The sequence below is a fragment of the Amycolatopsis camponoti genome, assembly GCF_902497555.1.
Classification (GTDB): domain Bacteria; phylum Actinomycetota; class Actinomycetes; order Mycobacteriales; family Pseudonocardiaceae; genus Amycolatopsis; species Amycolatopsis camponoti.
Genome location: NZ_CABVGP010000002.1, coordinates 1,203,940 through 1,261,610 on the forward strand (window position 1 = coordinate 1,203,940; position 57,671 = coordinate 1,261,610).

Here is a 57,671-nt window from a genome sequence, read left to right on the forward strand (position 1 = left end):
TGGCCGAGCTCATGCCGGGTCCGGTGGTGACGATGAACCTCGCCGTCGCCGTCGCCCAGGTGGCGGGTCCCGCCGCCGGCCTGGGCGTACTGGACGGGATCGACGGCAAGCTCGACGTCGGCCGCCGGGTCGACGCCGTCCGGGCCCACCTGCTCGAAGACGCCGGCCGGCCCGAAGACGCGCGCGAGCACTACCTGCGGGCCGCCGAACGGGCCGCGAGCGAACCGGAACGCCGGTACCTGGCGGCGCGGGCGGCCCGGATCGGCCGGACCGGGCCGTGACCGGACCGGCCGGGGGAGACCCGGCCGGCCCGGACCGGGCTCAGCGGACGACGATGCCGGTGGCCGGCTCCGGCGCCGCCGGCACGTGGAACAGGTTCGCGAACAGCTCCAGGTCCGCGACGTCGCCCTCGATGCCGATCTTGCCGGCCCGGATCGCCGCCGTCGCGGTGAGCTGGCCGCTCATCAGGTCCAGCAACGCGGCGCCGTGCACCGCCTTGATCACCAGCTCGGCCCCGGGGAAGCGGCCCTCGCCGACCTTGACCGCGCCGTCCTCGACGAGGGCGTGCACGACCATGCGGTCGTCGTAGCGGATCTCGAAGGTGATCTGCACGCCTTCGGCGCACTCCGCGCGGAAGGTCGTGTAGAGCGACAGGATCGCCGCGTCGAGGGTGAACACGTCGTCGGCGCCCGGGCTGTGCAGCGAGCGCGCACCCCAGAGGCCGAGGTCGAGCAGGATGTGGTCGAGTTCGCTGCCGTACTGGGTCAGCTCGTAGACCAGGCCCGCGTCGAGCTCGGCGCGGACGCGGCGGCGGATCACGCCGGTGGCCTCCAGCTCGTTGAGCCGGGCGGACAGGATGGACGGCGGGATCTTCGGCAGGCCCGCTTGCAGCTCGTCGTAGCGCTTCGCGCCGAGCACCAGGTCGCGGATGATCAGCAGCGACCAGCGTTCGCCGATGATCTCGAGCGCGCGGGCGACGCCGCAGAACTGGCCGTAAGCACGGGTGTGCGGAGTGGGCATCGAACTTTCCTCACTTCTTCTCGGGCGGTGTAACGGTTTCGGCGGATGCCGGGGAAGCGGAGGCGGCTCAGCGGTGGTCGCCCTCGGAAATCAGGTCTCGGTGCAGCAGCTGGAGGTCGTCGCACGGCTCGACGCCCAGTTCCCCGGCCAGCCGGGACCGGAGCGTGCGGTAGACGGCCATCGCGTCGGACCGCCGGCCGCTCCGGCCGAGCGCGCGCATCAGCTGTCCGTGCAGTGCTTCGTCGAGCGGACTGCCGGTGGCCAGCGAACGCAGCTCGCCGATGAGCTCGCGGTGCCTGCCGCTGACGATCTCCGCTTCGATGCGCAGGTGCAGGACGCTGCGCCGCTGTTCGAGCAGCTCGGTCCGGTAGGCGGACAACACCGGTCCACAGAGGACGTTCGCGAACGGTGCCCCGGACCAGACGTCGAGCGCGGCGCGGTAGGCGTCGGCGGCCGCGGCGTGGTCGCCGGCGTCCTGGTGCTCGTGCCCGGTCTGCTGCAGCCGGGTGAACCGGTGGATGTCCACTTGGGACGGATTGATGTGGAAGGTGTAGCCGGACTGCTTGGTGGCGAGCATCGCCTCGCCGTCGGCCGCCAGCCGGTTCTGGTCGATGCAGCGGCGGAGGTGGTAGACGTAGGTGTGCAGCGTGGTCCGGACCGTCCGCGGCGGGTTGTCCGACCACAGCTCCCGGATGAGGGTGTCGATGTGTACCATCTTTCCCGGGCGCATCACGAGCACGGCGAGCAGCGACAGCACCTTCGGCGTACTGGGTGCGTAGTCGACGCCGTCACGCAGCACTTCCAGCGGTCCCAGTACGGTGAAGTGAACACCGCCGCGATCCGGCTCGTCGGTTCGCCGCTGTTCGGGGTACATGGCAGGCCTCCAGCATCATCAATGCGTCCTCGCGCTCCCCAGTCCGTACCGCGCGGGTCGGTGGACGGCCGAATTCCGGGCTTCTATCCGAATGTGACCATCTATCCGAATGTGACAGAGCGTCGATCCGGCGACCAGTGAGTCACCCACCAGAATCAACGTGCGTTTGCCCCGTGGCCCCGTGCGTTCCGCAGGTCCGCCCCGTGCGTTCCGCACGGTCCGCCATCCGGCCCAACCTGGGCCTCCGTGTCCGGCGGCGTCGCTGGAACGGACCAGGCGTGGGCGCGGCGGGGCCGCCGGCGATCACCTGGGCCGGTGGAACGCACGCCGTCGCCGTGCGTTCCACACGGGACGTCCGGTGTGGAACGCCCACGCCCGCGCCCTGCTCACTCGACCGGGTGCGTTTTGCCTGGTGGGCCTCCATCGCTCGTCGATCGATCTGCGAGACGCGGCGTCTTCCCTGACACCAGGAGAACTGCCATCAGGGGAATTCGAGGTTGGACGGATGATGTTGCGGTCTATTGCGGCTGTCGGACACGACAGCGAGTTCGACGATCCGCCCCGGGTGCCGGCCCTCGAGCGGGTGGAGAAGTCGGTCCGGCCCGCCGTGCTGCAGGCCATCTCGTCGATCCAGGAGCGGTACTTCGAGCCGCTCACGCTCGCGGAGCTGGCGTCCGAGGTCTTCGTCAGCCGGTTCCACTTCTCGCGGATGTTCGCCGACGCGACCGGGGTGACCCCCGGCCGGTTCCTCACCGCCGTGCGCCTGTTCGAGGCCAAGCGGCTGCTGCTGACGACGTCGCTGAACGTCTCCGACATCGTGTGCAGCGTCGGCTACAGCAGCGTCGGCACGTTCACCAGCCGGTTCTCGCGGGCGGTCGGGATGACGCCGACCCAGTACCGCGAGCCGCAGGTCGCCGAGCTGCTCGTGGCGATTTCACCGACGTTCCAACGGCTTCCGCCGCTGCGCACCCTGCGGGCGGCCGGGCGCAGCTGCGCCTCGCTGCAGACCGGCACCGGCGTGCTGTCGATGCGGCTGGACATGCCGCGCGGCTCGGCGCCCGCCGACACCCTCGTCGGGCTGTTCGCCGACCCGGTGCCGCAGTGCGGGCCGGTCGCCTTCGGCGGCATGGCCAACATGAGCTCGGGCGAGCTGACCATCCACGGCGTGCCGGCCGGGCGGTGGACCGCGATCGCGGTCGCGCAGCACCAGCCGGGCGTCGGCGGGCCGCGGTTCTCCATCGGCTACTCGGGCGTGACCGTGGCGCCCTACGGCCAGTCCACCGCCCGGGTGGGCCTGCGCGCGCCGGCCGCGACCGACGCGCCGATCGCGATCACCCTGGCGTCGAAGCAGTCGCCGTTCACCCAGCGGATGCTCGCCGCCCAGCGCCCGCACCTGCGCGCCGTCGCCTGATCCCGCCGACGAACAAAGGAAACACACGACGATGTCCACCGTAATCGGAGTGCTCCGCAAGCGGTTCCTCGCTCCTTCGCTCGCCTCGGTCGGGTTCGCCGAACGCGGCTTCCCGGTCACCCACACCGAAGCGACGGCCCGGCTGGAGGCGGTGCCGCAGGCGGTCGTGTGCGGGTTCGAATGGGCCATCGAAGGCGCCTCGCTGTGGGAGATCGAACGCCGGCTCGCGCTCGTCGAGCCCGAGCAGCGCGGGTTCGCCTACGAAGGCGCGACGATGGGCTACACGATCCTCGACGCCATGCCGGGCGGCGGCCGCGACCGCACCCGGGAGCTGCTGGAGGGACCGGGGCGCCCGCACATCTTCCTGACCTACATCGGGATCGGCTTCGCGATGGCGCGGCTGCCGCGTCCACTGTGGAAGAACATCCTGCCCGAGCTGACCGGGGTCGCCTACCACCCGGTGATGAGCTGGCTCGCCGTCGACGGTTACGGCTTCGACCGCGCGTACTTCGACACCGCGAAGTGGGTGGACGAGCAGGCCGAGCCGGTGCCCTACCCGTGGGCGGGCCGCCCGGAGTACTTCGGCCGGGCGTTCGACCAGGGGGTCGGCCGCGCGCTGTGGTTCATCAACGGCGGGAACCCGGACGCCGTCGCGGCAGCGGTCGGGCGCTTCGCCGACCACCGCCGCGCCGACCTGTGGAGCGGGGTCGGGCTGGCCGCGACGTTCGCCGGCGGCAGCGACCAGGGCGGCCTGGGCCGGCTGCGCCGGGCGGCGGGCGAGCACTACGACGAGCTCGCGCTGGGCGTGGTGTTCGCGGTGAAGGCGCGGACGTACTCCTCGTACGTGCCCGCCCACACCCACCTCGCGGCCGGCGTGCTCACCGACCTGTCCGTGCAGGGCGCGCAGAACCTCGCGGACCGCACCGAGCGGGCCGACGGCGACGACGGCGACCAGCCGCCCTACGAGCTGTGGCGGCAGCGGATCCGCGCGGAGTTCGACCAGGCCGCCCGGCGGCGGGCGGGCTGAAAAGTCGCGGGCAGGTGATCGCGGGCACCCGTGGAGTAGAGCGCTGACCAGCGAATCTGTGACCGTAGAGACCGAGAAACGAACCGTCCTATTCGACCCTAAGGGGGAGAGTGCGTTGGGCAATGGTTGGCGTACGCTCAGGCGCCGCATTCTGACACCCGATGTCTCGGAAACGTCGCTGGAGAAGCGGGGCTTCCACCGGAAGAGCCCAGCCGCTCAAGAACGACTCGAGACGATCGGGGAGAAATTCCTCCTCGGGTACGCGCACGCTGTCGAAGCACGGTCGTTCGAGCAGGCCGAGGAGTGGCTCGAGCGCATTCCCCCGCAGTTCCGCGGCTTCGCCTACGAAGGCGCGGGAATGGGCTACGGCGTCCTCGACGGGCTTCCGTTCGGCAAGAGCACGAACATCGCCGGGTTCCTGGCCGGCCCCGGCGAGAAGCACGACTACATCATCTACGTCGGGGTCGGCTGGGCCATGTGCCGGCTCCCGCGGTTCGCCTGGCCGAAGGCGTCGGCGTTCGACCCGCTGCTGCGCTGGCTCGTGCTCGACGGCTACGGCTTCCACCAGGCGTACTTCAAGACCGCCAAGTACATCGGGCAGCAGTTCCAGGACCCGGGCTTCTCCTGGCCGGACCGGCGCTACGAAGGCTACGCGCTGCGCGCCATCGACCAGGGCATCGGCCGGGCGCTGTGGTTCATCAACGGCACGGACGTGTCCCTGGTGGCCAAGGCGATCGAGGAGTTCCCCGAATCCCGGCACGGCGACCTGTACGCCGGCGTGGGCCTGGCTTCGACCTACGCCTGCGGTGTCACCGCCGGCGAACTGGCGGAACTGGTCGACCGGGCCGGGATCCACCACGGACCGCTGGCGCAGGGAAGCGCCTTCGCCGCCGAGTGCCGGGTGCGCTCGGGCCTGATGATCCCGGAAACCGAGATGGCGGCCCGCGCGATCTGCGGCATGTCCGCCGAGCGGGCCGCGGCGATCACCCAGGAGGTCCGCCCGGCCGTCGTCGTCGACGGCGACGACGTCCCGGCCTTCGAAACCTGGCGGCAGCGGATCGCCGAAGAAGTGCTGACCCACGGAGGGAAGAAGAAATGACCGCGACCTTCGGCTGGCTGCGCAAGCAGCTGGCGGGCATCGTGGCGCTGGTGCTGATCCTCGGCCTGTTCCTGGTCGCCCGGCTCCCCAGCGTCTCCGCCGCCGAACAGGACCAGCTGGCGAGCAAGTTCCACTTCACCCCGATGACGATCGCGCTGCCGGCGGCCAAGAAGTCGCAGTCGATCCGGACGGTGAACAAGGAGTACGAGCACATCGCCGCCTGGATCTCCTCGGTCGGCGCCGCGATCGCCATCAACGACATCAGCGGCAGCGGCAAGGCCAACGACCTCTGCCTGGTCGACCCGCGCAGCGACCAGGTCGTCATCACGCCGGCGCCGGACTCGGGCCCGCGGTACGCGCCGTTCGCGCTCGACCCCGCACCGGCGCTGCCGACGTGGGACTACATGGCGCCGATGGGCTGCGTCCCCGGTGACTACAACGAAGACGGCCGCACGGACGTCCTGGCCTACTACTGGGGCCGGTCCCCGGTCCTGTTCCTGCAGAAGGCGAACGCGACCAAGTTCGACGCGTCCGCGTTCCAGCCGACCGAGCTGGTGCCGGGCAACCACCGCGGCCCGGACGGCAAGTACAACGGTCCACTGTGGAACACCGACTCCGTCACCATCGGCGACTTCGACGGCGACGGGCACGTCGACGTCTTCGTCGGCAACTACTTCCCGGACAGCAAGGTCCTGGACCCGAACGCCGACGGCGGCATCACGCTGAACCAGTCGATGTCGCACGCGACGAACTCGGGCGCCAAGTACATCTTCCGCTGGACCGGTGCCACCTCCGGGGCGAACCCGAGCGCGACGTTCGTCGACGCCTCCCAGGGCATCCCCGAGTCCGCGCGGCTGGGCTGGACGCTGGCCTCCAGCGCGACCGACGTCAACGGCGACAACCTGCCGGAGCTCTACATCGCCAACGACTTCGGGCACGACCACTTCCTGTACAACAAGTCCACGCCGGGCCACATCGAGCTCGCCGAGGTCACCGGGGTCCGCGGGATCGCCGACCCGAAGTCGAAGGTGCTGGGCCACGACTCCTTCAAGGGGATGGGCGTCGACTTCGGCGACCTGAACCACGACGGCCTCTACGACCTGTTCGTCAGCAACATCACGACGTCGTGGGGCATCGAAGAGTCGAACTTCCAGTTCATGAACGAGGCCAAGGACAACGCGGACCTCACCAAGCAGTTCAAGGACGGCGTCGCGCCGTTCCACGACGACAGCGCCGAGAAGGGCACGGCGTGGTCCGGCTGGGGCTGGGACGTCAAGATCCAGGACTTCAACAACAGCGGCGAGAACCAGATCGCGCAGGCCACCGGGTTCGTCAAGGGCCAGATCAACCGCTGGCCGAACCTGCAGGAGATCGCCACGGCCCACGACGGCCTGCTGTCCAACCCGTTCTGGTGGCCGAACGCCCGCGCCGGTGACGACATCGGTGGCGACCAGACGCTGCACTTCTTCGTGAAGAGCCCGGACGGCCGCTACACCGACCTCGCGCCGAAGCTCGGCCTGGCGGTGCCGGTGCCCACCCGCGGCATCGCGGTCGGCGACACCGACGGCGACGGCCTGCCCGAGTTCGCGGTCGCGCGGCAGTGGGAAGAGCCGATCTTCTACCACAACGACAGCCCGGACCCCGGCAAGTACCTGCAGCTGAAGCTGACCACGGACGCCCCGGTGGCGCCCGGCCCGCTGCCCGCGGCCGGCAACCCGGCGATCGGTGCCCAGGTCACCGTGACGACCTCGGACGGCAAGAAGTACCTCGGCCGGGTCGACGGCAGCAGCGGGGAGGCCGGCCGGCGCAGCTTCGACATCCAGATCGGCCTCGGCCAGAACGTCAGCGGCCCGCTCGACGTGCACCTGCAGTGGCGGGACCGGACCGGGCAGCTGCGGACGCAGGACCTGAAGCTGCAACCCGGTTGCCACATGTACCAGCTGGGCTCCACGGCGAAGGAAGAGATGTGACATGGCCACCCCGACGCTGACCAAGGTGGACAGTGCGCCACCGAAGCGGACCAACAAGGTCATCACCGCCCTGCGGCGCTTCGCGATCTCGATCACCGTCTTCAACATCATCGGCTACACCGTGCTCGGTTTCGAGCAGCCGTGGCTGTACCCGTTCGTCGCGCTGGCGACCGCGTACACCACGGAGATCGGCCTCGAGATCATCAACGCCCGGGTGACCAAGCGTGACGTCCGGTTCCGGGGCAACGGGTTCAAGGGACTCATGGAGTTCCTGCTGCCGGCGCACATCACCGGTCTCGCGCTGAACATGCTGACCTACGTCAACGACCAGATCCTCGTGATGATGTTCGGCGTCGTCGTCGCGGTCGGCGCCAAGTGGATCCTCCAGGCGCCGGTGTACGGCCGCATGCGGCACTACATGAACCCGTCGAACTTCGGCATCACGATCATCCTGCTCGTGTTCCCGTGGGCCAGCATCGCCCCGCCGTACCACTTCACCGAGCAGATCCCCACCTGGGGTGGCTGGCTGATCGTCGGCATCATCCTCGTGTCGGGCACGGTGCTCAACGCGCTGCTGACCGGCCGCATGTGGCTGATCGCGGGCTGGCTGAGCTTCTTCGTCGTGCAGGCCTTCGTCCGCGGCTGGCTCTTCGGCACGTCGATCCCCGGCGCGCTGGCGATGGGCACCGGCGTCGCGTTCGTGCTCTACACGAACTACATGGTGACCGACCCGGGCACGTCGCCGTCGAAGAAGGGTTCGCAGTTCCTCTTCGGCGCGGGCGTGGCGCTCACGTACGGCTTCTTCACCGCCGTGCACGTGGCCTACGGGCTCTTCCTGGCCACCGCGACCGTTTGCCTGATCCGCGGGTTGTTCCTGTGGGGCCTGCACTTCTCGAACAAGGCGCGGATCAAGTTCGAGGCGGACCAGGCCGCGCAGAAGGCGAAGCTGGAACTCGCCGCCGCGCCGCCGGCCGACGGCGAGAAGCCCGGGGCAGTCGCGGCATGACCGTTCCCTCGGACGAGGCCCGGGCGGCGCGCACCGCGCCGCCCGGGCCGCCGCGCCGGGCGACGTTCCGGTTGCTGAAGCAGCTCTTCACCGACCGGCTCGCGCTCATGGGCGACAACGCCGACACCTACGGCGACGTCGTCCGCATCGCCATCGGCCCCAAGGCGATGTACCTGGTGAACCACCCCGACCTGGCGAAGCACGTCCTCGCCGACAACGCCGCGAACTACCACAAGGGCATCGGCCTGCAGGAGGCCCGCCGGGCCCTCGGCGACGGCCTGCTCACCAGCGACGGCGACACCTGGAAGAAGCAGCGCCGGACCATCCAGCCGGTGTTCCAGCCCAAGCGGATCTCGCGCCAGGCCGCCGTCGTGGCGTCCGAAGTGGACACTCTCGTGCAGCGGCTGGCCGAGCACGACGGGCCGGTCGAGATCCTGCACGAGATGACCGGCCTGACTCTCGGTGTCCTCGGCAAGACGCTGCTCGACGCGGAGCTCGGCGGGTACGAGACGCTGGGTCACTCGTTCGAGGCCGTGCAGGACCAGGCCATGTTCGAGGCGGTCACGCTCAGCATGGTCCCGCAGTGGGTGCCGCTGAAGAAGCAGGTCGGGTTCCGGACCGCGCGTGACGACCTGCGCCGGATCGCCGACGAGCTGGTCGACCAGCGGCTCGCGAACCCGGTCGAGAACGGCGAGGACGTGCTGTCCCGGCTGATCGCGTCCGGGTCCGGCGAGGGCGCGTCGCGGACGCGCATGCGCGACGAGCTGATCACGCTGCTGCTGGCCGGGCACGAGACGACGGCGAGCACGCTCGGCTGGGCGTTCCACCTGATCGACGAGCACCCCGAGGTCGGTGAGCGGCTGCACACCGAAGCCGTCGAGGTGCTCGGCGACCGGCTGCCCGAGCACGAGGACCTGCGGAAGCTGACCTACACCGTGGCGGTGGTCGAAGAGGTCATGCGGATGTACCCGCCGGTCTGGCTGCTGCCGCGGATCGCGCAGGCCGACGACGAGATCGGCGGGTACCACGTGCCGGCCGGGTCCGACGTCGTCGTCGTGCCCTACACGCTGCACCGGCACCCGGGGTTCTGGACCGACCCGGAGCGCTTCGACCCGGAGCGGTTCACCGCCGCGGAGCGGCCGCCGCGGTACGCCTACCTGCCGTTCGGGGCCGGGCCGAGGTTCTGCATCGGCAACAGCCTCGGCGTGATGGAGGCCGTGTTCGTGCTGGCGATGGCCGCCCGGGACCTGGAGCTGCGCAAGGTCCCCGGCAAGGTCGTCGAACCCGAGGCGATGCTTTCGCTGCGGGTGCGCGGCGGGCTGCCGATGACCGTGCACCGTCGGGAGCGACGGCGCCGGTCCGAAGCAGCTTGACGTCTGCGGCGGCGAGCCGCCTGAGCTCTATTGTGGACATTCGACGAGGAGGTAGGCCGGTGCAACCCGAGGCCACCGAAGAAGAACGCGTGATGAACATGACTCTCGAGGCCTACGCGGACACGATCGTCCCCGGGGAGAAGCGGTATCCCGGTGACCGGGCGATCGCCGGGGCGGCGCCCGGCCCGGGGTCGGTGGTGGCCGGCGCGCTCGAGCTGCTGAACTTCGACGCGACCGGCGTCACGGCCGGCCTGCCCTACCTCGCGCAGTCGCTCAACGACCACGCGAAGTCCTACGCGGGCGAGGTGACGCTGGAGCTCGACCACGACGTCCCGCCGTTCGTCGCGCTCCCGTACGAGCACCGCCGCGAGCTGGTGCGGCGGCTGACCACGCCCGGCCACCCGGAGAAGGACGGCTGGGTCAGCCTCGCGCTGTTCTGCAACATGGCCTACGACAGCGCACCGCACCTGCACACCGCCGACGCCATCCGCGACGGGCACCCCGGCCTGCTGGCGCTGGGGTACAAGGCGCCGGACGCCGACGGCTTCTGGCGGTTCCCGAAGTACGGCTACGGCCGCAAGCTGGCCGAGCTCCACCCCGACACGACGCCTTCCGGGAGCCCAGCATGAGCGCGATCGAGCAGACCGACGTCGTCATCGTCGGCAGCGGGTTCGGCGGGTCCATCCCCGCGTACCACCTCGCCGCGGGCGGGGCCAAGGTCACCGTCCTCGAACGCGGGCCCTGGCTGGCCGCGGACGACTTCGAGCACGACTACCTGCTCGGCTCGTCCTACACCCGCGCGTTCGACTTCGTCGTCGGCGACGGGATGAGCGTGCTGGGCGGCAACTGCGTCGGCGGCGGCAGCGTGGTGTACTTCGCCGCGATGCCGCGCGCGCCGCGGTTCGTGTTCGAGCGGCACGGCAGCATCGGGCGCCGGATGTGGCCGTCGGTCCTCACGCGCGACTCGCTGGAGCCGTGGTACGACCGGGTCGACGAGTCGATCCCGGTGTCCAAACAGGACTGGAACGACGTCTCCTACGCCGGTGGCCTGTGGGCCGCGGCCTGCCACCACTCGGGGCGCACCGCGAACCCGGCGCCGGTGGCGGTGGACAACGCCACCTGCGTCAACTGCAACTTCATGATGGCCGGCTGCAGGTTCGACGCCAAGCGGTCGATGCTGACGAACTACCTGCCGGCGGCCCTGGCGCACGGCGCGCAGATCCGGCCGCTGCACGAGGTCCAGCGCCTCGAGCGGACCGAGGACGGCGGCTACCGCGTCCACTTCGACCTGATCGACGAAGAGGACTACCGGGTCCACACCGGCAGCGGCGTCATCGAGGCGAAGGTCGTCATCATCGCCGCCGGCGCCGGCGCGACGCCGGTGATCCTGCAGCGCTCGGAGGCCACGCTCGGCACCATGCCGCACGGCGTCGGCCGGTACTTCTCCGGCAACGGCGAGCGGCTCAACACCGCGATCATCGACGAGGACCGCGTCCGCGAGGTGCTCGGACTGTCCCGTGAGGACGGTCCGGTGTACTCGGCCAACCACATCGGCAAGGGCCCGACGGTCGCGAACTGGGACAAGCTCGACGGGTCGTTGCCGGAGTACGAGCGGTTCTCGCTGGAGCAGCTGTACTTCCCGCCGGGGCTGGGCACGATCCTCGCCCAGGTGCCGGGCGGGGACGAGCCGCGCTGGTACGGGGCGCAGAAGAAGGAGATCCTCAACCAGTGGTCCAACTGGCTGACGATCTTCCTGATGACCGAGGACGACAACGAGGGCGTCTTCGGCACCCCGCCGCCCACCGGCAACGCGTACCGGATCTCGCAGCAGATGCTCGGGCGCGGCCCGCTGCGCTACGACCCGACGCCGAACACGCGTCGCGGCTGGGCGCTGGCGGACGCCGACTGCAAGGCGATCATCGAGAAGGACGGCATCGCCAAGGTATCGCCGTGGACCAACGACGTCGTCGGGGCGTACACCGTGCACCCGCTGGCGTCGTGCCGGATCGGGGACGACGCGGCGACGTCCGCGCTGCACCCGAACCACGAGCTGCGCAACCACCCGGGCATCTTCGTCACCGACAGCGCGTCGGTGCCGGGCGCGCTGACGGTGAACCCGGCGATGACCATCGCCGCGCTCGCCGAGCGGTCGATCCCGGGCATCGTCCGGGCCCTGCAGGCCCGCGACGTCGACGTCAAGTACGGCGCCCCGGCCCCCGACGGCTCGATCACGGGCCGCCGGGCGGTGTCCAAGCTCGACCTGGTCGCCGGCAACTGAGTCACGAAACGGGCATCACGTGTGATTGGCGGGGCATCACTCGTGATTGGAGGGGCATCGAACGTGATGCCCCTCCAATCACGCGTGTGTCCCCTCTGATCACGCGTGATGCCCCGGTTTCTAGGAGGAAGCATGGCGCCGGGAGTGGTGCGGGTCGCGCTGCGGCGGACGCTGCGGGACGTGAAGTACGTCGAGGCCGTGCGGCCGCGGCGAGCGCGGGGGCTCGTGCGGGACGTCTACCGGCAGGTGGAGCGGGACTTCGGGATGCTCGCGCCGCCCCTCGCGCTGCACTCGCCCGCGCCGGACGTGCTCGCCGCGGTGTGGCTGATGCTGCGCGAGTCGCTGGTCGCGGGCGGGACGGCGAGCCGGGCCGACAAGGAGGTCGTCGCGGCCGCGGTGTCGGCGGCGAACTCGTGCCCGTACTGCGTCGAGGTGCACGCCATGGCGCTCGCGTCGCTGGGGGAGCCGGGCGCCGCCGCGGCCATCGAGGCCGGCGATGCCGGGGCCATCGCGGACCGGGACACGCGGGCGCTGGCGGCGTGGGCGCGGGGCGAGGGACGGCTGCCCGCCGACGTCCCGGCGACCACCGCCGCCGAGTTCACCGCCGTGGCCGTCGCGTTCCACTACCTCAACCGGGTGGTGAGTGTGTTCCTCGGCCCGTCGCCGCTGCCGGCCGCCGTTCCGGCGTCCGCGCGGGCGAAGGCCAAGGCGGTGCTGGGAACCCTGCTCCGGCCGGAGGGCGCGCCGCCGCCCGGGGACGCGCTGGGTCTGCTCCCGCCCGCCCCCGCCGACGGTCCCGGCTGGGCACCCCCGGGCGGCACCCTCTCCGACGCCTTCGCGCGCGCCGCGGCGGCGATCGAAGCCGCCGGGGAGCGCTCGGTGCCGCCCCGGGTGCGGGACCTCGTCCGTCGCGAGCTCAAGGCCTGGGACGGGAAACCGCCCGGGCTGAGCCGCGCCTGGGCCGAGCCGGTGCTCGCCGAGCTGCCCGCGGGCGAACGCGCGGCCGGCCGGCTCGCGCTGTTCACCGCCAAGGCGGCCTACCAGGTCGACGCGCCGGACGTGGCCGCCGTCCGTCCGGAAAGGACGGACGATCGCGCCCTGGTGGAGCTGGTGTCGTGGGCGGCTCTCACCGCGGCCGTGGCGGCCGCCGAGCGGCTGCCGCACCGCCCGCGAAGAGAAGACTCCGCAGGTCGGCGCGGGTGATGATCGAAAGGTCGGATCGCCGGCCGGGGCGCGCAGCACCGGGACACACCGCAACGGACCCGGTTCCTGACGCCGCCCCGCGGATCCGATCGACCGGCGGTCGCCGCACGGTGGCTCTTCACCCCCGCCACCACCGCGGCGGCCGCCGGCTCAGCATCTTTCGGGGGTCCGGGTGGCGGAGCCCCGGTTGTCACGAAAAACGACGTCGCACCGGTGAGAGGACAGACAGGTGACTGACACCAAGGGCGTGATCAACGACCTGACCGCCGAGGCCGCCGAGGTGGACGCCCTCGTCGCCGGTCTCCCCGAAGCCGGGTGGGACACCCCGAGCCCGGCGCCGGGCTGGGCGGTGAAGCACCAGATCGCGCACCTCGCGTTCATCTTCCGGATCGCCGGCCTCGCGGCCGCGCAGCCGGCGGCGTTCGTCGAGATGACCAAGGCGGTCGAGTCCGTCGGCTTCGAGAACGCCGTCGAAGGCGCGCTGCAGGAGTTCGTCCACGACCCGGCCGAGGTACTGCTGACCCGCTGGCGCGCCGAGCGCGACGCCGGGATCAAGTCGCTCGCCGCCGTCCCCGGCGACCAGCTGGTGCCGTGGCTGGTGAACCCGCTGCCGCCGTACGTGCTGGCCTGCGCCGGGATGATGGAGCTCTTCGGCCACGGCCAGGACATCGCCGACGCGCTGGGCGTGCGGCTCGAGCGCACCGACCGGATCAAGCACCTCGTCGGGTTCGCCGTCCGGGTCCGGGACTTCGGCTACGAGGCGCGGAACCTGACGCCGCCGTCGGAGGAGTTCCGGTACGAGCTCACCGCGCCCTCGGGCGCGCTCTGGACGTTCGGCCCCGCCGACGCCGACCAGCGGGTGAGCGGCAGCGCCGAGGACTTCTGCCTGCTCGTCACCCGGCGGCGGCACCGCTACGACCTCGACATCCGGGCGAAGGGCACGGTGGCCGACCAGTGGCTCGACATCGCCCAGGCCTACCGCGGGCCGGCTGGCCAGGGCCGCCGTCCCGGCCAGTTCGACGCCTGACCGGGTCCGGCCAAGCCTGACATGTCCTGAGTGGACAGTGAAAATCGTTGTCCCAGCGTGCTGACGTACGGGCCGGGGCAGGGAGAAAGAAGACGGTCCGCACCGACGGGGAGATGCTGGATCCCGGCGGTCCGGTGGACCGGTGGAACCGGGCAGCGGCGCCGCCGCCGCCCGTGGACGACAGACCGGCGCAGGGACCCCGTTCCCGCGCCGGAGGACAGCGGGGACCTGATGGTTCCGGTGATACGGGGCTCGAGAGCCAGTGGGAGTGCGGTGGCATGAGCGTAGAGCGGATTTCGATCGTCGGTATCGGTCTCCGGTACCCCGACGCGAGTTCTCCGGAGGAGCTCTGGGAAAACGTGCTGGCCGGGCGCCGGGCGTTCCGCAGGCTGCCGGACGAACGGATGAACCGGGCGGACTACTATTCGCCCGACCCGAAGGCACCAGACCGCTTCTACGCCCAGAAGGCGGCGGTGCTGCGGGACTACGAGTTCGACCGGGTCGCGCACAAGGTCGCCGGCAGCACCTTCCGGGCGACCGACACGACGCACTGGCTCGCGCTCGACGTCGCCGCCGCGGCCCTCGCGGACGCCGGCTTCGGCGAGGGTGACGGTGCCCCGCGGCAGAACACCGGTGTCGTCATCGGCAACAGCCTCACCGGCGAGTTCTCCCGCGCCAACATCATGCGGCTGCGCTGGCCGTACGTCCGCCGCACGGTCGCGGCGGCGCTGAGCTCCCGCGGCTGGGAGGACGAGGACACCGCGAGCTTCCTGCGCGAGCTGGAGATCCAGTACAAGGAGCCGTTCCCCGAGATCAACGAGGACAGCCTCGCCGGTGGCCTGGCGAACACCATCGCCGGCCGCGTCTGCAACCACTTCGACTTCGCCGGCGGCGGGTACACCGTCGACGGCGCCTGCTCGTCCTCGCTGCTGTCCGTGGTCACCGCGGCCAACGCGCTCGCCCAGGGCGACCTCGACCTCGCCATCGCCGGCGGCGTCGACCTCTCGATCGACCCGTTCGAGGTGATCGGCTTCGCGAAGACCGGCGCGCTGGCCAAGCGCGAGATGAAGGTCTACGACGCCGACTCCAACGGCTTCTGGCCCGGTGAGGGCTCGGGCATGCTCGTCCTGATGCGCGAGAGCGACGCGCTGGAGCAGGGCAAGCGGATCTACGCGTCGATCGGTGGCTGGGGCGTCTCCTCCGACGGCAAGGGCGGCATCACCCGGCCCGAAGCCGCCGGGCACCGGCTCGCCCTGAAGCGCGCCTACGACCGCGCGGGCTACGGCGTCGAGACCGTCTCCTACTTCGAAGGACACGGCACCGGCACCGCGCTGGGCGACGCCACCGAGATCGAGGCGCTCTCCACCGCCCGCCGCGACGCCGACCCGCTGGCCAAGCCGGCCGCGTTGTCGACCATCAAGGGCAACATCGGGCACACCAAGGCCGCGGCCGGCGTCGCCGGCCTGATCAAGGCGACGCTGGCGGTGTACCACCAGGTCATCCCGCCCGCCACCGGCCACTACGAGCCGCACGAGTCGCTGACCGGCACGTCGGCCCGGATGTACGTCCCGCGCGACCCGGCGCTCTGGCCCGCGGACCAGCCGGTCCGCGCCGGGGTCTCGGCGATGGGCTTCGGCGGCATCAACTCCCACGTCACGGTCACCGAGGCGCCGACCGCGGCCCGCCGCCGCGAGCTCGACGAGCGGGCCCGCACGCTGGTCGCCGGGCGGCAGGACGCCGAGCTGCTGCTGTTCGACGCCGACGACGTCGCGACCCTGCGCGGCGACATCGCCGCGGCGCTGGAGGTTGTGCCCAAGCTGTCGTTCGCCGAGCTGACCGACCTCGCCGGCGAGCTGGCCGGGAAGCTGGCCGGCCGCTCGGTGCGCGCCGCGGTCGTCGCGGCCAACCCGGAGCACGCCGAGCGCAAGCTGACGAAGCTCCTGGAGCAGCTGGAATCCGGCGACTCGATCTTCGACTCCGCCGACGGCATCTTCGCGAGCAGCCGCGGCTCCGCGCCGAAGATCGGCTACCTGTTCCCCGGTCAGGGATCGGGACGCGGTGGCGACAGCGCGCTGCGCCGCCGGTTCACCGCGGCCGACGAGATCTTCCGCGCCGCGGGGCTGCCCGCGAGCGGCGACCAGGTCGCCACCGAAGTGGCCCAGCCGCGGATCGTCACCGGTTCGCTGGCCGCGCTGCGCGTGCTGCGCTCGTTCGGCATCGAAGCGTCGACGGCCACCGGCCACAGCCTCGGCGAGCTGACCTCCCTGCACTGGGGCGGCGCGCTCGACGAGCGCGGGCTGCTGGAGCTGGCGAAGGTCCGCGGCAAGGTGATGGCCTCGACGACCGGTGACGGCACCGGCGCGATGGCCGGCATCGCCGCCTCACCGGGTCGCGTCGAAGAACTGGGCCTGGGCGACGACGTCGTCATCGCCGGGTACAACGCGCCCGAGCAGACCGTGATCTCCGGGCCGGCCCCGGCGATCGACAAGATCGTCGCCCGGGCCAAGGCCCAGGGCGTCGGCGCGACCCGGATCAAGGTCTCGCACGCCTTCCACTCGCCGGCGGTCGAGCCCGCCGCGAACGCGATGACCGAGAAGCTGGGCGAATTCTCCTTCTCCCGGCTCGAGCGGCCGGTCGTCTCGACCGTCAGCGGCGATGTGCTGCACGCCGCCGAGAACCTGCCCGAGCTGCTGCGCGACCAGATCGTGCTGCCGGTCCGCTTCCGCGAAGCCGCCGCCAAGGTGGCCGAGCGCAGCGACCTGGTGGTCGAGGTCGGCCCCGGCCGGGTGTTGACCGGGCTGTTCGAGGAGATCGCCCCGCAGACGCCGGTGCTCGCGATCGACACGGACAACGCGTCGCTGCAGGCCCTGCTGCGGGTCGTCGGCGCGGCGTTCGCGCTCGGTGCGCCGATCTCGACCGAGGCGCTGTTCGAAGGCCGTGTCGTGCGCGCCCTGCCCGCCGACGGGGTGTTCAGCTTCCTGGCCAGCCCGTGCGAGGCGGCGCCGTCGATCGACAGCGAGCTGGCCGCCGAACTGGCCGCGGAGAAGGCGCAGGCCGCGGACGCCGACGCCGGGACCGCGGAAGGCGACTCCGGCTCGACGCTGGACCTGCTGCGCAAGCTCGCCGCCGAGCGCGTCGAGCTGCCGCTGGAGGCCGTCACGGCCGACACCCACCCGCTCGACGACCTGCACCTGTCGTCGATCACGGTCGGGCAGCTGGTCAACGACGTCACCCGGGCGCTGGGCCGGCCCGCGCTGGAAGGCATGCCGAACTTCGCGACGGTGTGCCTCGGTGAGCTCGCCGAGATGATCGACGAGCTGGCGCAGACGGCCAAGCCGACCGACAGCCACGTCGGCGAAGCCCCGGGCGTCGGGCCGTGGGTCCGGCCGTTCGCGGTCGAGTACGTACCCGCGCCGCGGCCGACCGCCGACCTCACGCCCGGCGCCGGCCGCGCCGAGTGGCAGGTCTTCGCCACCCCGCGGCACCCGCTGGCCGAACCGCTGAAGGCCGCGCTCGCCGCGTCCGGCACCGGGGACGGCGTGCTGCTCTGCCTGCCCGCGGACTGCGACTCCAGCCACGTCGGGTTGTTCCTCGACGCCGGCCGCGCCGTCATGGCCGCCCCCAACGGCACGCGCTTCGTGGTCGTGCACCACGGCTACGGCGCGGCCGGCCTGGCCCGGACCCTGCGGCTCGAGGACCCGTCGGCGAAGACGACCATCATCGACTTCGCGGACCCGGCACCGTCCGATGTGGACGCGGTCGCGGAAGCCGTGCACACCGTGGTGGCCGAGGTCGCCGCGACCACGGACTTCACCGAAGCCCGCTACGGCGCCGACGGTGGCCGTACGGTGCCGCGGCTGTCCGCGCTGGCCGCGCCGAAGCCCGGCCCGATCCGCGACTCGCTGGACTCGACCGACGTCCTGCTCGTCACCGGTGGCGGCAAGGGCATCACCGCGGAGAGCGCGCTGGCGCTGGCCAAGGACTCCGGGGCCAAGCTGGCCCTGCTCGGGCGCAGCGACCCGGAGACCGACACCGAGCTGGCCGAGAACCTCGACCGCATGGAGGCGGCGGGCATCCGCTACCGCTACGAGCGCGCCGACGTCACCAGCGCCCCGCAGATCGCCGAGGCGGTCGCCCGGGTCCAGGCCGACCTCGGCCCGGTCACGGCGGTCCTCCACGGCGCGGGCCGCAACGAGCCGGCCGCCCTCTTCTCCCTGACCGAGGACAGCTTCCGCAAGACCCTCGCGCCGAAGATCGGCGGGCTCAACGCGGTGCTCGCCGCGGTGGACCAGGACCGCATCAAGCTCCTGGTCACCTTCGGCAGCATCATCGGCCGGGCGGGCCTGCGCGGCGAAGCGCACTACGCCACGGCGAACGACTGGATGACCGAGCTGACCCTGCGCTTCGGCCAGGAACACCCGCAGGCGCGGGCGATCGCGCTGGAGTGGTCGGTCTGGTCGGGCACCGGCATGGGCGAGAAGCTGGGCGTCGTGTCCGCCCTGATGCGGGACGGCATCACGCCGATCCCCACCGAGGAGGGCATCACCATCCTCCGCCAGGTGCTGGCCGACCCGGCCGCGCCGCCGGTCCTGGTGGTCTGCGGCCGCACGTCGGGCCTGGCCACGCTGCCGATCCAGAAGCGCGAGCTGCCGCTGACCCGGTTCGTCGACCGCGCGGTCGTGCACTACCCGGGCGTCGAGCTGATCACCGAGGCCGACCTGTCCGACGGTGCCGACCCGTACCTGACCGACCACCTGCTCGACGGGCAGCTGCTGTTCCCGGCGGTCCTGGGCATGGAGGCCATGACGCAGGCCGCGGCGGCGACGCTGGACCGCACCGGCACCCCGGTGCTCTCCGACGTCGAGTTCCTCCGGCCGATCATCGTCTCGCCGGGCGGGTCGACCACGGTCCGGCTGGCCACGCTGGCCCGCGACGCCGACACCGTCGACGTCGTGATCCGCAGTGACGAGACCGGCTTCAGCGCCGACCACTTCAAGGCGCGGCTGAGCTTCGCCCGGCCGGACCAGCTCGGCGAGTGCGTGCCCCGCGACGTCGCGCTGCCGCCGGTCCCGGTGGAGCCGATCAGCGAGCTGTACGGCTCGGTCCTGTTCCAGGGCAAGCGGTTCCAGCGGGTCCTCGGCTACCGGCGGGCGAGCGCCCGGCACGCCGTGGCGGAGATCTCGACCAACGCGGACCACTACTGGTTCGCCCCGTTCCTCCCGCAGGAGCGGCTGCTGGCCGACCCGGGCACCCGGGACGCGATGATGCACGCGATCCAGTGCTGCGTCCCGGACGCGACGCTGCTGCCGCAGGGCATCGAGAAGCTGTACCTGGCCGAACCGGGCCGCCAGCACGACGAGTACGTCCTGCTGGACGCGAAGGAACGCCTCCAGGACGGGGACAGCTACATCTACGACCTCGACGTGCGCAACCCGGACGGGACGCTGGTCGAGCGCTGGGAAGGCCTGAAGCTGCGCGCCGTCCGCAAGCGCGACGGCGCCGGGCCGTGGGTCCCCTCGATGCTCGGGTCCTATGTGGAGCGTGCCTGCGAGCGGCTGCTCGGCGGGACGCGGTCGGTGGTCCTCGAGCCCGACCCCGCCGGACGGCCCGCCGAAGGCATCGCCGAGCGGAGGGCGCAGACCGCGCTCGCCGCGGGCCGCGCGCTCGACCGGCCGGTCGAGGTCCGCTACCGCCCCGACGGCAAGCCGGAGTGCGACGGCGTGCAGGTGAACGCGTCGCACACTTCGGAGCTGACCCTCGTGGTCGCCGGCGAGAACCAGGTCGCCTGCGACATCGAGACGGCGATCGAACGCACCGAAGAGGACTGGGCCGGGCTGCTGGGCGAGGAGCTCCTCGCCCTCGGCCGGCTGCTGGCCGCGGACACCGGCGAACCGATCAGCGTGGCCAACACGCGGGTCTGGAGCGCGCTGGAGTGCGTCCGCAAGACCGGCTCGATGACCCAGGCCCTCACCGTGCGCCAGGTCGACGCCGACGGGTGGGCGCTGCTCGCCTCCGGTGGGGCCCGGATCGCCACCTGGTCGACCACCGTCAACGACCGGACCGACCCGATCGTCTTCGCCGTGCTCCACGCAGAGGGGAACTGAGGATGTCCGACTACTACGAGATCCGCCACACGGTCGGCTTCGAAGAGACCAACCTGGTGGGCAACGTCTACTACGTGAACTACGTGCGCTGGCAGGGCCGGTGCCGCGAGATGTTCCTCAAGGAGAAGGCCCCGGCCGTCCTCGAGGAGGTCCGCCACGACCTCAAGCTGTTCACCCTCAAGGTGGAGTGCGAGTTCTTCGCCGAGATCACCGCGTTCGACGAGCTGTCCATCCGGCTGCGGCTGGAGGAGCTGACCTCGACGCAGATCCAGTTCGCGTTCGACTACGTCCACCTGCGTGCGGAGGGCGAAGTGCTGGTGGCGCGGGGACGGCAGCGGATCGCCTGCATGCGCGGGCCCAACACGGCCACCGTGCCGTCGCGGGTCCCCGAGCAGCTGCGCGAGGCACTGGTTCCCTACGCGACGGCCGCGGTCAACGGCAAGGGAGTCTGACAGTGGGCTACGAATCGGAGCCTCACGTGCTGAAGCGGCTGCCTACGTCGCCGGCACGCCGCGGCCTCTCGGCCCAGCCGGGACTGCGGCAGGTGATGTCGCAGTTCGCCACCGGGGTGACGGTGCTGACGGCGGGCGGGGAGGACGCGCACGGCATGACCGCGAACGCGTTCTCGTCGGTGTCGCTGGAACCGCCGATGGTGCTGTGCTGCGTGTCCAAGGCCGCCCGGATGCACGCCGCGATCGTCACGGCCGGCTCGTTCGGGGTGAACATCCTCGCCGCGGAGCAGCAGGAGACGTCGAAGTACTTCGCCGACTGGCGGCGTCCCGACGGGATGGCCCAGTTCGAAGCCGTCGGCTACACGCCCGGCGGCAAGACCGGGGCCCCGCTGCTGAACGGGGCGCTGGCGTGGCTGGAGTGCGAGCTGGCGCAGGTGCTGGAGGGCGGTGACCACTCGATCTTCCTGGGCCGGGTGCTCGCCACCAGCCGCGGCACCGGCGAGCACGCGCTCGTCTTCTACGGCGGCGGCTACCACCACGTCGACGGGAAGGCCCGCGCGGCCTGAGAGGGGACGGTCATGCTGATCGCGGTCACCGGGGGCACCGGTTTCCTGGGTGCCCACACGGTCGCGGCGCTGCTGCGGCGGGGGCACCGGGTCCGGCTCCTCGCCCGCGACCCCGGCCGCGTTCCGTCCACAGTGGACGTCGTGACCGGCGACGTCACGGACCCGGTGGCGGCCCGGCGGCTGGTGGCGGGGGCGGACGCGGTGCTGCACGCCGCCGGCGTCTACACGTTCGACAGCCGGCGCCGCGACGAGCTGTGGCGGGTCAACGTCCGCGGCACCGAGGTCGTCCTCGGTGCCGCGCGACGGGCGGGGGCGGGCCGGATCGTGCACGTGTCGACGGTGGGGACGCTGTACCCCACGACGGCGCCGTCGGTCGGGCCCGCCAGCCCGGTCGGCGAGCCGCGGGAGGCCTACCTGCAGTCGAAGGTCGTCGCCGAGGGGATCGCGCGCCGGCACGCCTCGGTGGGGGCGCCGGTGGTCGTCACGTACCCGCCGGCGCTGCTCGGCCCGGACGACCCGCACCTGGGCGACCAGAACGCGCGGTTGCGGGCCGTGCTGCGCGGGCTGACCCCGATCTGGCCGGGACGCGGCCTCCCGCTCGGCGACGTCCGCGACTCGGCCGAGCTGCACGCGCGGCTGCTGGGCGGGGAAGTTCCCGCGCGGGCCGCGTTCTTCGGGCCGGGAAACTTCCTGACCACCCGGGATTACCTGGCCACGGCCCGGGCCGCGACCGGGCGCGCGTTGCCGGCGGTGTTCGTGCCGCCGCGGGCGCTGTACCCGGTGGGCCGGTTCGCCGACCGGCTGCAACGCGTCTGGCCGTGGGCGCTGCCGGTCCAGTACGGCGCGATCCACGTCTGCGCCACGGCGGTGCCGGTCGACCCGGACGCGCCCACGGGCGGCGTCGCGGCCCGGCCGGCGCTCGAGACCGTGCGCGACACCGTCACCTGGCTGCACGCCACGGGACGGATCACCGGCCGGCAGGCGGGTTCGGCGGCAGTGTCCACATCGGACGCCGACGGGGTTTCAGCAGCACTCACCGGCCCCGGCTCCGGGGCCGTCCAGACCGAGGAGGTCCTGTCATGACCACCAGCGATGCCGGGCACGCGGACACCGGTGATCGGCAGCCCGTGCAGCAGGCGTCCGCCGACGCACTCTTCACCGCGGAAGCGGCATCAGGCACCGCCCCGGTGCCGGTCGAAGCCCTGGTCCGCCCGATGCCGCGGCTGGGCCGCGGGATCGTGTGGTCCGACATCGTCGCCGAGATCGAGCGGGACCACCGGGCCCGGATGAGGGATGCCGCGTGAGCGGAAGCCAGGAGTCCGGCGCGGCGCGAGCCGACGACGCGGAGGTGGTGCCGGTCCCCGACGGGGTCCGGCGTCGCCGGCTGGGCCGTCCGGGGACGGGGACGTCCGGGGACGCCCAGGTCATCGAGCTGGCCCGCGCCGCCGACCTGGCGCGCCCGGAGCCGGCCGACATGCCGCTGCTGCGCCGCCGTCGCGAAGAGCTGCGCTCGCACATCCACGAGGGCAAGCTCGACGCCGTCCGGCGGCAGCACTCGCTGGGCAAGCTCACCGCGCGCGAACGGCTGGCCCTGCTGCTCGACGACGACTCCTTCACCGAGATCGAGCCCTACCGGCGGCACCAGGCGACCGGGCCGGGCCTGGCCGGCAACCGCCCGCACACCGACGGCGTGGTCGCCGGCTCCGGCACGATCGACGGGCGGCGGGTGTTCGTCTACGCCCAGGACTTCACGCTCTTCGGCGGTTCGCTCGGCGAGGCGCACGCGGCGAAGATCCACAAGGTGCTCGACCTCGCGGTGGCCAACGGCGCCCCGGTGATCGGGCTCAACGACAGCGGCGGCGCCCGGATCCAGGAAGGCGTGCTGGCGCTGAACGGCTACGGCGGCATCTTCCGCCGCCAGGTCGAGGCGTCCGGCGTGATCCCGCAGATCAGCGTCATCCTCGGCCCCTGCGCGGGCGGCGCGGCGTACTCGCCGGCGCTCGCCGACTTCACGTTCATGGTGCGCGACACCGCGCGGATGTACCTGACCGGGCCCGACGTGGTCGAGGCCGTGAGCGGCCAGCGCGTCACGCACGAGGAGCTCGGCGGCGCGGACGTCCACGGGAGCGCGTCGGGCGTCGCGACGGTGGTGCACGACGACGAGGAGAGCTGCCTCGCCGACGTCCGGTACCTGGTTTCGCTGCTGCCGTCGAACTACCTCGACCCGCCGCCCGCGACCGTCCCGACGAACGCCACGGACGACTACCGGCCCCGGCTGGCGGAGCTGGTGCCGGTGGAGCCGAACCAGCCGTACGACATGCGGGACGTCTTCGCCGAGCTCGCCGACGACGGCGAGTTCTTCGAGCTGCACGAAGGCTGGGCGCGCAACGTCTTGTGCGCGCTCGCGCGGATCGACGGCCGCGTCGTCGGCCTGGTCGGCAACCAGCCGGTGGTGTTCGCCGGCGTGCTCGACGGGCCGGCGTCGCAGAAGGCCGCGCGGTTCGTGCGGTTCTGCGACGCGTTCGGCATCCCGCTGGTGAGCCTGGTGGACGTGCCGGGCTTCCTGCCCGGGGTGGAGCAGGAGCGCGGCGGCATCATCCGCCAGGGCGCGCAGCTGCTGCACGCGTACTGCGAAGCGACAGTGCCACGGATCCAGGTGATCCTGCGCAAGGCGTACGGCGGCGCGTACATCGTGATGGACTCGCGGTCGATCGGGTGCGACCTGTCGCTGGCGTGGCCGACGAACCAGATCGCGGTGATGGGCGCGGAGGGCGCGGTGAACGTGCTGTACCGCCGTGACCTGGCGGCCGCGGCCGACCCGGCGGCGCTGCGGGCGAAGCTGGTCGCGGAGTACACGGAGGAGTTCCTGAACCCCCAGTACGCGGCCGAGCGCGGCTTGGTCGACGACATCATCGACCCGGCCGAGACCCGCGCGGCGGTGGCCCGCGGCCTGGCGATGCTGCGCGACAAGCGCAAGCCCGCCCCGGCGCGCAAGCACGGCAACCTGCCGATCTGAGAAGAGGTGTGGCGCGATGTCCGCGATCCGCGTGGTCCACGGCGCGCCGGACGACAGCGAGCTGGCGGCCCTGGTGGCGGTGCTGCAGGCGATCCGCGCGACCCGGCCGCCGGAGCCCCCGCGGCCGTCGGCGTGGGGCGACCCGGGATGGCGGGCCCGGGAACCGCGAGCCGCCGCGGGCGCTTGGCGGATGTCGGGACTGCCGCACTGAGCCCACCCCCGGCGCCGGTACCGAGCGCCTCAAGGGGCCTTCGGGTGCGTTGAACGCGCCCCGAGGCCCCCTTTGGTGCGTTCAGCTCACCGAAGGCCGCATGGGGGCGCTTCCGCGAGGGCCGGCGCGCGTGCCCGGAGGGTCGGCGCACGTGCCTGGGGGCGGTTTCGGCGGCGCTGGTGTCTCGAATGAGTCATTCAGGACCCCCGAGGTCATGAATGACTCATTCGAGACGTAGGCGGAGCTGCGGGTGAGCGAGCCACCGCGACTTTGCCGGGGCCCTGGGGGCGTCAGGCGGCCTGGCCCGGGATCTCCTTCAACCTCCGCGCCGCCGCGCGCTCGCGGCTGGGGGAGTACGTCGTGTGGCCCGGGTGGACCGCCACGTACCGCACTTCGCCGTCCGAGATCGCCTCCACCTCCGTGCGCTCGCCGCGGGTGAACTCCGCTCCGCAGACCGCGCACGTGCGCTGGCGGTCCGCCGCGCCGCCGATCGGCTTCCGTTCCTCGGTCATGCGCGCACCTCGCCGTCGAGTGGGGAACCTCCAGTGCACTCCGCCGACCCCTATCCCGACCACTCAAATGCTGCGCACGTCAGCGGTTCCCATCCGATCCTCGACCCCGGGGGCGCATGGTGATCCCACACACGACAAAGCGGAGGAACGCCATGACGGCAGCAGCGGTCCCGGCCGACGACTGGACGCCACCACCCACCGAAGAGGCCCGCGGGCTCAGGCTGGTCGAAGCGCCCGAGCCGGCCGACGAGGAGCTCGGCGAGCACATCGTGCTCGGCTACAACTGAGGGGCGGGGCTCCGGCGCCGAACACGGACGGTGCCGGAGCGCACGCTCGGAGATGAGCACCCCGCCGTCGGCCGGGGAGAATTGACCCTGTTCGGGCCGGAGTGTCACCGGAGCCCTGGCACGACGGCCCGGTGGCCATGCGTGACGGCGATCTGCGACGTTCGGTTGGGAGGCCGGCGGATGGCAATGCGCCTCCAGCTCACGGCGGGCCTCGAGGTCCTCGAAAGCTGGGCCGAGACGGCTTCACAGGCGGCGCGGAATGTCGTCTACGAGGCCCTGTTCGCCGTCGGCGACGGTTCCGCTTTTCTCGTTTACGACATTTTCGGCGACCCCCGCGATCCCGGCAATTTCCTCATCATGGTGAAACCGGGACTGGTCATGAAAGTGATGGTGCAGCGCGCCGAATCCGCGTTCGAAATCCGCTACGTCGGAGCGGTCGAAGACGAGTTCGACACCGCCGCCGCACCTCAGGGGACGTCCAGCCCCGAGTGACGGTTCGGCCGAAAACTGCGCCGAACGGACCAACCCGCGCTCCGCACCCGGGTGCGGGTATTTCACCTGATCGGCTGTCGAATATCGGCTTCCGGACGTGTATTCCTCACCTTGACAGCGCATCTTGCCATGTGAAAACCTTTGTGTGTTCGCTGGTCAGGCCGCTATTTCTGGGGTGGGTAACGTAGGAGGCTGCACCATGTCTTCACCCGAATTGCCAGGACTCGATGTTTCCAGCCGCGTTCGCGCCCGGGACGTCCAGATGACCGGGACCGCCGACGTCGGCCGCCGGGTGCTCATGATCACCGGGGCGATCGACACCACCGACCACGACGTTTCGGTGAGCGTGAGCCTCCCCGAACCCGGCCGGTGGCAGGTGATCAAGGCGGAGACCAACCTGACCGACCAGACGTGGGTCGCGATGCAGGCCGTGATGGACGAGGACTCGACCTTCCTCGACGACGCGATGCTGATGTCGCCCCAGTTCTCGAAGAGCTTCATGACGCCGGACCAGCGCCGCCTCACCTTCTACGACGGCGAGGTCCGCCCCGGCGAGACCGTCCTGAAGACGTATTCGATGGAGACCGGCGGCCGCAAGCCGACCTACTTCTACTCGCGCTACAGCCCGATCGCCACCGACAGCGCCGAGCAGTCCCAGCAGACGCTGGACGAGCTCGTGACCAACGGGATGAGCCAGCGGCCGGTGGTGGAGCTGATCGTCCCCGTCACGGTCCTCTGAGCCGGCGGCGGGGCGAGCAGTGATCAAGTTCGTACCGGAGCCGCACCTGCTCGACTCGCCGCGTGGCCGCGACTGGCCGCGTCCGCCCGCGCCACCGTCCCCGGCGCGGGCGGCGTCGCCGGCACCCGCGGCCGACGTCGTGATCGTCGGGGCCGGCCCGGCCGGGCTCGCCGTCGCCTCCGCGCTGTGGCACCACGGCGTGCCCGACGTCGTGGTGGTGGACCGCACCGGGCGGCCGTGCGGGCGGTTCTTCGGCCGGATCGACCTGCTGGGCCAGCGCGTGCTGCGCTCGCCCTACGAGCACCACCCCGGCGTCGAGGGGTTCCGCGACTGCGAGCTGCTCGACTTCGCGCGGCTGCACTGGGGGCGGCTGACGCCCACCGAGCGCCGCGAGATCCGGATGTCCCAGTCGGGGCACCGGTCGGTCGTCCCCGTCGACGTCTTCGACGCCTACTGCGCGCACCTGGTCACCACCCACCACGTCGGCGAGAAGACCTGGCAGGCGACGGTCCGCGAGGTCACGCCGGGGCGGGACGCGGTGACCGTGCACACCGACCGCTTCTCCGTCGCCGCCCGCCACGTCGTGCTGTGCCCGGGCGAGGAACGCCGGCCCGCGCCGGAGACCTGGTGGGGCGGCGGGCATCCGCCCCGCGGAGTGTCCTTTTGGGACGAATCGGTGCCGCCGGGCGCGCGGTGCCAGGTGGTCGTCGGCGCCGGACTCACCGCGGCCCACCTGATCACCGGCGCGCTCGAAGCCGGGCGCGAGGTGCACTGGGTGGTCCGGGAGACCGGCGAGCGCTACCAGTGCGCGGACGTGAACTCCACCTTCTTCCGGCCGGAGGGCCGCAAGCGCTTCGACGGGGTCGGCTGGGCCGAGCGGCTCGACCTGATGGGCCGGTTCCGGCGCGCGTCGATCATGTTCGAGTTCCGGCCGCTGCTCGAACGCGCCGAAGCCGAGGGCAGGCTGGTCGTCCACCGCGGCGAAGCGGTCAAGGAGATCGCCCCGGCCGTCGGCGGGAGCGTCGTGCTGCGGCTGGAGAGCGGGCGGCGGGTCGCGGGCGACCACGTCGTGCTGGCGCTGGGCACGACGCCGTCGATCGGCGCCGGCCTGCTGCCCGACGACCTCGTCGACGCCCGCGACGGCTGGCCGTCCCTGGACGAGCGGACGCTGTCCTACCGCCGCGAGCCGCGCGTGTCGGTGGTCGGGGCCGCGGCCGGGATGGTGCTCGGGCCGGCCGCCCGCAACATCGACGGCCACCGCGTCGCCACGACCCGGGTCGCCGCGGCGATCGCCGGGCAGCTGCGCGGCGCGGTCACGGCCCCGGCCGAGGCGGTAGTCGGTGTCTGAGGTGTCCGAGGTGCCCGGGGTGTCCGAGCGGCACGACTCGCGGTTCGCCCTGCCCGACATCGACGCTCCCGGCGCGACCGAGGCCGGGATCATCCTGCTGGGCCTGGACGCCGACCGGCTGCTGGCCGGGCTGGCGCTGGCCCGGCTCGCCGACGACCCGGCCCTGGTGACGCAGGTGGTCGACCAGGCCCGCCACGGTACGGCCGCGTTCGGCATGGGCGGGCTCCTCGAGTCCGGCCGGCAGCACTGGCTCACCCTGCGCGGCCACGTCGGTGACCCGCCGTCGACGTCGTCGCCGGGCTCGCTGCGCCGGGAGTGGGAGCGCCGCCTGGACCTCGTCGCGGCGGCGGTACCCGGCGCCGGGGCGGGCACGATCGCTTACCTGACCGCCTGCGCGCTGCGCGGTGCGGAGGTCGACCAGCTCGCTGCCGGGCTGGCGGACGGAAAGGAACCCTTCGATGTCGTACCTGAGGTCCCTGCCGGCTGAAACCACGCTGCTGCAGGTCTTCCGGGCCTACCCCGGTCCCGCCAAGCACCTGCTGGCCTTCCACGAGGAGCTGCTGCGCGGCGAGTCGCCGTTCACCCCGGGCGAGCGCGAGATGATCGCGGCGTACGTCTCCGGGGTCAACGCCTGCGACTACTGCCACGGCATCCACACGGTGACGGCGGAGGCGTTCGGCGTCCCCGAAGGCGTGCTCGCGGCCGCGGTCGCCGACCTGGCTTCGGCGCCGGTCGAGGAGAAGCTCAAGCCGGTGCTGGCCTACGTCGGGAAGCTCACGCGGACGCCGTCGCGGATGACCGAGGCGGACGCCGAGGCCGTCTTCGCGGCGGGCTGGGACGAGCGCGCGCTGCACGACGCCGTCCTGGTGTGCGCGCTGTTCAACTTCATGAACCGGATGGTCGAGGGCATCGGCATCGAGGCCGACGCGGCGTACGCGGTCGAATCGGGGGAGCGCCTCAAAGAAGGCGGTTACGCGGGCCTGGCGGGCCTGCTCACCGACGCCTGAATCGCACCCGGCTCACGGAGGCCCCCGGCAAGGACGTGCCGGGGGCCTCCGTCGTGTGTCCACAAAGGATGATCACAGTGGACGGACGGTGGCCCTCGGTGCTCGCGCGGACACGCTCGGTCGGCGCTGGGCGAAGTGTACGTATTTACTTGTGTGGCAACAGTTTTCGCTGAGCCGCATCGCGCAACCTCGGCATCGTCGGAGATGAACCGGCGCCCCCGCCGGGTACCGTCGCCTGGTGACAGAGCCGGTCCGCGCGCCGGTTTTCCCGAGTCGCCCGTTGATGGGGGTCGCGAACATGCGCCTGATACACCCACGGAAAAGCAGGTCGGTGGTCGCCGTCCTGGCGAGCGCGCTGCTGCTCACGTCCATCCACGTGATACCCGCCTCCGCCGGCCCCGCCGCGGCCGAGCGGACCCACGTCGCCCCGGGCTGGGGAGAGCCCAACGGCGACAAGGCGGGCACCCGCCGGGTCGGCGGGCCGGTGAACAGCGGCAACGTCGGGTCGCTCCAGCAGGTCTGGACGGCACCGATCGTCGGCAACACCGACCGCTACGTCGGCACGCACTCGGCCACGCCCGTCGTGGCGAACGGCGTGCTCTACACCCAGGACCACAGCTCCAACGTGTACGCGATCGACCTGCGGACCGGCCGGCAGCTGTGGACGAAGCTGTACCACTCCGAGAGCAACGGGCCCACCGGCGTCGCGGTCGGCGACGGCCGCGTGTTCGGCGGCACCGCGGACTCGGTGTTCGCGCTCGACGCGCGCACCGGGACCCAGCTGTGGATCAAGAAGATCACCCGCAACGAGAACGAGGGCATCGACATGGCCCCCGGGTACGACAACGGGACCGTGCTCATGTCCACGGTTCCCGGCGTCTACGGCGGGTTCTACAAAGGCAACGGGCAGGGCGTCGTGTGGGCGCTCGACGGGCGCACGGGCGCCACGAAGTGGAAGTTCGAGACCGTCCCGGCCGACCTGTGGGGCATGCCGGACGTCAACTCCGGCGGCGGCCTCTGGTACCCGCCGAGCTTCGACGCCCGCGGTGACGTCTACCTGGCGGTGACCAACCCGGCGCCGTTCCCCGGCACCAGCGACTACCCCTGGGGCCAGAGCCGGCCGGGCGCGAACCTGTACACCAACTCCGTGGTCAAGCTGGACGGCCGGACCGGGAAACTGGTCTGGTACAACCAGGCGAGCCCGCACGACATCTACGACTGGGACCTGCAGAACACGCCGATCGTCACGACGGCGGGGCGGCGGCCGGTGGTCATCGGCTCCGGGAAGGCCGGGTTCGTCTACTCCTACGACCAGGCGACCGGTCAGACGCTGTGGAAGACGGCCGTCGGTATCCACAACGGACACGAGGGTGACAACCTGCTGGCCATGAACGGCGAGTACGACAAGCTGCCCCAGCTGCCGGTGGAGATCTTCCCCGGCGTGCTGGGCGGCATGCCCGCCCCGCTGGCGGTCGACGACACGACCATCTACGCGGCGGTCAACAACATGGGCGCCACCTGGACCACCCAGGGCCTGCCCACGCTGCCGCCGTTCGACCAGGGCAAGGGGGTGATGGTCGCGCTGGACAAGGTCACCGGGGCGATCAAGTGGCAGCACCCGCTGGACCACTCGCCCTACGGCGCGTCCTCGATCGTCAACGACGTCGTGTTCACCACGACCTACGAGGGCAAGGTGCACGCCCTGAGCACCAGGACCGGTGCGGAGATCTGGTCGGCGCAGCTGCCGGCCGGGTCGAACTCGCCGGTGATGATCGACGGCGACACCGTGGTCGCGGTCGGCGGGTACCCGCTGACCCCGGACCAGAAGCCGACGATCGTGGCCTACCGCCTGGGATCCTGCCCCCGGCGCTGAGCCCGCCCCTCCCGGCCGTCCCGGGCACTCGCCGTGCCCGGGACGGCTTTCTGCGTTTTTCCGCCGCATGCTGGGGAATCGTGCGCAGTGGGGGCAATCGGGAAGACGTCCCACGGCCCCGCGCGGTGTGAGGATCCAGGAGTCAGTTGTCCTCGCCGACGAACGGGCCGTGACCAATGCAGCCGTTTCGCGTCTCCATCCCGCAGGCCGACCTCGACGATCTGAACGCCCGCCTCGCCGCCACCCGCTGGCCGGCCGAGCTGCCCGGCGTCGGCTGGGGCCGGGGCGTTCCGCTGGACTACCTCAAGGACCTCGCCGAGTACTGGCGGACCGGGTACGACTGGCGCGTCGCCGAAGCGAAGCTGAACTCGTTCCCCAACTTCCGGACCCGCATCGACGGCTCGGACATCCACTTCGTGCACGTGCGCTCGCCCCACGAGGACGCGATCCCGCTCGTGCTCACCCACGGCTGGCCGGGCGGCGTCGTCGAGTTCGTCGACCTGGTCGAGCCGCTCACCCGGCCCGCCGCCGGCGAGCAGGCGTTCCACCTGGTCGTGCCGTCGATCCCCGGCTACGGCTTCTCGACGCTGGAGGAGACCGGCTGGGACGTGCCGCGCATCGCCCGCGCGTGGGCCGAGCTGATGCGCCGCCTCGGCTACGACCACTACATCGCGCAAGGCGGCGACGCCGGCTCGGTGATCTCGCTGGAGCTCGGCCGGATCGACCCGGACCACGTGCTCGGCGTGCACGTGAACATGCTGATGACCTTCCCTTCGGGCGACCCGGCCGACTTCGCGGACCTCGACGAGGTCGACCAGGCGCGGCTGGCGCGGCTCGGGCAGTTCGACGCCGAGCTGTCGGGCTACATGCGGGTCATGGCGCAGCGTCCGCAGACGCTGGCCTACGGGCTGACCGACTCGCCGGTGGGCCAGCTGGCGTGGATCGTGGAGAAGTTCCGCGAGTGGACCGACGCGGTGCTCGTTCCCGAGGACGCGGTCTGCCGCAACCACCTGCTGACCATCGTTTCGACCTACTGGCTGACCGCGAGCGCCGGCCCGTCGGCCCAGTTCTACTACGAAGGCGCCGAAGGGGTCCGGCTCGCCGCGAGCGGCGTGCGGCCGCCGCCGCTGGAGGTGCCGGTCGGTGTCGCGGTGTTCCCCCGCGACCTCTTCCTGCCGATCCGCCGCTGGGCCGACCGGGACATCCCGACCATCAAGCACTGGACGGAGTTCGATCGCGGCGGCCACTTCGCCGCGATGGAGCAGCCCGGGCTGCTGGCCGGTGACATCAGCAAGTTCGCCCGTTCCCTCTGAGCCCGGCCGAATCCGGATTGGAGTTCCCGATGGTTTCCCGGTCCCTTCAAGAGCGCTTCGCCGAGCAGGTGGACCGCACCCCGGACGCGGTCGCCGTGTCCGCCGACGGCGTGGTGCTCACCTACCGGCAGCTCGACCGGCTGGCGAACCGGCTGGCGCACCGCCTGCTGGGCCTCGGCGCCGGGGACGAGCGACCGGTCGCGGTGCTGATGGACCGGTCACCCGACGTCGTCGTCGCCGTGCTGGCGGTGCTCAAGACCGGGGCCGCGTACCTGCCGCTGCACCACTCGAACCCGGTGGAGCGCCAGCAGTGGATCCTCGAGCACGCCGGCGACCCGATCCTGCTGACCGACCGCGCCCTGCGCGAGCGGGGCCTGCCGGTGGCGGGGCGGGTCGTCGTGGTCGACGAGGACGACCGGGCCGGCCTGCCCGAGAGCGACCCGGCGGTGGCCGGGCACCCCGAGGACGTCGCGTACGTCATGTACACCTCCGGCACCACCGGGGAGCCCAAGGGTGTCTCGGTGCCGCACCGCGCGGTCCTCGGGCTCGTCGACGACACCCGGTGGGCGACCGGCTGGCACGACCGGCTGCTGCTGGTCGCGCCGCACGCGTTCGGCGTCTCCACCTACGAGCTGTGGGTGCCGCTGCTGCGCGGTGGCACCATCGTGCTCGCCCCGCCGGGCGACCTCGACATCGCGACGCTGCGCCGGCTGATCACCGACCGGGCGATCACCGGCCTGCACCTGACCGCGGGGCTGTTCCGGCTGGTCGCGTCGGAAGCGCCGGAGTGCTTCGCCGGCGTGCGCGAGGTGCTGACCGGCGGCGACGTGATCGCGCCGAACGCCGTGCGCCGCGTGCTGGAGACCTGCCCCGGCACCGTCGTCCGCGCGATGTACGGCGCCACCGAGCTTTCGACGTTCGCCGTCAGCTGGCCGATGCGGACGCTCGCCGACGTCGAAGCCGGCGTTCCCGTCGGCGAGCCGCTCGACGGCCTGCGCGCGTACGTGCTCGACGAACGGCTCGAACCGGTGGCCGACGGCGCCGCCGGCGAGCTGTACCTCGCGGGCACCAGGCTCGGCCGCGGCTACCACGGCCGGCCGGACCTGACCGCCGACCGGTTCGTCGCCGACCCCTTCGGCGGGGACGGCGGCCGGATGTACCGCACCGGCGACCTCGTCCGGTACACCGCCGGCGGGGTGCTCGACTTCGTCGGCCGCGCCGGGGACCTCGTGAAGATCCGCGGCTTCCGCGTGGAGCTCGGCGAGATCGAGACCGTGGTGTCGAAGTTCGCCGGCCTCGCGCACGTGGCCGTCGTCGCGCGGGAGGACGAGCCCGGCGAGACGAAGCTCGCCGCGTACGTCGTGCCCGCGGCCGGCGGGACGGTCGACGTGCCCGCGCTGCGCGCGCACACCGCCGAGCTGCTGCCCGACTACATGGTCCCGGCCTTCGTCGTGCTCGACACGCTTCCCCTGACCCCCAACGGGAAGCTGGACCGCAAGGCCCTGCCGGTGCCGGAGACCGCGGTCGCCGGGGAGTACCGCGCGCCGGTCACCGACCGCCAGCGCGTCCTGTGCGCGCTGTTCGAAGAGGTGCTCGGCGCCGCCCGGGTCGGGCTCGACGACAGCTTCTTCGACCTCGACGGCCAGTCGATGCTCGCCATGCAGCTGATCAGCCGCATCCAGGCCGAGCTCGGCCTGGAACCGACCATCGGGGACCTGTTCAACGCACCGACCGTCGCCGCGCTCGACGAGCTGCTGCCCAGCGGAGGGGAAGCATGAGCACCAACCCGTTCGACGTCGAGGACGGCACCTTCCGGGTGCTGGTCAACGCCGAGGACCAGTACTCGCTGTGGCCCGCGGACCTCACCGTGCCGCGCGGCTGGACCGAGGCGCACGGCCCGGCGGCCAAGGACGGCTGCCTCGAGTACGTCCGCGCGCACTGGACCGACCCGCGGCCGCGCAGCCTGGCCGCCGCCGACCCGAGGAGGGATGCCCGATGACCGGACCCGCGGTGCCGGAAGGGCCGTTGCCGCTCTCGCTCAACCAGGAGTTCCTCTGCGCCTACGACAAGGGCGAGCTGGACGGTGCCTTCGGGCACCTGCACACGCTCGCCTACGGCTGGCGCGTCCGCGGCGCCCTGGACCTCGCGACGCTGCGGGCCGCGCTCGACGACCTCGTCGTCCGGCACGAGACGCTGCGCACCACCATCACCCGCGGCGAGGAGCGGTCCCAGCGGATCCACCCGCCGTCCCCGGTCGACCTGGAGGTCCGGGACCTGCTCGCCGAGCCGAGCGGCCGCGACGTGCGCGCCGAGGAGTTCACCAACGAGATCGAGGCGATCCCGTTCCCGGTCGGCCCGCTGCCGCACCTGCGCGCGGTGCTGGGCCGGTTCGACGACGAGGACGCGGTCCTCGTGCTGGTCACCCACCACAGCGCCACCGACGGCTGGTCGATGCAGGTGCTGATGCGCGACCTGACGCTCCTCTACGCCGCCCGCCGCGGCAACGCCCCGCGTGAGCTGCCCCCGGTCGGGCACTACCGGGACTTCACCGCGTGGCAGCACTCCGACGCCGCGGCCGCCGCGGTCGCCCGCCCGCTGGCCTACTGGCGGGAGCAGCTGGCCGGCGCGCAGATCCTCGCCGTGCCCACGGACACCCCGAAGGACCCGGCGCGCACCAGCGCCTACGGGGTGCACCGGTTCCTGATCGACCGGGAGCTGACGGCCGCGACCCTCGCGTTCGCGAAGTCGGCACGCAGCACGCCGTTCATGGTGCTGCTGGCCGCCTACGTCGCGTTGCTGCACCGGCAGACCGGGGAGACCGACATCGTGGTCCCGACCTTCACCTCGGGCCGGTTCCAGCGGGAGTACGCCGACTCCGTCGGGCCGTACTTCAACTTCGTCGCCCTGCGCGTGCGCCTCGACGGCTCCGCGACGCTGCGCGACCTGCTGGAGCGGGTCCGCAAAACCTGCTTCGACGCCTACGCCAACGACATCCCGTTCAGCCTGGTCGTGCCCGAGGTGCCGCAGGTGGTCACGCAGTTCGCCGCGGCCGACCGCGCGGTCGTCGCGTTCGAGGTGCTGCAGTCGCCGGACGCGCTCGACGAGACCGTCGTCGGCGACCTGACCTGCACCGAGATCCGCCGCCGGACGATCTCGCAGCCGGTCAGCTGCGGCATCCCGGACGGCGGGCTGTGGGCGACCGACATCCTGCCTTCGGGCGAGATGGCGTCGAGCCTCAAGTACGACGCCAACCTGTACGACCGCGCGACGGTCGAGGCCACCGCGAAGGAGTTCCGCGAGCTGCTCGCCGAGCTGACCGGCGCGCCGGACTCGCCGGTGGCGGGTTCCTGATCGGCAACCGGGGAGACGAGACCGCCGCCCCGCCCGTGCCACCCTGGGCCGAGGAGGGCCGGCGGTGCACCGGTACTGGAGTGAGACCCATCCGAGGCAAAGGATCTGTCCAGTCATGACCACCAGTGTGTCCACAGAGGACTTTCCGCCCCCGCCGGAACCGGACCTCACGCCCGCGCGGGTCGTCGAGCGGGCCGAGGCGATCGCGCCGTCGCTGGTGGAACGCCAGGCCGAAACCGAGAAGCGCACCTACTACGCCGAAGACACCCACGAACAGTTCCGCGAGGCCGGCTTCTACCGGCTGCTCGTGCCGCGCCGGTACGGGGGCTACGAGTTCGGTGTCGAGACGTTCATGCGGGTGGCGATGACGATCGCCCGCGGCTGCCCGTCGACCGGGTGGCAGTACCTGTTCGGTGCGGCGCACGCCCTTCCGGTGGCCAGCCTCTTCGGCCGCGAGGCGCAGGACGAGGTGTTCGCCGGCGGCGACTTCCTCTGCCCGATCACCGTCGGTCCCACCGGGTCCGGCGTCCCCACCGGCGACGGTGGCTGGCTCGTCAACGGGAACTGGGGCTACAGCTCGGGCGCGCCGTACGCGACGCACTTCGTCGGGCACACGCTCGTCGCCGGTGAGGCCGGTCCGCGGCCGCTGATGTTCCTGCTGCCGCGCGCGCAGTGGCAGCGGCTCGACGACTGGGGCAACGGCCTCGGCCTCAAGGGCAGCGGCTCGCACACCATCCGCGTCGAGGACGTCGTCGTGCCCGCGCACCGCGCGATCGAGGCACACGTGAGCCAGCTGCCGGTGACCGGCGGCACGCCGGGCCGGGAGCTGCACGGCAATCCGGAGTACGGCGGCGGCCCGCTCAGCTTCATGCTGCTGGAGCTGGGTGTCCTGTCGGTCGGCATCGCCCAGGGCGCGTTGGACGCGTACGCGGAGCTGATGCGCACCCGGACCACGACCTACCTGCCGATCGTGCCGCGGACCGAGGACACCGACTACCAGTTCCACTACGGCGAAGCGGTGAGCAAGATCGGCGCCGCCGAGGCCGCCGTGTTCGGCGCGCTGCGGCAGTGGAGTGAGACCTGCGCCCGCGGCGCGGCCGCGTTCACCCGCGAGACGGAGCTGCGGCTCGCCCTGATCAGCAAGCAGGCGATCGCCCTCACCTGGTCGGCGGTCGCCGACCACCTGTTCCCGACGGCGGGCTCCAGCGCGGTCAAGAACGGCGAGCGGATCGAACGGGTGTGGCGGGACCTGTCGATGGTGCACAGCCACGCCGGCGTCGGCCTGTTCCTCGGTGGCAAGGCCAACCGGGAGCTCGCGCGCCTCACCTTCGGCGTGCCGGAATGACCGCCGGCGCCGCGCGGTACCAGGATCCGCCCGAACCTCATGGAGAAAGTCATGGATGAGCGCTGTCCCTTCGCCCTCGACACCAGCGGAACGAACATCCACGCGGAGGCGGCCGCCCTGCGCGCGCAGGGGCCGGCGGTCCTGGTGGAGCTGCCCGGCGGCGTGCACGCCTGGTCGGTCAACAGCCACCGCGTGATCAAGCAGCTGCTCGCCGATCCGCGGGTCACCAAGAGCGCCCGCAACCACTGGCCGGCGTTCATCAACGGCGAGATCCCGCCGGACTGGCAGATGATCAGCTGGGTCGCCATGGACAACATGGTGACCTCGTACGGCAAGGACCACGTGCGGTTGCGCCGGCTGGTCGGCAAGGCGTTCACGCCCCGGCGGACCGAGGCGATCAAGCCGCGGATCGTGGAGCTGACGAACGAGCTCATCGAGGGCCTGGCCGCGGCCGCCCCGGGTGAAGTCGTCGACCTGCGGGCGCGGTTCGCCTACCCGCTGCCCGCGCGGCTCGTCGCCGACCTGATCGGGATGGGCGAGGAGGCCCGGGTCAAGACCGCGAAGGTGATCGACATGATGGTCGACACCACGGTGACGCCGGAGCAGGCGCAGTCGGTCCTGGCGGGCTGGCGCGGAGCGATGGGCGACCTGATCGCCGAGAAGCGGGCGAACCCGGGCGAGGACATCACCAGCGACCTGGTCGCCGCCCGTGACGAGGACGGCTCCAAGCTGAGCGAGGTCGAGCTCACCGACACGATCTTCGCGATCCTCGGCGCCGGTTCCGAGACGACGATCAACTTCTTCGACAACTCCATTTCGGCGCTGCTGGCCGACCCGGCCCAGCTCGAGCTCGTCCGGTCGGGCCGGGCGAGCTGGGACGACGTCATCGACGAGACGCTGCGCGTCGAGTCCCCGCTGGCGCACCTGCCGCTGCGCTACGCCGTCGAGGACATCGAGCTGGACGGCGGGGTCACCATCCCGGCCGGCGACCCGATCCTGGTCAACTACAGCGCCGTCGGCCGCGACCCGGAGCTGCACGAAGACCGGCCGGAGACGTTCGACCTCGCCCGCGAGGACAAGCAGCACCTCTCGTTCGGCCACGGGCCGCACTTCTGCCTCGGCGCCGGCATCGCGCGCGCGGTCGCGACGATCGGCCTGTCCACCCTGTTCGAGCGGTTCCCGGAGCTGAACCTGGCGGTGGAGCGCGACGAGCTCCAGCCGCTGCCGACGTTCATCATGAACGGCCACCGCGCCCTCCCGGTCCGCCTGGCCGCGGCGGCTCAGGCGGCCGACGCCGCCTGAGAGGTCCGTCCCGAGTGCCCCGGCGCCCCCGAGCGCCGGGGCACTTCCACGTGCGCCAACACGTGATTGAAGCGCTGACACGCGTGATTGAAGGGTCGACTCGCGTGATTGAAGGGTCGACACGGCATGGGGCGGTGGCCGGGGCCGTGTCGTCGCCGCAATCACGCGTGTCGACTCCTGGATCACGCGTGTCGACCCTTGGTGCACACGAGGAAGCGCCCCCGGCCGGGGGCCGGGGGCGCTGGGTGGGGCAGGTCAGGGCTTGGACTTGCGCAGCACCTTGAGCACCATGCCCGGGCTCATCAGCGACTGGGGCGGGTCGACCAGGCCGGCCACCCGCATGAAGGTGCGGGTGATGCTGCCGTCGCGCGTCGCCGCCGCCTGGAGCTTCGCCATGTACGCGTTGCCCATCCGGACCTTGGCCGTGCGCTTGCCTTCCACCTCGGCGAACGCGAGGTCGCCGCTGGCCGAGAACTCCCACGGCGTCGCGATGACGCCGTCGATGTCCTTGAAGAACGCCTTCGCGTCGACCTCGCCGCCGCGTGCGAGGTGCTCGCGCAGCACCAGCGACTCGAGCGCGGCGACCGTCATGCCCTGCCCGTACACCGGGTTGAAGCTGCACGCGGCGTCGCCCATCACCAGGAACCCGCGCGGGAATCGCGGCAGCCGCTCGAAGTGCTTCCGCACGCTCGCCGGGTACTTGAACGCCACCGGGTCGTCGACCGGCTCGGCGTCCTTGATGACGTCGTAGACGTCCGGCACCGGCAGCGTCCGGGCCCACTCGAGGAAGCCCTCCGGGTCGGTGGGCGCGGCGTCGCCGAGCACGCCGGTCAGCGACACCGCCGACTTCCCGCCTTCGATGCGGGAGAAGAACGCCCCCCGCGGGTGCGACGGGGTCGCCACCGGGTTGATCGACAGGTCACCGTTCAGGATCGACTCGTCCGGCAGGCGGTAGACGCGGGTCGTATAGGTCAGGTCGATCTTGACCCGGTCCTCCTCCGGCCGCTCGTAGCCGAGCTCCTCCAGCCACTTCGGGGTCCGGGAGCCGCGGCCGGTCGTGTCGACGACGACGTCGGCCTCGAGCACCTGCTCGACGCCGTCGTGCGGGTGGATCCGCACCCCGGTGATCCGGTCGTTGCCCGCCGACGCCACCAGCGCGACGATGTCGGTCCGCTCGGCGAGCCGGACGTTCGACAGCTTCTCCACGCCGCGCCGGACGTGGCTCTCCAGCACCGGCCGAGCGGCCGAGACGCAGGTCAGCCCGGTGGTTCCCGGCTGCAGCCTGCGCCCGTTGAAGAACCAGCGCAGCTCGCCGAGATCGCCGGTCGGCACGCCGGCCGCGACCGCGCCCTCGGTGAAGCCGGGGAACAGCTCCTCCAGGATCTGCTGGCCGCGCGCGAGCAAACCGTGCACGTGCCGGCCCTGCGGGACGCCCCGGCGGGCGGTGTCCACCCCGGTCAGGGTGTCCCGGTCCACGATCACCACTTCGGCGTAGGCATCGGACAGCACGCGCGCGGCCAGCAGCCCCGCCATGCTCCCGCCGAGCACCACCGCCCGGTCGCCAAGATTCGGCACCGCGGTCACCTCCAGCTTCCTCGGGCTCAGATGTAGAGCGTGTTGGGCTCGAGACCGGCGAGCACCCGGCCGTACAGCTCGGCGTTGGTGTTGGGGTGCATCAGCGCGTGCTGGTTCACCGCGGCGATGTCCCGCGCGATGCGCTGGATCGGGACGTCCAGGAAGACCGACGAACCGCCGCTGGCGGTGGCGAAGATGTCGACCGCCTGCTTGGCCAGCCGGACGACCGCACCCAGGTCACCGCGCGCCTGCGCGCGCTCGACCAGCGTCCACTCCGCGCCGCTCACCGCGTGCGCGTCGACGGAGTCCGCGAGCCGGAAGGCGTGGAACTCGGCCTGGTCGATCTTCTGGGTGGCCTCGGCCAGCTGGTGGTGCGTCAGCGGGGCCTCGGCCTGGTTCGCGTAGTTCGTGTAGGTGATCTTGCGGTTCGGCAGGCGCTCGAGGAAGGCCTCGCGCGCGGCGTGGGCCAGGCCGACCACCGTGCCGACCGACGACGCCGACGCGACCGGCAGCAGCGGCGCGCGGTAGATCGCCGAGCCCGCGTTCGCCTCGGAAGCGCCCTGGCCGCCGAGGATCGCCGGCAGCGGCAGCACACGCTCCTGCGGCACGAACAGGTTTTCCGCGATGGTCGTGATGCTCCCGGTGCCGCGCAGGCCCGCGGTGTGCCAGTCGTCGATCGTGACCAGGTCGCTCATCGGCACCAGCGCCATCACGGGGTACGGCTCGCCGCCCGCCGGGTCGACGAAGATCGCGATGATCTCCTGCCACTGCGCGTGCTGGGCGCCCGAGATGAAGCCCCACTTGCCGTTCACGACGATGCCGCCGTCGGCGGGGGCCGCCATCCCGGTCGGGCTCAGCGTGCCGCACACGCGGACGTCCGGCGTCGAGAAGACCTCGTCCTGCACGGCGTCCGGGAAGTGGCAGGTCATCCAGGTGGGGATCCAGTAGACCGACGCGGTCCACGACGTCGAGCCGTCGGCCCGGCCCAGCTGCTTGCCGACCTCGACCAGGGTGCGGGTGTCGGCTTCGTAGCCGCCGTAGCGCTTGGGCGTGCGCAGCCGGAAGATCCCGGCGTCGGCGAGAGCCTGGACGGAGTCGTCGTGCAGCCGGCGGTTCTCCTCGGACCATTCCGCGTTCTTCGCCAGCACGGGAACCAGTTCGGCCGCGCGGCCGACGATCTCCTCGCGGGCCGGGACGTCGCTCGTCGTCACCATTTCCTCCAGGTAAGTTCTCCGACGGTGGACTGAGCGTTTCGAAACACCGGCGACGCGCGAGTCGCCCTCAATCCCGTCGTCGACCGTCGCACCCGCCGCTGCGCCGCGGCATCTCCCCGATTGCGAACGCGCTGCCGGGCAAGGGGAAAGACGGCGGTTCCCGCATCGCACGAGAAGCGCGCGGGGCGCCGCCGGTGCGAGCATCGACTTCGGCAGCACCCGTTCGTCCGCCTGTCCCGCTTCGGCGCGTCTCGCGCCGGGAAGAGGAGACCATTGCCGTGACCGAGGGACCGAGCCACGCCGCGGACGAGGCCGGCCGGCGGCCGGTGACGCGCCCGCTGACCGGGGACGAGTACATCGAGAGCCTCCGCGACGACCGCCAGGTCTACCTCTACGGCGAGCGGGTCAAGGACGTCACGTCGCACCCGGCGTTCCACAACCCGATCCGGATGACGGCGCGCCTCTACGACGCGCTCCACGACCCGGCCACCAAGGACGTCCTCACGAAGCCGACCGACACCGGCAGCGACGGCTACACGCACCGCTTCTTCGCGACGCCGCGCAGCGTCGAAGACCTCGTGGGCGACCAGCAGGCGATCGCCGCGTGGTCGCGGCTGTCCTACGGCTGGATGGGCCGCAGCCCGGACTACAAGGCGGCCTTCCTCGGGACGCTCGGCGCGAACGCGGACTTCTACGCCCCCTTCGACGGCAACGCCCGGCGCTGGTACAAGGAAGCCCAGGAGAAGGTCCTGTACTGGAACCACGCGATCGTGCACCCGCCGGTCGACCGGAACCGGCCGCCGGACGAGGTCGCGGACGTGTTCGTGCACGTGGAGAAGGAGACCGACGCCGGCCTGATCGTCAGCGGCGCCAAGGTCGTCGCGACCGGGTCCGCGCTGACGCACGCGAACTTCATCGCCCACTACGGTATCCCGATCAAGAAGCGCGAGTTCGCGCTGGTCTGCACCATCCCGACCGGCGCGCCGGGCACCAAGCTGATCTGCCGTCCGTCCTATTCGGCCACCAGCGCGGTGATGGGCAGCCCGTTCGACCACCCGCTGTCGTCGCGGCTCGACGAGAACGACACGATCCTGGTGCTGGACAAGGTGCTCGTCCCGTGGGAGGACGTGTTCATCTACGGCGACATCGGCAAGGTGCAGCTGTTCACCGGCCAGTCCGGCTTCATCGAGCGGTTCACCTTCCACGGCTGCACGCGGCTCGCGGTGAAGCTCGAGTTCCTCGCCGGCCTGCTGATCAAGGCCCTGGAGATCACCGGCACCAAGGACTTCCGCGGCGTGCAGAGCCGGGTCGGCGAAGTGCTGGCGTGGCGCAACCTGTTCTGGTCGCTGTCGGACTCCGCGGCGCGCAACCCGGTGCCGTGGCGCAACGGCGCGTACCTGCCCAACCCGCAGTACGGCCTGGCCTACCGGTGGTTCATGCAGGTCGGCTACCCGCGGGTGCGGGAGATCATCATGCAGGACGTCGCGAGCGGCCTCATCTACACCAACTCGAGCGCCGAGGACTTCAAGAACCCCGAGATCCGGCCGTACCTCGACAAGTACGTCCGCGGCTCGGGCGGTGTCGACTCGGTCGAGCGCGCGAAGGTGATGAAGCTGCTGTGGGACGCCGTCGGCACCGAGTTCGGCGGCCGGCACGAGCTCTACGAGCGCAACTACGCGGGCAGCCACGAGAACACCCGGGTCGAGCTGCTGTTCGGCCAGCTCGCCGACGGCACGGTCGACGGCTACAAGTCCTTTGTGGACGATTGCCTGGCCGAGTACGACCTGGACGGCTGGACGGTGCCCGACCTCTCGTCGTTCGGCGAGCTGCGCCACTTCCGGGACGGGCTGTCCGGGCTCTGAGACCGCGAACCCGCACGGCCGCGAGGCCCGGGACGAAGGACGGCACATGACGACGCTCGCGGCCGCGGTGGCCGAGACCATCGCGCACCACGGCATCCGGCACGCCTTCGGCGTGGTCGGCAACGGCAACATCTACTTCGTCGAGGCCCTGACCGGCACCGGCGCCCGCTACGTGCCGGCCCGGCACGAAGGTGGCGCCGTCGCCATGGCCGAGGCGTACTACCGCACGACGGGCGAGGTGGCGGTCTGCACCACCACCTACGGCCCCGGCCTGACGAACGTCGCGACCGGGCTCACCGAAGCGGTGAAGCGGCGCAGCCCGGTCCTGCTCGTCTGCGGGGACGCGCCGGTGGGCCGGCCGCCCCGGCCGACCGACTTCGCCCAGCGGGAGTTCATCGAGAGCCTCGGTGCCCGCGCGGTCCGCGTCACCGACCCGGCGACCGCGCGCGAAACCGCGGCGGACGCGCTCGAGCTGGCCCGCCAGGACCGCGTCCCGGTGGTGCTCTGCCTGCCCGACGACCTGCTCAAGGCCGAGGTCCCGGCCGTACCGGCACCCCAGGCGGCGACCGCGCGCCTGGTGCACGTGACACCGCCCGCCCCCGGCGAGCTGGCGCCGGTTCTCGAAGCCCTCGCGGGGGCACGGCGGCCGCTGGTCCTCGCCGGCGCCGGCGCCTGGCAGGCGGGCGCGGCGAAGATCCTGGCCGACCTCGCCGACGAGCTCGGCGGCCTGCTGGCCACGACCGTGCAGGCGGCCGGGCTGTTCGCCGGGCACAAGTGGTCGGTCGGGCTGTGCGGCGGGTTCTCCTCGCCGCGCGCGGCCGAACTGATCGCCGAGGCCGATGTCGTGCTCGCCTTCGGCGCCACGCTCAACGTCTTCACCCTGCACGGGGGCAAGCTGCCCGGCCCCGACGCGACGCTGGTGCGGATCGACGCCTCCGCCGCCCCGGCGATCCCGCGGGTCGACCTCACGGTCACCGGCGACGCCGCCGACGTGGCCGTGGCCCTGCTCGACACGCTCCGGGCCCGCGGTACCGGCGCGTCCGGCTGGCGCACCGAGCTCGGCGAGCTCGGGAAGATCGGCTGGGTGGACGCGCCGTTCGACGACCGGAGCACCGCCGACCGGATCGACCCGCGCGCGCTGTCGGCGGAGCTGGCCCGGCTGCTGCCCCCGGAGCGCACGCTGGTCACCGACGGCGGGCACTTCGCCGGCTGGCCGATCATGTACCTGCCGGCGCCGGATCCCGCCGGCCTGGTGTTCACCGGGGTCGGGTTCCAGGTGATCGGATTGGGCTTCGCGGGCGCGGTCGGCGCGGTCACCGGGCGCCCGGACCGCACCACCGTGGTCGCCCTCGGCGACGGCGGCGCCCTGATGGGCCTGCCCGACCTCGAGACGCTGGTCCGCACCGCCGAGTCCGCGCTGGTGGTCGTCTACGACGACGCCGCCTACGGCTGGGAGGTCCACGTCTACGGCGACGTCGCCGACCCGGACTCGATCGCCTTCGCCGACACGGACTTCGCCGGCCTCGCCCGTGCGTTCGGCGCGACGGCCGCCGTGGTGCGGACGGTCGAGGACCTCGACGCCGTCCGGGCGTGGCTCGACCGGGGCCGCGCGGGAACGCTCGTGCTGGACTGCAAGGTCGTCCCGGACGTGGTGGCCGGGTTCCTCGCGGACCTGGCCGGACAGCTGCAGGCGGGCGGTGGCCCGGCGGGAGCGCCGGGGTCCGGCCGGGCCGCCGCGTGAACTGGGAGGAGAAGACCCCGATGGGCACCAGGACCGTGGTCGACGTCTGGCTCGCCGATCTGACGTTCCCGAACTACATGGAGCCGCTGCTGCGGCTCGGCGAGGAGTTCGAGCGTCGGCACCCCGAGTACGAGATCAAGATCCAGAGCAGCAACTTCCGGCGGATGCCGCAGGAGATCCACGAAGCCGCGCTCGGCGGCCGGCGCCCGGCGATCGCCGAGTACTACTACACGGCGACGCAGATCGCGCGCGACGCCGTCGACCGGGACGGCGTGCCGCTGTTCACGCCGGTGGAGCGCGCCGTCGCCGGCCGCACGGAGATCCTCGGCGAGCCGGTGGTGACGGGTGACGTCATCCGGCCGCTGCGGGACTTCTACAGCCAGGACGGCGAGCTCGGCTCGATGCCGACGGTCGGCACGACGAGCCTGCTGTACACCAACAAGTCCGTCCTGGACGCCGCCGGCGTCCGGGAGATCCCGCGGACGTGGGGGGAGCTCGAGGCGGCGTGCGCGGCCGTCGCCCGGCTGTCCGGCGGTCCTTCCCACGGCGTCACGTGGGCCAACCACGGCATCTTCTTCCAGCAGGCGCTGGGCACACAGGGCGCGCTGATGGTGGAGCCGGACAACGGCCGGACCGCGCGCGGCACCCGGATCAGCCTGGCCGGTAAGGAGATGCTCACCTGGGTCGAGTGGTGGCAGCGCCTGCACGCGGCGGGCACGTACCTCTACACCGGCGCCGTCAACGACTGGCTCGGCACGTTCCAGCGGTTCATCGGCGGGCAGACGGCGTTCCGCTTCAGCTCGTGCACCGACGTGCGCTACACGGTGGCGGCGGCGAAGGACGCCGGGTTCGACCTGGTGGTGAGCCGGCTGCCGTACAACGAGCAGGTGCCGTTCGCGGGCAACGTCGTCGCGGGCACGTCCCTGTGGCTCGGCGCCGGCCTGGACCCCGTGGTCGAAGAGGGCGCGCTGGCGTTCCTGCAGTTCGTGAACAACCCGCGCAACGCGGCGGAGTGGCACAAGATCAGCAGCTTCATCCCGGTGACGAACGCGGCGATCGCGCGGCTCGAGGACGAGGGCTACTTCGCCGAGCACCCGTACCACCGGGTGGCCCCGGACCAGCTCCACGCCGGCGACGGCTCGCTCGCCGCCCGCGGCCCGCTGCTGGGCGACTACGGCGGCATCCACGACGTGCTGACGGCGGCGATGGACGACGTCCTGGCCCGCGGCGCGGACCCGGCGGAGCGGTTCCGCCGCGCGGAGGCCGACGCGCAGGCGCTGCTGGACGCGTACGTCCACGACGTGACCTCAGGGGGCCCGCGCGGGCCGCACTGCTTCACCGTCGACTGAGGACGACGGCGAAAAAGGGGCTCCAGGGTGACCTGGAGCCCCTTTCGCGTGCGCGTCCCGGTTTTCCCGGCAGCCGGACGCCCCCGGTGCGGGGTAGGGGCACCGGGGGCGTCCAGGATGGTGGGTCAGTCTTCCGGCAGCTCGATCGACAGGCTGTGGTGGAACACGTTCCGCGGGTCGTACCGCTTCTTCACCCGCTGCAGCCGCGGGTAGTTGTCCTTGTAGTACAACGTCGTCCAGGCGACACCCGACTTGTTGTGCGCCGGGTCGGCCAGGTCGGCGTCGGGGTAGTTGATGTACGAGCCGTCGTTGTACTCGTTGGGGACCGGGACACCGCCGGTTTCGGCGTAGACGTCGCGGTAGAAGTCGCGCACCTGGCCGAGTACCAGCTCGTCGTCCGCCTCGTCGCCCCACCAGGCCATGAACGCGGCCTTGAGGATCGAGTCGCGCTGGGCGGTGGCGGTCGCCTCCGGGGCCACCGTGTTCACCTCGCCGCCGTAGCCGATGAGGATCAGCTCCTTGCGGGACGTCGTCCCGGTGCCCAGGTGCTCCCAGATCGTGTCGATCTGCGCGTCGGTGTAGCCCTTGCGCAGGTACGCGGCCTTGATCTTGACCCGCCGGACGTCCGGCGTGCCCTGGTCGCCCCAGTTCGGGTAGGCCGCGAAGTACAGCCACGGCCGGAACGTCTGCTGGCGGAACACCGGCTGCGCGGAAACGCCTTCGGTGACCGCGTCGAAGTAGGCGTCCAGCAGCTCCTCGCCGCCTTCGACCGCGCCGTCGACCATGCCGCCGATGGACAGGATCCCGTTGGAGCGGTGGGAGGAGTAGAAGAACGCCGAGTGCTGCGCGTGCGGCGAGCCCGGGTCGCTGTTGCGCTCGAACCAGTCGCCGACGTTCTTCAGCAGCCGCTTGAAGTCGGCTTCGGTGATCGAGCTCCAGTCCCAGGCGACCATGCCGTTGCGCCACATGCTCGGCGCCTTCGGCAGCAGCTCTTCCGGCGCGCCTTCGGTGATGCCGGGGGAGCGCACCCAGTACCGGGTGACGATGCCGAAGTTGCCGCCGCCGCCACCGGTGTGCGCCCACCACAGGTCGCGGTTCGGGTCGTCCTCCTCGCGGGTCGCGACGACCGCGCGGGCGGTGCCGTCGGCGTCGGCGACCACGACCTCCACGGCGTAGAGGTAGTCGACGACCGCGCCGATGCGCCGCGAGAGCGTGCCGTAGCCGCCGCCGGCGAAGTGCCCGCCGACGCCGACCTCGGTGCACTCGCCGGCCGGGAGCGTGACGTTCCAGCCCTTGAACAGCACGCGGTACACGTGCCCGAGGGTGGCGCCGGACTCGATCGCGAACGCGAGCCGCTCCGGGTCGTAGTAGACCTGGTTCATCTCCGACATGTCGAGCAGCACGCCGCTGTCGGCGGTGGCGAAGTCCTCGAAGCCGTGCCCGCCGCTGCGCACGGTGATCCGCTCGTCCGCCGCCACCGCGGCGCCGACGGTCTCGACGACCTGCTCGGTCGTGGTCACCACGCGCACGTAGTCGGGCCGGGCGACGAACCGGTGGTTGTGCCCGCGCACCATGCTGGCGTAGCGGGGGTCCGCGGACGTGATGGTGGACGCGCCGAGCCCGGTCGGATGGCCGTTCGTGCTCACTGTGATCCCTCCTGATTCCTGCCGGTACTCCCCGGCCGTGTCACGCGAACTCGCGCCGTCGTGAAGCGGTCCAGTACAGGAACCACTGCGCGATCATGAGGTTGACGACCCAGCCCACCCAGCGGGCCGACTCGAGCAGGTACGTGATGTCGACTCCGAGCGGCAGGCCGATCTTGACGATGACCGGACCCCACACGTTGTTCATCAGCAGCGCGAAGCTGTAGATCATGAACCGCCGGTGCAGCTTGAACTTCCGCTTCACCGCCAGCACCCAGGCGGCGATCGTGCTCGCCAGGAACAGCGCCGTCGTCAGGGTGACGCCGATCTGGCCGACCGGCGGCGCGAACGGCACGATGATCAGGCCGGCGACGCCGGTCGGGATGGCGGCGATGGCGTAGACGCGGCCGAAGGCGCGGTGCACCTTCGGGTAACGGTGCCGGATCATCGGCCACATCTGCAGGCAGGCCGACAGCATGACGACCGTGCCGAACGAGATGTGCGCGATCAGCAGCGGGTAGTAGGCGGCGAAGCCGTCGTGCGGCGGGGTCGGCGCCTGGCTCTCCGGCGTGCCGACGAACGGGCTCGTCTGCACGTACAGGAAGGCGGCGACGACCAGCCAGAGTGGGATGATCCACGGCCGCTGCCAGAACTTCACGGCGGTGGCGGGGGCGGACGGCGGCCGGCCCGGCCGCCGCGGACCCGGTACCCGGATCTCGTCGATGTGCTGCGTCACGGTTGTTCCTCCTGCTCGGCGCGGGGCCCCGCGGCGGCGGCCGGTGTCGGGTGCCAGCCTCACCCCGGTGCAGGGCGGCGGGCATCTTCCCGGTTGCCGAGTGCCCGGTCTACTGTGGACTGACGATGTGGCACTCGTCCGGCCGCTGCTCGCCGGCGACGAGCGCGCGGAAGACGTCCGCCGCGGCGGGCAAGCCGGAGACCGGGCGCACCGCGCACCAGGACGCGGCGCGGGCGACGAATCGCGCTTCGGCCGCGTGGTAGCGGGCGTAGAACGCTTCGGCGCCTTCGCGGGCGACGGTCTCCGATTCGACGGCCGGCGTGAAGAAGATCCGCGGCTCGGGGCCGGGCATCGGGTCGGGCTGCACGACCGCGTCCGGGCTGGTGTACCCGACGAGGGCGCTGTGCTGCAGGCCGTCGCCGAGCTTTTCGTGGACTTCGCGCAGCAGCTTGGGTGCCGCGGTGAAGTCGACGAGCACGGCGGGCGTGGTGATCGGCAGCCCGGCGAGGTCGTCGTAGGCCGCGACGACGTCGTAGATCCCGCGCCCGGCCACGAAGTCCCAGTTGCGCCGCGAAGTCACGCCGACGACGGTGAGGTCGCCGCGGTGCTCCAGCAGTTCCGCCAGGCCGAGCGCGGTCCGGCTGGAGGCGCTGGTGATCACCACGGTGCGCGCACCGCGGGCGGCCTGCTCGCCGAGGAACTCGTCGAGCAGGTACGACGCGGGGAACACCGGCCGGGCCATCGCGACCAGGTCGTCGGTGGCCGCGGGGGCGCCGGCGGGCTGGTAGGTGCGGTACCACGGGTGCAGGAAGGCGCGTTCCGGTGCGGGGTCGACGAACCCGGCGCCCGACGGCTCGACGGCGAGGGTGTGGTGCGTGCCGAAGGGCAGGAAGCCGAACCAGCGGCTGCCCTCGGCCACCCCGGGGTGGCGCGACGCGACGACGGTGGCGAAACCCCAGACCGGTACGCGGCCGCGGCCTTCCGGTGCGGGGAAGGCGTTCCAGAACGGCAGCAGGGCGCCGCCGAGCCGGGCGTAGGTGACGTTGATCTGACCGAGGGCGAAGCGGTCGGCTTCGAGGGTGACCTCGCCGTCGCGGGGCGGGCGCACCGGTTCCGCGACGACCTCGGTCGCGGTCAGGTCGTCCTTCCGGACCAGCACTCCGTATCCGTCCACAGGAGACACTCCTCGGTTCGCGGGTCGATCGCCGTCTCGCATCGTCACCGGCGGCGGGTACCGCCCGCATCTCCCGCAGTGCCGGGTGGGGGCCGCCGGGGCGGGAGACCGCACGCGGCGAGAACCCGGTGGGCGGTCGCGCTGACACCATCGAGGACCGGAGGAACACCGCGGAGACCGGGAGGACCACGTGAAGATCGGCTTGGAGTTCGGGGAATTCGGCTGGGCGGGCGGCCCGGCGAAGGCGGCCGAGGTCATCGCCCGCTTCGCCCGCACCGCCGACGACGCCGGGGTGGACCTGCTCGGCGTCGGGGACCACCTGTGGCAGGGCCCGCAGGCGGGCGGGCGCGAGCAGCCCTACCTCGAGTGCTTCACGGCGCTCACCGTGATGGCGGTGCACAGCTCGCGCGCCCGGCTCGCACCGGTGGTGGCCGGGGTCCACTTCCGCGAGCCCGCGGTGCTCGCCAACGCGATCACCTCCCTGGACGTCCTGTCCGGCGGCCGGGCGGTGCTGGGGATCGGGGTCGGCTGGGACGCCGACGAGTCGGCCGGGATGGGCATCGCGTTCCCGCCGGTGGCCGAGCGCTTCGAGCGGCTCGAGGAGACCATCCGGATCTGCCTGCGGCTGTGGGAAGGCGGGACGGAACCCTTCGAGGGCAAGCACTACCGCCTGCCCGAGCCGCTGCTGGTGCCGCGGCCGCTGACCCGGCCGCACCCGCCGATCCTCATCGCCGGCGGCGGCGAGCGGCGCACGCTGCCCCTGGTCGCCCGTTACGGCGACGCGTGCAACCTGTACCCGACCCCGGACCTGGCCGACAAGCTCGCGGTCCTGCGCCGGCTGTGCGAAGCCGAGGGCCGCGACTACGACGCGGTCGAGAAGACCGTGATCCTGCCTTTCGAGCTGGGCACGTACGGTGAGCGCGCGGACGAGCTGGCCGGCCTGCTGCGCGGCTTGGGCGACCTCGGCGTCGACACGGCGATCGGGATCATCTCGGGTCCGGATCCGGTGGCGCAGGCGGAGATCGTGGGCAACAAGATCGTCCCGGCCGTCGCCTGACCGGGCACGGAACGAGCCGTGACCCCGGTGGGGTCACGGCTCGTTCCGTGGGTGCGTCAGACCAGGGCGGTCGCGTTGGGGGCGATGTCGCCGCGAAACAGCCCGGCCGGGTCGACGCGCAGCCGGACGCGGTCCACCGCGGCCACCTCGTCGTCGTCCAGATGGCGTTGCGGCTGCTCGAAGTGCTCGACGAAGTTGGGTACCGTCCGGCCCGTGCGCCACGGCTCCAGCCCGGTACGCAGCTGCGCGCAGCGCGCCAGCAGCCGCTCGGGACCCGACGGGTCGGGCACGCCCGAAGCCGCGAACGAGAACGCCGCGTCGAGGTGCCCGAGGACGCCCGCGCCCTCCGGGGCGGTCGCGAACGCCCCGCCCAGCTGGCGCAGGCCCGCACCGACGAACGGCGAGCCCGACCCCGCTCCGAGCAGGCGCAGCAGCTCCGCCTCGCCCTGGCTGTCCAAAGTGGACAAAAGGTGGTGCTCGCCCAGGAACGGCACCGGTTCCGGCGGGTCCATGTGGATGCCGAGCACGCCTTCGGCGGTCAGGACGGACCAGGTGTCCGCGAGCGGCTCGCCGAGCGCGTACAGCGGCCGCAGCAGGTCGTCGGCCAGCCGGCGGGCCTCGCCGGCCGACCCCGCCCGCACCAGGCCGTCCACGCAGACCGTCGTCCGCCCGGCCAGCGCGGGTGGCACGCCCGGTACCGCCGGCAGGTTGAGCAGCCGCAGGCCGGTGGTCACCTCGCGCGGCGCATCCGTGGTCCACGCGTTCCACCGGGCGAGGACGGCCTCGGCCAGCTCGCCCGCCCAGTACGTCGCGCCGCCGACCAGCTGCCCGGCGGGGAAGAGAGCGACCTCCACGGCGGTGACGACGCCGAACCCGCCGCCCCCGCCCCGCAGCGCCCGGAACAGCTCCGGGTCGTGTTCGGCGTCGACGCGACGGGCCACACCGTCCGCGGTGACCAGCTCGACCGCCCGCACGCCGTTGACCGCCAGCCCGGCGAACCGCCCGTACCCGCTCAACCCGCCGCCGAGCAGGTAGTTCACCAGTCCGACGTTGGCCGACGAGCCGTGCGCCGAGGTCAGCCCGTGCTTCGCCGTGGCCGCGACCAGCTCGCCCGCGCGGGTGCCGGCCGGGACGCGGGCGACCCGGCCGGCGGGGTCGACCTCGACCCCGCCGCCCAGCTCGGTCCGGATCAGCAGCGCTTCGGGCATCGGCCGCGCCGCGCCCGCGCCGTGGCCGCTGGTGAACATCCGCACGCCGAGCCCGGCCGCGGCCGCGTGGCGCACCGCGGCGCGTACCTCGTCCACCGACCGGGCGGTCACCGCCGCCGCGGGGTGGACCGGGGCCGCGAGGTTGAAGACCCGGGTCGCCGTCTCGTACTCCGGGTCTCCGGGCCGGCCGGGCACGAACTCGCCGGGCTCGGTCATGCCACGCGCTCGGCGGTGAGGAAGACGAACGTGCCCGAGCCGGACTCGTCCCGGATCCGCATCCCGGCGGCGGCGAGCCAGTCGCGCAGCTCGTCGAGGCTGAACAGCCGCATGCCGTCTTCGGCGTTCGGGAACCGGTGCGCGTGCTGGAAGTAGCTGTAGAGCGCGTCGTCGCCCCAGCGGAACGTCAGCAGCGTGAAGGTACCGCCCGGACGCAGGCAGCGGCCGACCTCCGCGATGCCGGCAGCCGCGTCGGGCAGCGCCTGCAGTGCGTTCCAGCAGAGCACCGCGCCCAGCGAGCCGTCCTCGAACGGCAGCTCGAGCGCGCTCGCCTGCAGCGCGGGCACTTCCGGGAGCGCCACTCGCAGCGCGGCCAGCATCGGCACGCTGACGTCCAGCGCGACCAGCCGCTCGGCCCCGACGGCGGCCTCGAGCACGGTGGTCCAGCGGCCCGCACCGGCGGCGAGGTCCAGCACCGGCCCCTCAGCCGGGTCGACGTGCTCGGCGATGTAGCGGTCCTCGTCGGCGGGGGTCACCGCCTCGTCCCAGTTGGACCCCATGGCCCGCAGGAACGCCGGCCGCAGCACGGCTTCGTAGTACAGGCCCATGCTGGGCATCGCGGCGAGCTTGTGCAGGGCGTCGCCGGTGTCTTCGTCCCCGGGCGCGACCCGCTCGCCCGGCATAAGGTCGAGGATGCCGTCGGCGACCGGGAAGGCCGTCGCGCAGCCGGTGCACGCCACCCCGCCGTCGAACGCGAGCGGTGCGTGGCAGTTCGGGCAGCGCAGCGCGGTGGCGTGCCGGCCGAACAGGCCGGTGCCCGCGGTCTTGCGGCCCGCCTCCAGCGTTTCCGGGTCGGGCACGGGTGCCGCGACGATCTCGGCGGGCGCGCCGTGGCGCGCCGCCCAGTAGGCCTTGGCCCCGGCGTGCCCGAACAGCGTGCGCTGGTCGTTGCGCCACGCGGCGGTGAACTGCTCCGGCGTCAGCGCGCTGATCCAGCCGTTGTCGAAGTCCTTTTCGGACTCGCCGAGCCCCCACACCGACGGCGACGGCCAGACCCGGCCGAGGTCGGCGCGCGCCTGGTCGGCCGGGGTGAGCAGGCGGACCAGGCGGGTCAGGTCGTCGGCGCCCAGCGCGGGCACGGCGGCGAGGATCCGCTCGCGGTCGGCGGGGAAGTGTGCCAGCAGGTAGACCAGCCCGAGGGTCAGCGGGTCGCGGTCCGAGCCTTGCGCCAGCAGTTCGAGGTAGCGGTCGAGGCCCGCGCGCACGGCCGTGGCGACCGGGCCGCCGGTTTCCGGGAACTCGGCCTCGGCCAGCACGCCCAGCAGCACGGCGAGGTGGCCCTTGCGGTCGTCGGCGGCCTTGTCCAGCCGGGCGACCAGCGCGGGCACGGCGGGCAGCGCGAGGTCCGTCAGGACGCCGTCGTCCCACAGCGCTCCGGTCAGCCGCCGGAACCGCTCGTCGAGCTGTTCGGTCGGCGCGTTGACGAAGCCGTCGGCCAGCTCGGCGATCTGCGCCGAAGTGCCGCTATCAGTCATGACAGGCGTCCTTTCGCGCGGGCGGTTCCGGGGACCGGCGGGCCGGTCCCCGGAACCGGTCCGCTAGTCGACGATCTCCATCTGGGCCATCATCCCGATGGCGGCGTGCTCCAGGAAATGGCAGTGGTACACGTACTTCCCGAGGTAGTCGGTGAAGTGCACCTTGGCCTGGACGACGTCGCCGGGCGGCAGCAGGATGGTGTCCTTCAGCCCGGCGTCCTCGGGCGCGGGCGGGCCGCCGTTGCGGCTCACCACCTGGAACTGCACCAGGTGGATGTGGAAATTGTGGGTGAACCCGTACGCGCCGTCGGCGTTGCTGATGTTCCACAGCTCCGTCGAGCCGCGCTTCACCGTGATGTCGACCCGGTCGTGGTCGAACGGCCTGCCGTTGATGGTGCCGAACGGGATCGGGCCGCCCTGCGAGAAGTCGGTGCCGATGGCGACCTCGCGGGTGACCGTCGCGGGCGGCAGCACCTCGAGCCGGCGCAGGCGGGCCGGCACGCGGCTGGTGTCGGCGGCGCGGCGCACGACGTCGAAGCGGAGCATGGGGCCGAAGGTGGCGTCGGTCAGCACGATGCTGGTGCCGAACGGCACCTGCGAGAAGTCGACGACGACGTCGACGCGCTCGCCGGAGCTGAACTTCAGCTCGGTCTTCTCCACCGGGGCGGGCAGCAGGCCGCCGTCGGTGCCGACCTGGACGATCTTCGCGCCCGCCAGGCTCAGCCGGAACACGCGCTCGGTCGCGGTGTTGACCATCCGGAACCGGTACTTGCGCGCGGCGACCTGGAAGTAGGGCTGCGGCTTCCCGTTCACCAGCGCGACGTTGCGGTCGGCCGGGTTGCCGCCGAAGACGAGGTTGCCCGAGGCGTCGAAGAGCGCGTCCCGCAGCATGATCGGGACGTCGAAGGCCCCGCAGGGCAGGTTGAGCGCCGCCTCGGCGGGATCCTCGACGAGGTAGAAGCCGTGCTGACCGCGGTAGACGTGCTCGGGGTCGGTGCCGTGCGAATGCGCGTGGTACCAGAGCAGCGCACCCTGCTGCGTGTTGGGATAGGTGTAGGTGCGGGTCTGGCCAGGCTCGATCAGCTCCATCGGGTAGCCGTCGTTCGCCGCGTCGACGTGCGCGCCGTGCAGGTGGACGTTCGTCGCCAGCGGCAGGTCGTTGCGGAACGCGACCTGCGTCGCGCGTCCGCGGCGGGCGCGGATCACCGGGCCGAGGAAGCCGCCGCCGTAGGTCCACATCGGCGTCTTCTGCCCCGGGAGGATCTCGAGGTCGGCCTGCCGGACCGTCAGCTCGTAGCGGTCGAAGTCGGCCGTGGAGCGCACCGGCCGCAGCTCCGGGGCGAGGGGCATCGGCACGGTGAACGGTGCCAGTGCGGGCTTGACCGCCGGTCCGGCCGCCTTGGCGAACCCGCTCGGGACGGAGTGGCCGACGTGCCCGGCGGCGGCGCCTCCGCCGGCCGGCGGAGGGGTCACCGGCGCCGCCACGGCCCCGGTCGGCGCGGCGCCCTTGGGCAGCAGCGCCGCGGCGGCGCCCGCACCCCCCGCCACGGCTCCGAGTGCCAGCAAGCGTCGTCTGTTCAGCATCAGCTCCCCAATCGGTGATGCACCACACGGGTGACGCGCCCGAACGGGCGCAGCACGAGACGTCCCACCGGCTCCCCAAGCCGGTCAACGGATCGTCACATCGGACCCGAACGGGTGTCCTCTTTAAGGGTGCGCAAAATCGGCCGGGCCGAGTTGTCGATTCCGGAGCAGGTCGAACGACGTAGTTCCGAGGGGCCGAACAGAGCACAGCGGAAGGTGCCCGGCCCGGCGGTCATCGCTTGAATGGAAGCTGGACCCGTATTAGGGAGGAGACAATCGTGACGACTGACGTTGCGGCACCGCGGGCGGGCAGACGAGAGTGGGTGGGTCTGGCCGTACTGGCTTTGACCGCGATGCTCGTGTCCGTCGATGTGTTCGTGCTGCTGCTGGCGCTTCCGCACCTCAGCGCCGATCTGGGTGCCGACAGCATCGAGCAGCTGTGGATCATGGACATCTACGGGTTCATGGTCGGCGGGTTCCTGGTCACGATGGGCGGTCTCGGCGACCGGATCGGGCGGCGCAAGCTGCTGCTGATCGGTGCCGCGGCCTTCGGGATCGCGTCGGCCCTCGCGGCCTGGTCGACGACCCCGGAGATGCTGATCGGTGCCCGGGCCCTGCTCGGCATCGCCGGCGCGACCCTCGGGCCGTGCACGCTGGCCCTGATCAGCAACATGTTCCGCAACCCCAAGCAGATGGGGCTGGCGATCGGGATCTGGTCGGCGTTCTTCACCGTCGGCGCCATCCTCGGCCCGATCATCGGCGGCGTGCTGCTCGCCCACTTCTGGTGGGGTTCGGTGTTCCTGATCAACATTCCGGTGATGGCCGTGCTGCTGGCTTTCGGCCCGGTGCTGCTGCCCGAGTTCAAGTCACCCGCGGGCGGCCGGATCGACCTGGTCAGCGTCGGTATGTCGCTGGCCGCGATCCTGCCGTTCGTCTACGGCTTCAAGGAGCTCGCGAAGAACGGCTTCGAGCTCGTGCCGGTGCTGGCCGTCGTGGTCGGCATCGTGTTCGGCGTGCTGTTCGTCCTGCGGCAGCGCGCGCTCGCGGACCCGCTGCTGGACCTGAGCCTGTTCAAGAACTCGGTGTTCACCGTCGGGCTGGTCAGCCTGCTCGCCTACAGCCTGCTGACCGGCGCGGTGATGATGCTGGCCACGCAGTACTTCCAGCTCGTCGACGGCCTCGGGTCGCTGAAGGCCGGGCTCGCGCTGCTGCCGGGCATGGCGGTCTCGACCGTCGCCGTGCTGGTGTCGCCGATCCTGGCCCGCCGGATCCGGCCCGCCTACCTCATCTCCGGCGGCCTGCTGATCGTCGCGGTCGGCCTGCTCCTGATGACGCAGGCGGCTTCGTCGGGCGGCAGCGGGCTGCTGGTCCTGGGCTTCGCGGTGTGGTGCCTCGGCGGTGGCCCGCTGCTCTCGCTGGGCATCGGCCAGGTCATCGGTTCGGCCCCGCCGGAGAAGGCGGGCGCGGCCGCGTCGATGCCGCAGATCAGCAACGAGCTCGGTGCGGCGATGGGCTTCGCGATCATCGGCAGCGTCGGCGCCATCGTGTACCGGTCGACGCTCACCGTCCCGGCCGGTGTTCCCGCCGGTGCGGCCGACGCGGCTCGCGAGAGCCTCGCCGGCGCGACGACCGCGGCGAACGGGCTGCCGGGCGGTGTCGCCGACCAGCTGCTGGCCGCGGCGCGTGAAGCCTTCACGAGCGGCCTGCACACCGCGGCGCTGATCAGTGCCGTGGTCCTGGCCGGGGTCGGCGTGCTGTTCTTCGTCAAGTGCCGGCACATCGGCGCGCTCGGTGCCGCCGCGCAGGAGGCCCCGGCCGTCGAAGCCGACGAGGCACCGGAACCGGTGTCCTGACCTCCCCGCCGACCGGGTCCGCCCGGTCGCTGCGGGAGCCCGAGTAACAACCAAAAAGGAGAAATTCGCATGGCGCAGTACGCAATCCTGATCTTCGAGCGGGAGACACCCGGTGGGATCGCCGACATCCCCCCGGAGGTCCTGGAGGCGCACGGCCGGGTCGAGGGCCGGGTCGCGGAGTCCGGCGGCAAGCTGGTGGCGGGCTATGCCACCCAGCCGTCCGCCGAGGCCCGCTCGCTCCGCGGGGAGAAGGTCACCGACGGGCCGTTCGTCGAGGCCAAGGAAGCTCTCGCCGGCTTCTTCGTCGTGGAGGCCCGTGACCTGGACCACGCGCTCGAGATCGCGAGCTTCGTCCCGATCATGGACGGCGGTGTCGAGGTCCGTCCGCTGATGGGCTGACCCGGAATCGTTCCGACGCGCGTCGCCGTGCCGACCGGCACGGCGACGCGTTTTCCTTTGCGGGAGAGGAGAAGCCGTGCGTGAGGTAGTGCTGTACCTCCAGCTGAGCGTCGACGGCCGGGCCGAGGGCCCGGCGGGCGCGATGGACTGGATCCGGGTCGACGCCGACACCTGGCGGGTCGTCGGCGAGCTGCAGGAGCGCGCCGATACCGCGCTGGTGGGCCGGGTGACCTATGAGCAGTTCCTGACGCACTGGCCCGCCGTGGCGACGGACCCGGCCGCGTCGGGCGGCGCGGCCTCGCACGCGCGGTGGCTCGAG

49 protein-coding genes (2 of these 49 only partly in view) are annotated in these 57,671 nt (G+C 72.1%); 38 read left to right on the forward strand and 11 right to left on the reverse strand.

Features of this window, described 5'->3' with window-relative positions:
* Positions 1–281, forward strand: the 3' portion of a protein-coding gene (locus tag AA23TX_RS26235; RefSeq protein ID WP_155545494.1) for an RNA polymerase sigma factor. The gene continues 967 nt to the left of window position 1, outside the view; 281 of the gene's 1,248 nt are visible here — the last part of the coding sequence; the start codon falls outside the window, past its left edge; it ends in the stop codon at positions 279–281.
* A gap of 40 nt (positions 282–321) precedes the next feature.
* Here AA23TX_RS26235 and AA23TX_RS26240 read toward each other — a convergent pair whose 3' ends face one another.
* On the reverse strand, positions 322–1,020 hold the full coding sequence (locus AA23TX_RS26240; RefSeq protein WP_155545495.1) for a winged helix-turn-helix transcriptional regulator: 699 nt from the start codon (positions 1,018–1,020) through the stop codon (positions 322–324).
* Between the two features lie 67 nt (positions 1,021–1,087).
* Positions 1,088–1,894 carry an AfsR/SARP family transcriptional regulator gene (locus tag AA23TX_RS26245; protein WP_155545496.1) on the reverse strand — a complete coding sequence of 269 codons (807 nt, stop codon included), beginning with the start codon at positions 1,892–1,894 and terminating at the stop codon, positions 1,088–1,090.
* 505 nt (positions 1,895–2,399) lie between these two features.
* Between AA23TX_RS26245 and AA23TX_RS26250 the strand changes: the two genes are divergently transcribed.
* From AA23TX_RS26250 to AA23TX_RS26330, 17 genes are all read left to right on the forward strand, one after another.
* Positions 2,400–3,305, forward strand: a complete 906-nt coding sequence (locus tag AA23TX_RS26250; RefSeq protein WP_196425534.1) for a helix-turn-helix domain-containing protein — start codon at positions 2,400–2,402, stop codon at positions 3,303–3,305.
* Positions 3,306–3,336: 31 nt separating this feature from the next.
* Positions 3,337–4,332 carry a DUF1702 family protein gene (locus tag AA23TX_RS26255; protein ID WP_155545497.1) on the forward strand — a complete coding sequence of 332 codons (996 nt, stop codon included), beginning with the start codon at positions 3,337–3,339 and terminating at the stop codon, positions 4,330–4,332.
* Between the two features lie 115 nt (positions 4,333–4,447).
* Complete coding sequence (locus tag AA23TX_RS26260; protein WP_155545498.1) at positions 4,448–5,431, forward strand: DUF1702 family protein; 984 nt, start codon at positions 4,448–4,450, stop codon at positions 5,429–5,431.
* Positions 5,428–7,401 carry a CRTAC1 family protein gene (locus AA23TX_RS26265; protein ID WP_155545499.1) on the forward strand — a complete coding sequence of 658 codons (1,974 nt, stop codon included), beginning with the start codon at positions 5,428–5,430 and terminating at the stop codon, positions 7,399–7,401. Before AA23TX_RS26260 ends, AA23TX_RS26265 begins: the two co-directional genes overlap by 4 nt.
* Position 7,402: 1 nt before the next feature.
* Complete coding sequence (locus AA23TX_RS26270) at positions 7,403–8,407, forward strand: enediyne biosynthesis protein (protein WP_155545500.1); 1,005 nt, start codon at positions 7,403–7,405, stop codon at positions 8,405–8,407.
* Complete coding sequence (locus AA23TX_RS26275; RefSeq protein ID WP_155545501.1) at positions 8,404–9,780, forward strand: cytochrome P450; 1,377 nt, start codon at positions 8,404–8,406, stop codon at positions 9,778–9,780. Before AA23TX_RS26270 ends, AA23TX_RS26275 begins: the two co-directional genes overlap by 4 nt.
* A gap of 59 nt (positions 9,781–9,839) precedes the next feature.
* The gene (locus AA23TX_RS26280; RefSeq protein WP_155545502.1) at positions 9,840–10,409 is read left to right on the forward strand and encodes a DUF5987 family protein; all 570 of its coding nucleotides are present in this window, start codon (positions 9,840–9,842) and stop codon (positions 10,407–10,409) included.
* Positions 10,406–12,058: a GMC family oxidoreductase N-terminal domain-containing protein gene (locus tag AA23TX_RS26285; protein WP_155545503.1), complete on the forward strand. Its 1,653-nt coding sequence runs from the start codon at positions 10,406–10,408 to the stop codon at positions 12,056–12,058. Before AA23TX_RS26280 ends, AA23TX_RS26285 begins: the two co-directional genes overlap by 4 nt.
* 132 nt (positions 12,059–12,190) lie before the next feature.
* Positions 12,191–13,261, forward strand: a complete 1,071-nt coding sequence (locus AA23TX_RS26290; protein ID WP_196425535.1) for a carboxymuconolactone decarboxylase family protein — start codon at positions 12,191–12,193, stop codon at positions 13,259–13,261.
* A 229-nt stretch (positions 13,262–13,490) separates the two neighbouring features.
* Positions 13,491–14,288 (forward strand): TIGR03084 family metal-binding protein, encoded by a 798-nt coding sequence (locus AA23TX_RS26295; protein ID WP_155545504.1) that lies wholly within the window; start codon positions 13,491–13,493, stop codon positions 14,286–14,288.
* A gap of 278 nt (positions 14,289–14,566) precedes the next feature.
* On the forward strand, positions 14,567–20,392 hold the full coding sequence (locus AA23TX_RS26300; RefSeq protein WP_155545505.1) for a type I polyketide synthase: 5,826 nt from the start codon (positions 14,567–14,569) through the stop codon (positions 20,390–20,392).
* Between the two features lie 2 nt (positions 20,393–20,394).
* Positions 20,395–20,844 carry an acyl-CoA thioesterase gene (locus AA23TX_RS26305; RefSeq protein ID WP_155545506.1) on the forward strand — a complete coding sequence of 150 codons (450 nt, stop codon included), beginning with the start codon at positions 20,395–20,397 and terminating at the stop codon, positions 20,842–20,844.
* A gap of 2 nt (positions 20,845–20,846) precedes the next feature.
* Positions 20,847–21,410, forward strand: a complete 564-nt coding sequence (locus tag AA23TX_RS26310; protein ID WP_439328778.1) for a flavin reductase family protein — start codon at positions 20,847–20,849, stop codon at positions 21,408–21,410.
* A 12-nt stretch (positions 21,411–21,422) separates the two neighbouring features.
* A complete protein-coding gene (locus tag AA23TX_RS26315) occupies positions 21,423–22,493 on the forward strand; it encodes an NAD-dependent epimerase/dehydratase family protein (RefSeq protein ID WP_155545507.1) in 1,071 nt (356 codons plus the stop codon).
* On the forward strand, positions 22,490–22,714 hold the full coding sequence (locus AA23TX_RS26320; RefSeq protein ID WP_155545508.1) for a DUF6222 family protein: 225 nt from the start codon (positions 22,490–22,492) through the stop codon (positions 22,712–22,714). Before AA23TX_RS26315 ends, AA23TX_RS26320 begins: the two co-directional genes overlap by 4 nt.
* Complete coding sequence (locus AA23TX_RS26325) at positions 22,711–24,426, forward strand: acyl-CoA carboxylase subunit beta (RefSeq protein WP_155545509.1); 1,716 nt, start codon at positions 22,711–22,713, stop codon at positions 24,424–24,426. The genes AA23TX_RS26320 and AA23TX_RS26325 overlap by 4 nt, the downstream gene beginning before the upstream one ends.
* Before the next feature lie 16 nt (positions 24,427–24,442).
* On the forward strand, positions 24,443–24,637 hold the full coding sequence (locus AA23TX_RS26330) for an acyl-CoA carboxylase subunit epsilon (RefSeq protein ID WP_155545510.1): 195 nt from the start codon (positions 24,443–24,445) through the stop codon (positions 24,635–24,637).
* Positions 24,638–24,927: 290 nt separating this feature from the next.
* On the opposite strand, the gene AA23TX_RS26335 is transcribed toward AA23TX_RS26330, so the two are convergent.
* A complete protein-coding gene (locus AA23TX_RS26335; RefSeq protein WP_155545511.1) occupies positions 24,928–25,149 on the reverse strand; it encodes a hypothetical protein in 222 nt (73 codons plus the stop codon).
* A 152-nt stretch (positions 25,150–25,301) separates the two neighbouring features.
* On the opposite strand from AA23TX_RS26335, the gene AA23TX_RS50800 reads away from it, so the two are divergent.
* The 13 genes from AA23TX_RS50800 (at position 25,302) to AA23TX_RS26395 (ending at position 38,206) form a co-directional block, all read left to right on the forward strand.
* The gene (locus AA23TX_RS50800; protein ID WP_277875418.1) at positions 25,302–25,436 is read left to right on the forward strand and encodes a hypothetical protein; all 135 of its coding nucleotides are present in this window, start codon (positions 25,302–25,304) and stop codon (positions 25,434–25,436) included.
* A 180-nt stretch (positions 25,437–25,616) separates the two neighbouring features.
* Positions 25,617–25,928, forward strand: a complete 312-nt coding sequence (locus AA23TX_RS26340) for a DUF6235 family protein (RefSeq protein ID WP_155545512.1) — start codon at positions 25,617–25,619, stop codon at positions 25,926–25,928.
* Positions 25,929–26,190: 262 nt separating this feature from the next.
* Complete coding sequence (locus AA23TX_RS26345; protein ID WP_155545513.1) at positions 26,191–26,667, forward strand: DUF6423 family protein; 477 nt, start codon at positions 26,191–26,193, stop codon at positions 26,665–26,667.
* 19 nt (positions 26,668–26,686) lie between these two features.
* Positions 26,687–28,015 (forward strand): FAD-dependent oxidoreductase, encoded by a 1,329-nt coding sequence (locus AA23TX_RS26350; RefSeq protein ID WP_155545514.1) that lies wholly within the window; start codon positions 26,687–26,689, stop codon positions 28,013–28,015.
* Positions 28,008–28,502, forward strand: a complete 495-nt coding sequence (locus tag AA23TX_RS26355; RefSeq protein WP_230862709.1) for a DUF6187 family protein — start codon at positions 28,008–28,010, stop codon at positions 28,500–28,502. Before AA23TX_RS26350 ends, AA23TX_RS26355 begins: the two co-directional genes overlap by 8 nt.
* Positions 28,474–29,022 carry a carboxymuconolactone decarboxylase family protein gene (locus AA23TX_RS26360; RefSeq protein ID WP_155545515.1) on the forward strand — a complete coding sequence of 183 codons (549 nt, stop codon included), beginning with the start codon at positions 28,474–28,476 and terminating at the stop codon, positions 29,020–29,022. Before AA23TX_RS26355 ends, AA23TX_RS26360 begins: the two co-directional genes overlap by 29 nt.
* Before the next feature lie 331 nt (positions 29,023–29,353).
* Positions 29,354–30,895, forward strand: coding sequence for an outer membrane protein assembly factor BamB family protein (locus AA23TX_RS26365; RefSeq protein WP_196425537.1), 1,542 nt, complete (start codon positions 29,354–29,356; stop codon positions 30,893–30,895).
* Between the two features lie 176 nt (positions 30,896–31,071).
* The gene (locus tag AA23TX_RS26370) at positions 31,072–32,208 is read left to right on the forward strand and encodes an epoxide hydrolase family protein (RefSeq protein WP_155545517.1); all 1,137 of its coding nucleotides are present in this window, start codon (positions 31,072–31,074) and stop codon (positions 32,206–32,208) included.
* A gap of 29 nt (positions 32,209–32,237) precedes the next feature.
* A complete protein-coding gene (locus AA23TX_RS26375) occupies positions 32,238–33,986 on the forward strand; it encodes a non-ribosomal peptide synthetase (RefSeq protein WP_155545518.1) in 1,749 nt (582 codons plus the stop codon).
* Entirely contained in the window at positions 33,983–34,207 is a 225-nt protein-coding gene (locus AA23TX_RS26380; RefSeq protein ID WP_155545519.1) for an MbtH family protein, read from the forward strand. The genes AA23TX_RS26375 and AA23TX_RS26380 overlap by 4 nt, the downstream gene beginning before the upstream one ends.
* Positions 34,204–35,559, forward strand: coding sequence for a condensation domain-containing protein (locus tag AA23TX_RS26385; protein ID WP_155545520.1), 1,356 nt, complete (start codon positions 34,204–34,206; stop codon positions 35,557–35,559). The genes AA23TX_RS26380 and AA23TX_RS26385 overlap by 4 nt, the downstream gene beginning before the upstream one ends.
* A gap of 115 nt (positions 35,560–35,674) precedes the next feature.
* Complete coding sequence (locus AA23TX_RS26390) at positions 35,675–36,904, forward strand: acyl-CoA dehydrogenase family protein (RefSeq protein WP_155545521.1); 1,230 nt, start codon at positions 35,675–35,677, stop codon at positions 36,902–36,904.
* Positions 36,905–36,955: 51 nt separating this feature from the next.
* A complete protein-coding gene (locus AA23TX_RS26395) occupies positions 36,956–38,206 on the forward strand; it encodes a cytochrome P450 family protein (RefSeq protein WP_155545522.1) in 1,251 nt (416 codons plus the stop codon).
* Positions 38,207–38,461: 255 nt separating this feature from the next.
* Here AA23TX_RS26395 and AA23TX_RS26400 read toward each other — a convergent pair whose 3' ends face one another.
* Both AA23TX_RS26400 and AA23TX_RS26405 read right to left on the reverse strand, forming a co-directional pair.
* A complete protein-coding gene (locus tag AA23TX_RS26400; protein ID WP_230862710.1) occupies positions 38,462–39,781 on the reverse strand; it encodes an FAD-dependent oxidoreductase in 1,320 nt (439 codons plus the stop codon).
* 26 nt (positions 39,782–39,807) lie between these two features.
* Positions 39,808–40,992 carry an acyl-CoA dehydrogenase family protein gene (locus tag AA23TX_RS26405; protein ID WP_155547314.1) on the reverse strand — a complete coding sequence of 395 codons (1,185 nt, stop codon included), beginning with the start codon at positions 40,990–40,992 and terminating at the stop codon, positions 39,808–39,810.
* Positions 40,993–41,273: 281 nt separating this feature from the next.
* Here AA23TX_RS26405 and AA23TX_RS26410 point away from each other — a divergent pair, with 281 nt between their 5' ends.
* Genes AA23TX_RS26410 through AA23TX_RS26420 form a run of 3 tightly spaced genes read left to right on the forward strand, consistent with a single transcriptional unit; the run spans position 41,274 to position 45,947 of the window.
* Positions 41,274–42,857: a 4-hydroxyphenylacetate 3-hydroxylase family protein gene (locus AA23TX_RS26410; protein ID WP_155545523.1), complete on the forward strand. Its 1,584-nt coding sequence runs from the start codon at positions 41,274–41,276 to the stop codon at positions 42,855–42,857.
* Positions 42,858–42,903: 46 nt separating this feature from the next.
* Complete coding sequence (locus AA23TX_RS26415; RefSeq protein ID WP_155545524.1) at positions 42,904–44,598, forward strand: thiamine pyrophosphate-binding protein; 1,695 nt, start codon at positions 42,904–42,906, stop codon at positions 44,596–44,598.
* Between the two features lie 20 nt (positions 44,599–44,618).
* On the forward strand, positions 44,619–45,947 hold the full coding sequence (locus AA23TX_RS26420) for an extracellular solute-binding protein (protein ID WP_155545525.1): 1,329 nt from the start codon (positions 44,619–44,621) through the stop codon (positions 45,945–45,947).
* A 125-nt stretch (positions 45,948–46,072) separates the two neighbouring features.
* Here AA23TX_RS26420 and AA23TX_RS26425 read toward each other — a convergent pair whose 3' ends face one another.
* The 3 genes from AA23TX_RS26425 to AA23TX_RS26435 form a co-directional block, all read right to left on the reverse strand.
* Positions 46,073–47,593, reverse strand: coding sequence for an FAD-binding oxidoreductase (locus AA23TX_RS26425; RefSeq protein ID WP_230862711.1), 1,521 nt, complete (start codon positions 47,591–47,593; stop codon positions 46,073–46,075).
* A 40-nt stretch (positions 47,594–47,633) separates the two neighbouring features.
* Positions 47,634–48,326, reverse strand: coding sequence for a DUF2306 domain-containing protein (locus AA23TX_RS26430; protein ID WP_155545526.1), 693 nt, complete (start codon positions 48,324–48,326; stop codon positions 47,634–47,636).
* A gap of 109 nt (positions 48,327–48,435) precedes the next feature.
* On the reverse strand, positions 48,436–49,500 hold the full coding sequence (locus AA23TX_RS26435) for a DUF2855 family protein (RefSeq protein ID WP_196425539.1): 1,065 nt from the start codon (positions 49,498–49,500) through the stop codon (positions 48,436–48,438).
* Between the two features lie 190 nt (positions 49,501–49,690).
* On the opposite strand from AA23TX_RS26435, the gene AA23TX_RS26440 reads away from it, so the two are divergent.
* The gene (locus AA23TX_RS26440; protein ID WP_155545528.1) at positions 49,691–50,557 is read left to right on the forward strand and encodes an LLM class F420-dependent oxidoreductase; all 867 of its coding nucleotides are present in this window, start codon (positions 49,691–49,693) and stop codon (positions 50,555–50,557) included.
* A gap of 56 nt (positions 50,558–50,613) precedes the next feature.
* Here the strand turns inward: AA23TX_RS26440 and AA23TX_RS26445 are convergent, their stop codons facing one another.
* The 3 genes from AA23TX_RS26445 to AA23TX_RS26455 all read right to left on the reverse strand — a co-directional run bounded on the left by AA23TX_RS26445 (position 50,614) and on the right by AA23TX_RS26455 (position 55,100).
* Positions 50,614–51,981 (reverse strand): FAD-binding protein, encoded by a 1,368-nt coding sequence (locus tag AA23TX_RS26445; RefSeq protein ID WP_155545529.1) that lies wholly within the window; start codon positions 51,979–51,981, stop codon positions 50,614–50,616.
* Positions 51,978–53,516: a class I SAM-dependent methyltransferase gene (locus tag AA23TX_RS26450; RefSeq protein WP_155545530.1), complete on the reverse strand. Its 1,539-nt coding sequence runs from the start codon at positions 53,514–53,516 to the stop codon at positions 51,978–51,980. The genes AA23TX_RS26445 and AA23TX_RS26450 overlap by 4 nt, the downstream gene beginning before the upstream one ends.
* A 63-nt stretch (positions 53,517–53,579) precedes the next feature.
* Complete coding sequence (locus AA23TX_RS26455) at positions 53,580–55,100, reverse strand: multicopper oxidase family protein (RefSeq protein ID WP_155545531.1); 1,521 nt, start codon at positions 55,098–55,100, stop codon at positions 53,580–53,582.
* 278 nt (positions 55,101–55,378) lie between these two features.
* Between AA23TX_RS26455 and AA23TX_RS26460 the strand changes: the two genes are divergently transcribed.
* The 3 genes from AA23TX_RS26460 to AA23TX_RS26470 form a co-directional block, all read left to right on the forward strand.
* Positions 55,379–56,953, forward strand: a complete 1,575-nt coding sequence (locus AA23TX_RS26460) for an MFS transporter (RefSeq protein WP_230862712.1) — start codon at positions 55,379–55,381, stop codon at positions 56,951–56,953.
* A gap of 69 nt (positions 56,954–57,022) precedes the next feature.
* Positions 57,023–57,352: a YciI family protein gene (locus tag AA23TX_RS26465; protein ID WP_086671500.1), complete on the forward strand. Its 330-nt coding sequence runs from the start codon at positions 57,023–57,025 to the stop codon at positions 57,350–57,352.
* A 76-nt stretch (positions 57,353–57,428) separates the two neighbouring features.
* Positions 57,429–57,671: the 5' portion of a dihydrofolate reductase family protein gene (locus tag AA23TX_RS26470; RefSeq protein WP_155545532.1), read on the forward strand. 321 nt of this gene lie beyond the right edge of the window; the window shows 243 of its 564 coding nt (coding positions 1–243); it begins with the start codon at positions 57,429–57,431; the stop codon falls past the right edge of the window.

What these genes read in the sequence shown, in the direction of transcription:
- AA23TX_RS26395 (WP_155545522.1), top strand. Translation starts at nt 36,956, where the DNA reads ATGGATGAGCGCTGTCCCTTCGCCCTCGACACCAGCGGAACGAACATC.
- AA23TX_RS50800 (WP_277875418.1), top strand. Translation starts at nt 25,302, where the DNA reads ATGACGGCAGCAGCGGTCCCGGCCGACGACTGGACGCCACCACCCACC.
- AA23TX_RS26335 (WP_155545511.1), bottom strand. Translation starts at nt 25,149, where the DNA reads ATGACCGAGGAACGGAAGCCGATCGGCGGCGCGGCGGACCGCCAGCGC.
- AA23TX_RS26300 (WP_155545505.1), top strand. Translation starts at nt 14,567, where the DNA reads ATGAGCGTAGAGCGGATTTCGATCGTCGGTATCGGTCTCCGGTACCCC.
- AA23TX_RS26305 (WP_155545506.1), top strand. Translation starts at nt 20,395, where the DNA reads ATGTCCGACTACTACGAGATCCGCCACACGGTCGGCTTCGAAGAGACC.
- AA23TX_RS26315 (WP_155545507.1), top strand. Translation starts at nt 21,423, where the DNA reads ATGCTGATCGCGGTCACCGGGGGCACCGGTTTCCTGGGTGCCCACACG.
- AA23TX_RS26455 (WP_155545531.1), bottom strand. Translation starts at nt 55,100, where the DNA reads ATGCTGAACAGACGACGCTTGCTGGCACTCGGAGCCGTGGCGGGGGGT.
- AA23TX_RS26385 (WP_155545520.1), top strand. Translation starts at nt 34,204, where the DNA reads ATGACCGGACCCGCGGTGCCGGAAGGGCCGTTGCCGCTCTCGCTCAAC.
- AA23TX_RS26465 (WP_086671500.1), top strand. Translation starts at nt 57,023, where the DNA reads ATGGCGCAGTACGCAATCCTGATCTTCGAGCGGGAGACACCCGGTGGG.
- AA23TX_RS26255 (WP_155545497.1), top strand. Translation starts at nt 3,337, where the DNA reads ATGTCCACCGTAATCGGAGTGCTCCGCAAGCGGTTCCTCGCTCCTTCG.
- AA23TX_RS26340 (WP_155545512.1), top strand. Translation starts at nt 25,617, where the DNA reads ATGGCAATGCGCCTCCAGCTCACGGCGGGCCTCGAGGTCCTCGAAAGC.
- AA23TX_RS26360 (WP_155545515.1), top strand. Translation starts at nt 28,474, where the DNA reads ATGTCGTACCTGAGGTCCCTGCCGGCTGAAACCACGCTGCTGCAGGTC.
- AA23TX_RS26375 (WP_155545518.1), top strand. Translation starts at nt 32,238, where the DNA reads ATGGTTTCCCGGTCCCTTCAAGAGCGCTTCGCCGAGCAGGTGGACCGC.
- AA23TX_RS26285 (WP_155545503.1), top strand. Translation starts at nt 10,406, where the DNA reads ATGAGCGCGATCGAGCAGACCGACGTCGTCATCGTCGGCAGCGGGTTC.
- AA23TX_RS26240 (WP_155545495.1), bottom strand. Translation starts at nt 1,020, where the DNA reads ATGCCCACTCCGCACACCCGTGCTTACGGCCAGTTCTGCGGCGTCGCC.
- AA23TX_RS26320 (WP_155545508.1), top strand. Translation starts at nt 22,490, where the DNA reads ATGACCACCAGCGATGCCGGGCACGCGGACACCGGTGATCGGCAGCCC.
- AA23TX_RS26265 (WP_155545499.1), top strand. Translation starts at nt 5,428, where the DNA reads ATGACCGCGACCTTCGGCTGGCTGCGCAAGCAGCTGGCGGGCATCGTG.
- AA23TX_RS26330 (WP_155545510.1), top strand. Translation starts at nt 24,443, where the DNA reads ATGTCCGCGATCCGCGTGGTCCACGGCGCGCCGGACGACAGCGAGCTG.
- AA23TX_RS26275 (WP_155545501.1), top strand. Translation starts at nt 8,404, where the DNA reads ATGACCGTTCCCTCGGACGAGGCCCGGGCGGCGCGCACCGCGCCGCCC.
- AA23TX_RS26390 (WP_155545521.1), top strand. Translation starts at nt 35,675, where the DNA reads ATGACCACCAGTGTGTCCACAGAGGACTTTCCGCCCCCGCCGGAACCG.
- AA23TX_RS26380 (WP_155545519.1), top strand. Translation starts at nt 33,983, where the DNA reads ATGAGCACCAACCCGTTCGACGTCGAGGACGGCACCTTCCGGGTGCTG.
- AA23TX_RS26245 (WP_155545496.1), bottom strand. Translation starts at nt 1,894, where the DNA reads ATGTACCCCGAACAGCGGCGAACCGACGAGCCGGATCGCGGCGGTGTT.
- AA23TX_RS26420 (WP_155545525.1), top strand. Translation starts at nt 44,619, where the DNA reads ATGGGCACCAGGACCGTGGTCGACGTCTGGCTCGCCGATCTGACGTTC.
- AA23TX_RS26345 (WP_155545513.1), top strand. Translation starts at nt 26,191, where the DNA reads ATGACCGGGACCGCCGACGTCGGCCGCCGGGTGCTCATGATCACCGGG.
- AA23TX_RS26415 (WP_155545524.1), top strand. Translation starts at nt 42,904, where the DNA reads ATGACGACGCTCGCGGCCGCGGTGGCCGAGACCATCGCGCACCACGGC.
- AA23TX_RS26250 (WP_196425534.1), top strand. Translation starts at nt 2,400, where the DNA reads ATGATGTTGCGGTCTATTGCGGCTGTCGGACACGACAGCGAGTTCGAC.
- AA23TX_RS26370 (WP_155545517.1), top strand. Translation starts at nt 31,072, where the DNA reads ATGCAGCCGTTTCGCGTCTCCATCCCGCAGGCCGACCTCGACGATCTG.
- AA23TX_RS26445 (WP_155545529.1), bottom strand. Translation starts at nt 51,981, where the DNA reads ATGACCGAGCCCGGCGAGTTCGTGCCCGGCCGGCCCGGAGACCCGGAG.
- AA23TX_RS26270 (WP_155545500.1), top strand. Translation starts at nt 7,403, where the DNA reads ATGGCCACCCCGACGCTGACCAAGGTGGACAGTGCGCCACCGAAGCGG.
- AA23TX_RS26290 (WP_196425535.1), top strand. Translation starts at nt 12,191, where the DNA reads ATGGCGCCGGGAGTGGTGCGGGTCGCGCTGCGGCGGACGCTGCGGGAC.
- AA23TX_RS26450 (WP_155545530.1), bottom strand. Translation starts at nt 53,516, where the DNA reads ATGACTGATAGCGGCACTTCGGCGCAGATCGCCGAGCTGGCCGACGGC.